This is a genomic window from Chitinophaga sp. OAE865 (genome assembly GCF_040546735.1).
GTDB lineage: Bacteria > Bacteroidota > Bacteroidia > Chitinophagales > Chitinophagaceae > Chitinophaga > Chitinophaga polysaccharea_A.
Genome location: NZ_JBEPOF010000001.1, coordinates 7,108,588 through 7,166,258 on the forward strand (window position 1 = coordinate 7,108,588; position 57,671 = coordinate 7,166,258).

General features: G+C 48.2%; 41 protein-coding genes (2 of these 41 only partly in view). 16 read left to right on the top strand and 25 right to left on the bottom strand.

Annotation, left to right across the window (positions count from 1 at the left end):
* Positions 1–440: the end of a cation:proton antiporter domain-containing protein gene (locus tag ABIE50_RS28290; protein WP_209861780.1), read on the top strand. The gene continues 1,801 nt to the left of window position 1, outside the view; the window shows 440 of its 2,241 coding nt (coding positions 1,802–2,241); its start codon lies beyond the left edge, outside the window; the stop codon is at positions 438–440.
* 209 nt (positions 441–649) lie between these two features.
* On the opposite strand, the gene acnA is transcribed toward ABIE50_RS28290, so the two are convergent.
* The 3 genes from acnA to ABIE50_RS28305 form a co-directional block, all read right to left on the bottom strand.
* Complete coding sequence (acnA, locus tag ABIE50_RS28295; RefSeq protein ID WP_354028211.1) at positions 650–3,376, bottom strand: aconitate hydratase AcnA; 2,727 nt, start codon at positions 3,374–3,376, stop codon at positions 650–652.
* Positions 3,377–3,748: 372 nt separating this feature from the next.
* A complete protein-coding gene (locus ABIE50_RS28300; protein WP_209861786.1) occupies positions 3,749–4,765 on the bottom strand; it encodes an MBL fold metallo-hydrolase in 1,017 nt (338 codons plus the stop codon).
* Between the two features lie 121 nt (positions 4,766–4,886).
* A complete protein-coding gene (locus ABIE50_RS28305; RefSeq protein ID WP_209861789.1) occupies positions 4,887–6,653 on the bottom strand; it encodes a chloride channel protein in 1,767 nt (588 codons plus the stop codon).
* A 147-nt stretch (positions 6,654–6,800) separates the two neighbouring features.
* On the opposite strand from ABIE50_RS28305, the gene ABIE50_RS28310 reads away from it, so the two are divergent.
* Positions 6,801–7,469, top strand: coding sequence for a Crp/Fnr family transcriptional regulator (locus ABIE50_RS28310; RefSeq protein ID WP_142686486.1), 669 nt, complete (start codon positions 6,801–6,803; stop codon positions 7,467–7,469).
* 2 nt (positions 7,470–7,471) lie between these two features.
* Here ABIE50_RS28310 and ABIE50_RS28315 read toward each other — a convergent pair whose 3' ends face one another.
* Positions 7,472–8,164: a Crp/Fnr family transcriptional regulator gene (locus ABIE50_RS28315; protein WP_209861792.1), complete on the bottom strand. Its 693-nt coding sequence runs from the start codon at positions 8,162–8,164 to the stop codon at positions 7,472–7,474.
* Complete coding sequence (gene cobA, locus ABIE50_RS28320) at positions 8,139–8,936, bottom strand: uroporphyrinogen-III C-methyltransferase (RefSeq protein WP_209861795.1); 798 nt, start codon at positions 8,934–8,936, stop codon at positions 8,139–8,141. Before cobA ends, ABIE50_RS28315 begins: the two co-directional genes overlap by 26 nt.
* A gap of 185 nt (positions 8,937–9,121) precedes the next feature.
* Here cobA and nirB point away from each other — a divergent pair, with 185 nt between their 5' ends.
* The 6 genes from nirB to ABIE50_RS28350 all read left to right on the top strand — a co-directional run bounded on the left by nirB (position 9,122) and on the right by ABIE50_RS28350 (position 19,728).
* Complete coding sequence (nirB, locus tag ABIE50_RS28325) at positions 9,122–11,620, top strand: nitrite reductase large subunit NirB (RefSeq protein ID WP_209861798.1); 2,499 nt, start codon at positions 9,122–9,124, stop codon at positions 11,618–11,620.
* A 24-nt stretch (positions 11,621–11,644) separates the two neighbouring features.
* A complete protein-coding gene (gene nirD / locus ABIE50_RS28330; RefSeq protein WP_142686482.1) occupies positions 11,645–12,022 on the top strand; it encodes a nitrite reductase small subunit NirD in 378 nt (125 codons plus the stop codon).
* An 83-nt stretch (positions 12,023–12,105) separates the two neighbouring features.
* Positions 12,106–13,428 (top strand): alginate export family protein, encoded by a 1,323-nt coding sequence (locus ABIE50_RS28335; protein ID WP_209861803.1) that lies wholly within the window; start codon positions 12,106–12,108, stop codon positions 13,426–13,428.
* Positions 13,429–13,445: 17 nt separating this feature from the next.
* On the top strand, positions 13,446–14,735 hold the full coding sequence (locus ABIE50_RS28340; protein WP_209861806.1) for an MFS transporter: 1,290 nt from the start codon (positions 13,446–13,448) through the stop codon (positions 14,733–14,735).
* 20 nt (positions 14,736–14,755) lie between these two features.
* On the top strand, positions 14,756–18,253 hold the full coding sequence (locus tag ABIE50_RS28345; protein WP_209861809.1) for a molybdopterin-dependent oxidoreductase: 3,498 nt from the start codon (positions 14,756–14,758) through the stop codon (positions 18,251–18,253).
* 2 nt (positions 18,254–18,255) lie between these two features.
* Entirely contained in the window at positions 18,256–19,728 is a 1,473-nt protein-coding gene (locus ABIE50_RS28350; RefSeq protein ID WP_209861811.1) for a rubredoxin, read from the top strand.
* Here the strand turns inward: ABIE50_RS28350 and ABIE50_RS28355 are convergent.
* Together ABIE50_RS28355 and ABIE50_RS28360 are read right to left on the bottom strand one after the other, a co-directional pair.
* Positions 19,703–21,727 (bottom strand): CehA/McbA family metallohydrolase domain-containing protein, encoded by a 2,025-nt coding sequence (locus tag ABIE50_RS28355; RefSeq protein ID WP_209861813.1) that lies wholly within the window; start codon positions 21,725–21,727, stop codon positions 19,703–19,705. The two genes, ABIE50_RS28350 and ABIE50_RS28355, sit on opposite strands and share 26 nt — an antisense overlap.
* A 179-nt stretch (positions 21,728–21,906) precedes the next feature.
* Entirely contained in the window at positions 21,907–23,103 is a 1,197-nt protein-coding gene (locus ABIE50_RS28360; RefSeq protein ID WP_354028212.1) for a glycoside hydrolase family 130 protein, read from the bottom strand.
* Positions 23,104–23,328: 225 nt separating this feature from the next.
* On the opposite strand from ABIE50_RS28360, the gene ABIE50_RS28365 reads away from it, so the two are divergent.
* The 3 genes from ABIE50_RS28365 (at position 23,329) to ABIE50_RS28375 (ending at position 25,616) form a co-directional block, all read left to right on the top strand.
* Positions 23,329–24,042, top strand: coding sequence for a porin family protein (locus tag ABIE50_RS28365; RefSeq protein WP_209861816.1), 714 nt, complete (start codon positions 23,329–23,331; stop codon positions 24,040–24,042).
* 20 nt (positions 24,043–24,062) lie between these two features.
* On the top strand, positions 24,063–24,209 hold the full coding sequence (locus tag ABIE50_RS28370) for a hypothetical protein (protein ID WP_209861819.1): 147 nt from the start codon (positions 24,063–24,065) through the stop codon (positions 24,207–24,209).
* Positions 24,210–24,461: 252 nt separating this feature from the next.
* Positions 24,462–25,616, top strand: a complete 1,155-nt coding sequence (locus ABIE50_RS28375) for an MFS transporter (protein ID WP_209861822.1) — start codon at positions 24,462–24,464, stop codon at positions 25,614–25,616.
* A gap of 33 nt (positions 25,617–25,649) precedes the next feature.
* Here the strand turns inward: ABIE50_RS28375 and ABIE50_RS28380 are convergent, their stop codons facing one another.
* Positions 25,650–26,459 carry a tyrosine-protein phosphatase gene (locus ABIE50_RS28380; protein ID WP_209861825.1) on the bottom strand — a complete coding sequence of 270 codons (810 nt, stop codon included), beginning with the start codon at positions 26,457–26,459 and terminating at the stop codon, positions 25,650–25,652.
* A gap of 30 nt (positions 26,460–26,489) precedes the next feature.
* Entirely contained in the window at positions 26,490–29,366 is a 2,877-nt protein-coding gene (locus ABIE50_RS28385) for a TonB-dependent receptor (RefSeq protein WP_209861828.1), read from the bottom strand.
* A gap of 22 nt (positions 29,367–29,388) precedes the next feature.
* On the opposite strand from ABIE50_RS28385, the gene ABIE50_RS28390 reads away from it, so the two are divergent.
* Positions 29,389–30,708 (top strand): helix-turn-helix domain-containing protein, encoded by a 1,320-nt coding sequence (locus tag ABIE50_RS28390; protein ID WP_209861831.1) that lies wholly within the window; start codon positions 29,389–29,391, stop codon positions 30,706–30,708.
* On the opposite strand, the gene ABIE50_RS28395 is transcribed toward ABIE50_RS28390, so the two are convergent.
* Complete coding sequence (locus ABIE50_RS28395) at positions 30,676–31,611, bottom strand: LysR family transcriptional regulator (RefSeq protein WP_209861834.1); 936 nt, start codon at positions 31,609–31,611, stop codon at positions 30,676–30,678. The two genes, ABIE50_RS28390 and ABIE50_RS28395, sit on opposite strands and share 33 nt — an antisense overlap.
* A gap of 94 nt (positions 31,612–31,705) precedes the next feature.
* Here ABIE50_RS28395 and ABIE50_RS28400 point away from each other — a divergent pair, with 94 nt between their 5' ends.
* Both ABIE50_RS28400 and ABIE50_RS28405 read left to right on the top strand, forming a co-directional pair.
* Positions 31,706–32,824, top strand: a complete 1,119-nt coding sequence (locus ABIE50_RS28400) for an alkene reductase (RefSeq protein ID WP_209861837.1) — start codon at positions 31,706–31,708, stop codon at positions 32,822–32,824.
* Positions 32,814–33,908 (top strand): alkene reductase, encoded by a 1,095-nt coding sequence (locus ABIE50_RS28405; RefSeq protein WP_209861839.1) that lies wholly within the window; start codon positions 32,814–32,816, stop codon positions 33,906–33,908. The genes ABIE50_RS28400 and ABIE50_RS28405 overlap by 11 nt, the downstream gene beginning before the upstream one ends.
* 116 nt (positions 33,909–34,024) lie before the next feature.
* Here ABIE50_RS28405 and ABIE50_RS28410 read toward each other — a convergent pair whose 3' ends face one another.
* The 15 genes from ABIE50_RS28410 to ABIE50_RS28480 form a co-directional block, all read right to left on the bottom strand.
* Entirely contained in the window at positions 34,025–34,168 is a 144-nt protein-coding gene (locus tag ABIE50_RS28410) for a hypothetical protein (RefSeq protein WP_209861842.1), read from the bottom strand.
* A gap of 73 nt (positions 34,169–34,241) precedes the next feature.
* The gene (locus ABIE50_RS28415; protein WP_354028213.1) at positions 34,242–35,762 is read right to left on the bottom strand and encodes a right-handed parallel beta-helix repeat-containing protein; all 1,521 of its coding nucleotides are present in this window, start codon (positions 35,760–35,762) and stop codon (positions 34,242–34,244) included.
* Between the two features lie 70 nt (positions 35,763–35,832).
* The gene (locus tag ABIE50_RS28420) at positions 35,833–37,134 is read right to left on the bottom strand and encodes an IPT/TIG domain-containing protein (RefSeq protein ID WP_209861847.1); all 1,302 of its coding nucleotides are present in this window, start codon (positions 37,132–37,134) and stop codon (positions 35,833–35,835) included.
* Between the two features lie 29 nt (positions 37,135–37,163).
* Positions 37,164–38,999, bottom strand: coding sequence for a RagB/SusD family nutrient uptake outer membrane protein (locus tag ABIE50_RS28425; protein ID WP_209861850.1), 1,836 nt, complete (start codon positions 38,997–38,999; stop codon positions 37,164–37,166).
* Positions 39,000–39,023: 24 nt separating this feature from the next.
* Complete coding sequence (locus ABIE50_RS28430) at positions 39,024–42,455, bottom strand: TonB-dependent receptor (protein ID WP_209861855.1); 3,432 nt, start codon at positions 42,453–42,455, stop codon at positions 39,024–39,026.
* Positions 42,456–42,588: 133 nt separating this feature from the next.
* The gene (locus ABIE50_RS28435; RefSeq protein WP_209861858.1) at positions 42,589–43,716 is read right to left on the bottom strand and encodes a FecR family protein; all 1,128 of its coding nucleotides are present in this window, start codon (positions 43,714–43,716) and stop codon (positions 42,589–42,591) included.
* Positions 43,717–43,733: 17 nt separating this feature from the next.
* Complete coding sequence (locus tag ABIE50_RS28440; protein ID WP_142686463.1) at positions 43,734–44,276, bottom strand: RNA polymerase sigma factor; 543 nt, start codon at positions 44,274–44,276, stop codon at positions 43,734–43,736.
* A gap of 292 nt (positions 44,277–44,568) precedes the next feature.
* Entirely contained in the window at positions 44,569–45,678 is a 1,110-nt protein-coding gene (locus tag ABIE50_RS28445; protein ID WP_209861861.1) for an acyltransferase family protein, read from the bottom strand.
* A 29-nt stretch (positions 45,679–45,707) separates the two neighbouring features.
* A complete protein-coding gene (locus ABIE50_RS28450) occupies positions 45,708–46,577 on the bottom strand; it encodes a PKD domain-containing protein (RefSeq protein ID WP_209861864.1) in 870 nt (289 codons plus the stop codon).
* Between the two features lie 12 nt (positions 46,578–46,589).
* Entirely contained in the window at positions 46,590–48,107 is a 1,518-nt protein-coding gene (locus ABIE50_RS28455; RefSeq protein ID WP_354028214.1) for a RagB/SusD family nutrient uptake outer membrane protein, read from the bottom strand.
* 10 nt (positions 48,108–48,117) lie between these two features.
* Entirely contained in the window at positions 48,118–51,351 is a 3,234-nt protein-coding gene (locus ABIE50_RS28460; protein WP_209861870.1) for a TonB-dependent receptor, read from the bottom strand.
* A 205-nt stretch (positions 51,352–51,556) separates the two neighbouring features.
* Positions 51,557–52,681 (bottom strand): FecR family protein, encoded by a 1,125-nt coding sequence (locus tag ABIE50_RS28465; RefSeq protein ID WP_209861874.1) that lies wholly within the window; start codon positions 52,679–52,681, stop codon positions 51,557–51,559.
* Positions 52,682–53,004: 323 nt separating this feature from the next.
* Positions 53,005–53,565, bottom strand: coding sequence for an RNA polymerase sigma factor (locus tag ABIE50_RS28470; RefSeq protein WP_209861877.1), 561 nt, complete (start codon positions 53,563–53,565; stop codon positions 53,005–53,007).
* 276 nt (positions 53,566–53,841) lie between these two features.
* Entirely contained in the window at positions 53,842–54,456 is a 615-nt protein-coding gene (gene prfH, locus ABIE50_RS28475; protein ID WP_142686456.1) for a peptide chain release factor H, read from the bottom strand.
* 5 nt (positions 54,457–54,461) lie between these two features.
* Entirely contained in the window at positions 54,462–55,862 is a 1,401-nt protein-coding gene (locus ABIE50_RS28480) for an RtcB family protein (RefSeq protein WP_209861880.1), read from the bottom strand.
* A 601-nt stretch (positions 55,863–56,463) separates the two neighbouring features.
* Between ABIE50_RS28480 and ABIE50_RS28485 the strand changes: the two genes are divergently transcribed.
* Positions 56,464–57,090, top strand: a complete 627-nt coding sequence (locus tag ABIE50_RS28485) for a TetR/AcrR family transcriptional regulator (RefSeq protein ID WP_209861883.1) — start codon at positions 56,464–56,466, stop codon at positions 57,088–57,090.
* Between the two features lie 5 nt (positions 57,091–57,095).
* A protein-coding gene (locus ABIE50_RS28490; protein ID WP_209861886.1) for an ABC1 kinase family protein crosses the window boundary here: on the top strand, positions 57,096–57,671 show its start. Its footprint extends 756 nt past the window's final position; 576 of the gene's 1,332 nt are visible here — the first part of the coding sequence; its start codon is at positions 57,096–57,098; its stop codon lies beyond the right edge, outside the window.

The window sequence follows — 57,671 nt, forward strand, 5'->3', positions numbered from 1 at the left end:
ACAAGCCGCTGATAGACCTGCAACTACGTGAAAAATACGGCATCAATGTAGGCGCCATCAAAAGAGGGAATGTAACCATCTATGCGCCCACCCGCGATGAAAAACTATTCCCGCATGATATCCTTACCGCTATTGGTACTGAAGCACAGCTGGAGGAATTCAACCGCGTTGTAAACACCCTGAATGTAGAGAGAAGTGATGATGTGGCCGATGAAAATATTGGTCTTACCAGCATCGTGGTGGATGAGCACAATGGCCTCAAAGGGCAAACCATCCGTGGTTCCGGCATCCGGGAAAAAACGCAGGCGCTGGTAGTAGGTATTGCCCGCGGCGGTGAGCGGATACTCAACCCTGCCTCCGAAACAGAGTTCGAATGGGAAGATGTAGTTTGGCTGGTGGGCAACCGCCGGAAGATACTGGAATTTTCACGCGGGAAATGAGCGGATTTTGTCTTGGGACACTGATTACGCTGATTTTGATGATTAGTTTGATGTTATTTTTTTGAATTTTTATAAGATAATTAAGGGAGATAAAAAGCGGGTATATTCGCTCTTATCTCCCTTAACTTTTATTCAAAAAATTAAAATGATATCAGAAAAATCATCAAAATCAGCGTAATCAGTGTTCCAAGACAAAGGCCGAAGGCCTTCTACGCTTTTTCTAGGAACGCTCTCAACACGTATTGCAGGATACCACCATGGCGGTAATATTCAATCTCGATCAGAGAATTCAATTTTGATTTTACTTTAAAGATAATGGGCTCCCCTTCTGCCGGGATAGCCGTTACCGTTAGTACCTCATTGGGAACAAGACCATTGGAGATACCGCTGATAGTATAGGATTCCGTTCCGGTGAGATTCAGGGTGGCTGCATTTTCACCTTCCATATATTGCAGCGGAAGAACACCCATACCCACCAGGTTGCTGCGGTGAATACGCTCATAACTTTCCGCGATCACCGCTTTTACGCCAAGGAGGTTGGTTCCCTTTGCGGCCCAGTCGCGGGAGGAACCGCTGCCATACTCTTTCCCGGCCAATATGATAAGGGGTACCTTTTTAGCAGCGTATTGCTGAGCCGCATCATAAATGGGCAGCACCATGCCGGATGGAATGATGGTGGTAAAACCGCCTTCTTTGGGCGACAACTCATTTTTAATGCGCACATTGGCAAAGGTGCCGCGGATCATCACCTCATGATTTCCTCTTCTGGAGCCATAAGAGTTGAATAACCTCGGATCGATGCCGTGGTCCAGGAGATATTTGCCGGCAGGGGTATCCTGTTTGAATGAGCCTGCAGGAGAAATATGATCGGTAGTCACCGAGTCGCCCAGTTTAAGTAAAACGCGGGCATTCTTTACATCTTCCACCGGAGGTGGAAATTCAGACAACCCTTTAAAAAAGGGCGCCTCGCGGATATAAGTAGAATCGTTGCTCCAGTGATAATTAGTTCCGGAAGGCGCCAGTAACCCCTGCCATTGTTCGTCGCCGTCGAATATCACCTTGTAAATATTTTCAAAGTCTTCCTGTTTTACAGCAGCAGCCACCGCATCATTGATTTCCTGCTGTGTGGGCCAGATATCGCGGAGATACACCGGTTCTCCGTTAGGATCGTAGCCCAGCGGGGCGGTGAGCATATCCACATCAATGCGGCCGGCAATAGCATAGGCCACCACCAACAATGGGGAAGCAAGGAAGTTCATTTTTACCTGCGGATGCACCCTTGCTTCGAAGTTACGGTTGCCGGATAACACGGATGCCACCACCAGGTTGCCTTTGTCTACCGCTTCGGCAATGGCCGGCGGCAGCGGACCACTGTTACCTATACACGAAGTACAGCCATATCCTACAATATGAAACCGCAGCGCTTCCAGTTCAGAAAGTAAGCCTGAGCGTTTAAGGTATTCCGTTACCACTCTTGAGCCTGGAGCAAGACTGGTTTTCACCCAGGGCTTCACGTATAACCCGCGGCTGATGGCTTTTTTCGCTACCAGTCCGGCGCCTATCATTACGCTGGGGTTAGAGGTGTTGGTACAGCTGGTGATAGCGGCAATGGTGATAGCGCCATCACTCAGTACATATTCTTCATTTTTTAGTTTAATGCGTACAGATTTAAGGTAATCCAATTCTACGGCTACCTCTTCCACCTGCTTTTGTATTTCGTAGGTAAAGGAAGTACCGGAGCCCCCTTCCGCCAGCCATGCAGTGTCGCGGCGTTTTCCTTCGGGCGTATACATACGTTTGAACTCCTTGCTGAGCAGGGTTTCAAATTCATTGTGCAGGTCACGCACCAGGATACGGTCCTGTGGCCGCTTGGGGCCTGCCACGGCAGATTGTATCTGCGACAGGTCCACTTCAAGAATATCTGTATAAGTGATTTCTTCGCTGCCATGCCGCCAGAGCATATTCTCCTTGCAATAGGCTTCCACCTGTGCAATATCTGCTTCGGAGCGGTTGGTGCGGTGCATGTATTGCAACGTTTGTGTGTCTATCGGGAAATAGGTAGCAGTGCATCCAAATTCCGGCGACATATTAGAAATTGTAGCCCGATCCGGTACGGAAAGAAAATCCAGCCCATCGCCAAACACTTCCACAAATTTATCCACCACGCCGTATTTGCGCAGCCGCTGGGTGATGGCAAGCACCATATCTGTAGCCGTAACGCCTTCTGTAAGCTGCCCGGTGAGGCGCAGCCCGATCACCTGCGGACAGGTAAAATAAATCGGCTGTCCTAAAATGGCTGCTTCCGCCTCGATACCACCCACGCCCCAGCCAAGTACGCCGATACCATTCACCATAGGCGTATGCGAATCTGTGCCCACCAGCGTATCAGGAAACAGCCAGCCATCACGGTTAATCACGCCTTTGGCGAGATATTCAAGGTTTACCTGGTGGCAGATACCCATACCAGGAGGCACTACCGTAAAATTATCGAAGGCCTGTTGCGCCCATTTCAACAGCTGGTAACGTTCTTTATTACGCTCATATTCATAGGCCACATTTTTCGTATAGGAGTAGTCTGTTCCAAAAAAATCTACCTGCACAGAGTGATCCACTACCAGATCCACCGGGATAGCCGGGTTTATCTTAGCGCCGTCTTTCCCCTTACGGATCACTTCCGCGCGGATGGAAGCAATGTCTACTACCGCAGCTACACCGGTAAAGTCCTGCATCAGCACGCGGGCCGGTTTAAAAGGTATTTCCTTATCTGTTCCCGCCGGATCCCAGTTCACCAGTGTTTCCAGGTGCTCATCAGTAATGGCGAAATTGTCGTGGTTCCGCAATACATTTTCCAGTAAGATCCTTATCGAGAAAGGCAACCGGGAGATTTTTCTTCCGTCCTGTTCCAGTTTGCTGAGAGATGCGATACGTGGCTGCATAATCTGAGTTGTTGACATTTTAGTGAAACAATGATGCTACCATTTTGTTTATTAAAGATACCTTATTATGAACCGTTTATGCGCGTTTCATATTAAAATAACCCCGCTATAGCTATGCATTGCGCAATATTAGCTTTAGTACAGCTACAGCTCAGGATGACTCCGAAAGTGACAATTCCTTCCACGTCCTGCCCGGAAAAGCAGCAGATCTATGAAGATGATAATGCCTGTAAGTTGTTGGTGAATTTTATTAAATGCGATGTGATGGATACCGCACTGCTATGAGGTAAACTGCCGGAAAGCAGCTCACCGGGAGCACCCGTTTATTTCATGCACCCGGTGAAGATATTGTGAAGATGTTGCGGTTCCGGATCAGGCGTTTGCCCACCAGTGTTCCTGCGGATAATGTGCGCCTACAGTTACCGGTTCTCCTATACGGGGAGTGGTTACCAGCAGGCCTCTTTGTGCACCGGCTGCGGTGGCTCTTTCCGGAGAATCGTTCCAGGCATGCATAGCCAGTACAAATTTGCCCCAGTGTACCGGCAGCAGGGCTTTTGCCTGCAGGTCTATAGCCGCCTGCACGGTTTCTTCCGGTTTCATATGGATGAAAGGCCAGTAATCGTTGTATTGTCCACATTCCAGGATCACCAGATCAAAGGGACCAAATTTATCGCCAATGGCTTTGAAATGTGTGTCGTACCCGGAGTCTCCCCCGATAAAAATCTTATACCCGAAAATTTCCAGTACAAAAGAAGACCAGAGACTACCGCCTCTTTTAAGCCCACGGCCGGAAAAATGCCGTGCAGGCGTAGCCGTTAGAACGATCTCTTTTGCTATTTCGCGGGTTTCCCACCAGTCCATCTCCGTGATGTTGTTGCCCGTTGCCAGGCAATGCTGCAGATCGCGGCCCACGCCTAACCCTGTATATATTTGTCTGGTGTGGGGTTTTAATGCTGCCAGTGTTTTTTTATCGAGATGATCATAGTGATTGTGGGTGATGATCATCAGGTCTATTTCCGGCATATCTGCAGGCGTATAGGCATCTGCACCGGGGAATGCCTTTACCATAAATGACATGGGCGATGCGCTGCCGCTGAACACGGGATCTACCAGTATATTAAATCCTTTTACATGGATAAGATAGGAGGAATGGCCAAACCAGATAACCACGGGCTTTTCCGAATACAATGCCCGGAGGTCGGTATGCACGGTAGGCATGGGTCCCGGCGGTCTTGTGTTTGCCGGGCGCCGCAACATTTTACGCAGCATGGTAAAATAGGTAACATTCTCCGGCTTCATAGGCGTAAGGGAGAGGTTCTGGAACGCGCCGTTCCGGAAGTTCTGCGATTGTTGTATTCTTTCTTCGATAGAAGATAATTTCCGCTGCATGTATTAAAGTTAAGAAGCTTTTATACGAAGACGGGCAGCGCAGCGGAATATTTTACCGGGAATAAAAAAAGGCCCGCCCAAAAAAAGGGCAGACCCGTATTTCAACCGTTATGTTAGCAGGTTAAGATCTTGCCAGCAGGCGTTTACCCCTTGCCATTAATCGCAGCAGGCGGGTATTACCATAAAAAGCAGAATGATATTTTTCAGCTGCCTTACGGCGTTCGCTGTACGTTTTCAGCACCGCATCTGCGGTCACAATACCATTTAATTTCTTTTCCGGGCCAAGCACAGCCAGGATATCCGGCGGATAGTTGTCGAAAAGCTCAGTTACCAGGCTGATATTATCAGCAGGGTACAGGTAAGGAGCAGATGGCTCCAGGTGTTCCCTGAGCGGTGTAGTACCGGCGGCCGATAACTGTTGCCTGTTAATATATCCTTTGAAGTGCCCCTCCGTATCCGTTACCGGCAGGAAGCGGTAGTTGTAGGCGGCGTTGCTTTGCAGCTGCTGGTAAGCCTGCGCCAGGGTAAAGTTTTCCTGCAGCATAACAACAGGCTTAACGGTTACGGCTGCCACATTGATCAGCTGCATCATATCCGGCATATACTCTTCGGGGGTGGCTACGCCTCTGCGGCGGATCTTTTCGGTCATGATACTGCCTTTCATCAGGAAGAACGACACGAAATAAGCGGCTGTGCAGGCGCCGATGAGCGGCAGGAGACCATGCGTTTGCCCGGTGGTTTCCAGTGAAAACACGATAGCAGTGAGCAATGCCCGGGAGGCGCCGGCAAACATGGCGGCCATACCTATGAGCGCCGCTGTAGCGATATTGATACCACTGCCGGGAAATATCTGCAAAACCGCTACGCCCAGCAATGCACCGAAAGCGCCGCCGATAGTGAACAGGGGCGCCAGTGTTCCGCCGGAAGTACCGCTGCCAAGGGAGATCACCCAGGAAGAATATTTAAGCACACATAACGATACCAGCAGTGCCATTGGCGCAGTACCGGTAAGCAACGTTTTAATATTATCATAGCCAACGCCCATGGTATGCGGGGCAAAGTAGCCGATCACACCTACGGCAACGGCGCCCAGCGCCGGCCACCACATCCAGTGGATGGGCAGTTTCTCGAACAGGTCTTCCACGAAATAAACGGACTTCGATACATAAGCGGCCACCACACCTACTATAGCACCCATCAGCACATAGGTGACCAGGGCGATATCAGTAACGGCAGGAATATCCGGCATGGCAAAAACCGGGTTGCTGTCGAACAGCAGGATATGCATACCGGCGCCGGTGATACAACCAATGGCCACAGGTATCACCGAACGGGGAGAGAATTCAAACAACAGCAGCTCGATGGCCAGCAGAATAGCTGCCAGCGGGCTACCGAATATAGCCGCCATACCGGCGCAGGCGCCGGCTGCCAGCAATACCTTCCTTTCTGAGGAAGAGATATGGATCACCTGCCCGGTGAAGGAGCCGATAGCTCCACCCGTTGCGATAATGGGGCCTTCCGCACCAAAGGGGCCACCCGTGCCGATGGAGATAGCGGCCGAGATAGGCTTTAGTAAGGTGATTACAGGCGGGATCTTGCTTTCGTTGTCAATAATGTTTTCCATGGCTTCGGGGATACCATGGCCACGGATCGCTTTGCTGCCGAAACGGGCCATCACGCCTACCAGCAGGCTACCGATGATAGGGACTGCAATAACCAGGATGCCCAGCTGGTTTCCCGCCGGCCCTGCTTCTTCAAATGAAAATTTACCGTAAAACGAGAGGTTGGTAATGAGACTGATAAGCAACACCAGTGCTTTTGCCACTACGCCGATGGCCAGCGCGTTGATACATGCCTGGAGACTGAGGTAAAATACTCTCCGTGACATGTTCCCGGCAAATTTTTGCTCTTTTTTATGATTCATACTATATAAAGTGACAATAATTTCTTCTTTTCAATTGCAAAAATATGATCTAAATCATATTAAAACCTATTTTTTCTTCCGAAAACCCAAAAAAACACTAGTATTGCAATCATGAAAAAAGCCGGAAACTGCGATTTAAAGACGTGTTTTTTATGCCAGCACAGTATTCCAGAATGGATTGCGGCAGTATCGGATCACAGGCAACATCTTTTTTTTAAGAAAAATGAAACCATTTTCCAGGAAGGCAGCCCGGTGAAAGGGATCTTTTTTTTGTATGATGGAAAAGTGAAGGTGCATAAACAATGGGGGCCGGACAAAGAGCTCATTGTCCGTTTTGCGCAACAGGGCGATATCCTGGGGCATCGTGGCCTGGGTAGTGGGGAGCGCCTGTACACTGTTTCGGCTACCGCTGTGGAAGACACCACGGTATGTTATACGGAGCTGGCATTCTTTGAAGCGTCGTTGAAAGTAAATCCAAACCTGTCGCTGAAGCTGATGCAATTTTATGCAGATGAATTGCAGGAAGCGGAAAGGAAAATGCGCAACCTGGTGCACATGGATGTAAAAAGCAGGCTGGCAGATGCTTTGCTGGAACTTAGCCGCTTGCACAAAGCCCTTCATTTCACTATCAGCAGACAGGACCTGGCCTCTTTTTCAGGCACTACCTATGAAACGATTTACCGCAACTTGCAGGAATTTATCGCGGAGAAACTGATCACCGTAGAAGGCCGTGCCATTACCATATTAAGCGAGAAGAAGCTGCGCAAATACATCGCCTGATGCTAACTGATTTCCGTGAGGCGCAATAATTTATTTTCATTCAGGATAGTGATATTTTTTCCTGAAACCGCCACCATGCGTTCTTCTATCAATTCATTCAATACCCGGAACGTGGTTTCATACGTGGCGCCGATATAGGAGGCAAGGTCTTGTTTGCTGAGCGCCAGGTCAATAAAACCATCCTTGTTAAAGCCAAACTTTTGCTGCAGCAACAGCAGTGCATTGGCCATACGGCCCTTCACAGACATATGCGCCAGGTTGCGCATCTGTTTTTCGGAGGTTTGCAGTTCCTGTGCATAGAACAGCATTAGCTCGTACAGCAGGTCGTGATTGATTTTGAGAGATGCCTGGAAAAAATCCATCTCTATAAAGCAAACTTTTACAGGTTCCAGCGCTGTAGCAGAGATGGGATAAAAATGTTCAGTGCCGCCTATACCGCGGTGGCCAACGATATCGCCTTTTTGTGCAAAGCGGACGATAAGCTCTTTATCAGGCCCCCAATGCTTATGTACTTTCATGCGGCCATCATAGATAAAGTAGATGCCTTCTACCTTATCTCCTTCTTTAAACAGGGTTTCTCCTTTGTTCAGCATAAAATTTTTGCGGTGTAGCATTGTTGCGGGCGCCCATTCTTTCAGGGATAACCGGCAAAGGAGACAGGTTTTACCATCACAGCCCTGTTTGTCTTTCTTCATGTATGATACTACTGTTTTGTAATTGTTGTAATGTTTCGTTTGCCAGCAGGGATTGCAGTTTTACTACCTCCCCTACCACTATAATAGCAGGATTGCCCATACCGGCTGCCTGGGCACGCCATACAATATCCTTTACAGTGCCGGTTACCATTTTCTGCTGCGGGGTGGTGCCGTCCTGGATAATGGCTACCGGGGTGTTTGCTTTACCATGCGCCTGGAAAATATCCATGATACCTTCCAGTTTACTCATAGCCATCAGGATCACTACAGTAGCAGTGGATTGGGCTGCCAGCGCTATATCTTTTGAGATATCGCCGGATTGGGTAGTGCCGGTGGTTACCCAGAAGCCTTCCGCGACTCCTCTGCAGGTAAGCGGTATCATTTGTGACTCCGGTACGGCCACCGCGCTGGAGATGCCTGGTATCACCGCTACCTTGATCCCATGGTTACGGGCAGCTTCGATTTCTTCTACCGCCCTGCCAAACACGAAAGGGTCTCCACCTTTAAGCCTTACAACATGGCCATGAGCCTGTGCCATTTCCACGATCAGGTGGTTAATTTCCTGCTGCGACAAAGCATGGCAGCCATATCTTTTGCCTACGAACTTAATTATCGCTCCCGGCGAAGCGTACGTCAGCAAAGATTCATTTACCAACGCATCATATAATATAACGTTTGCCTGCCGGATGGTGTTGATCGCTTTCAGCGTGATCATTTCAGGATCTCCGGGCCCTGCTCCTACTAAAGATAAAGATGGATATGATGCCTGCATACATATTGTATTTAAAATTATGTGATGATTTAAGATTGAAGCATACATAAAATTAAAACAAAAACGCTTAATTTTATAACCAACATCATACACCTCCGTTAAAAATCATCTCCAAAGCAAGAAATAATATTATATTAAATAAATTATAATATAATTCAAGTTTTCTGATCCTTAAATATAGTCGAATGAAAATAGTAGTTATAGGAAACGGTATGGTGGGCTACAAATTTTGTGAGAAGATCCTTTCCAAATCTGCCGATACCCCGATAGAACTGGTTGTATTTGGGGAAGAACCCCGTCCCGCTTACGATCGTGTACATCTTACTTCCTGGTTTGACGGCAAAACAGCCGATGATCTGCTGCTGGCTACGGCCGACTGGTACGTGGAGCAGGGAATACGGCTGCACCTGGGCGACCCGGTACTACAGATTGACCGCACCCAGAAAACGGTACAATCCTATAAGGGCATTGTGGAAAACTACGACTACCTGGTAATTGCCACCGGCTCCGCCGCTTTTGTACCACCGGTACCGGGCATGGATAAAAAAGGCGTATTTATTTACCGCACCATAGAAGACCTGGAAATGATGAAGGCCTATGCGCCCAATGCCCGCAGCGGCGCCGTGATAGGCGGTGGATTGCTGGGACTGGAAGCCGCCAAAGCCCTCCTTGACCTCGGTATTAATAACACGCATGTGGTGGAGTTCTCCTCCCGCCTCATGCCCCGCCAGATAGATGAACAGGGCTCTACTATCCTGCAAAACAAACTGGCAGGCCTGGGGCTGAAAGTACTAACCGGCAAAAACACCCGGGAAGTACTGGGTGACGATGCCATAACCGGCTTACAGTTCTCCGATGACACCATCCTGGAAACAGACATCCTGGTAGTGTCTGCCGGTATTAAACCGCGCGACGAACTGGCGCGTGCGGCTGGTCTTACCGTTGGCCCGCGCGGCGGCATCGTGGTAAACGAACAAATGCAGACAAGCGACTCCTTTATATATTCCATTGGCGAGTGCGCACTTTACAACAACATGATCTATGGCCTGGTAGCCCCGGGCTATGAAATGGCAGAAGTGGCCGCCTCCCATATCACCGGTGAAGCCAAAGCCTTCACCGGCTTTGATATGAGCACCAAATTAAAGCTCATCGGGGTAGATGTAGCCAGCTTCGGAGATCCTTTCTCTGATCCTGAAAACTGCCACAGCATTGTATTTGAAGATAAGTTCAAGGGCACTTATAAAAGGATCAATATTACTACAGACGGCCAGTTCCTCCTGGGCGGCATCCTGATAGGCGATGCAGCTGCTTACAACATGCTGCTGCAAACCACTAAGAACAAATTGCCGTTACCTGCAAACCCGGAAGACCTGCTCCTGGGCAACAGGAGTGGCAGCGCTGATACGGGCGCCGGCGTTACAGCCCTTCCCGATGAAGCAATGATCTGCAGCTGCGAAAGTGTAAGCAAAGGCACCATCTGCCAGGCAGTAACCGACGGATTTGAAACACTGGACGAAGTAAAGAAATGTACCAAAGCCGGTACCTGCTGCGGTGGATGCACTCCTATGGTGAAAGACCTGATCACCGCCACCATGAAAGCACAGGGCAAATATATCCGTAACGTGGTGTGCGAGCACTTCCCCTACTCCCGCCAGGAAATGCTGGATCTTATTAAGGTAAAGTCGCTCCGTTCCTTTGATGAGGTGCTGGACCATTATGGCGACGGGGAAGGCTGCGAGGTGTGCAAACCCGTGGTAGCCTCCATCCTGGCCAGTTTGTGGAACGATATGATCCTTGATAAAGGCAATGATACTGCACAGGACTCCAATGACCGCTACCTTGCCAATATCCAGAAAGGCGGTACCTATTCCGTGGTTCCAAGGATACCGGGAGGGGAAATCACACCGGAGAAACTGGTAGTGATCGGCCAGATAGGCACTAAATATAATCTCTATACGAAAATCACCGGCGGACAGCGCATCGACCTGTTTGGCGCACACCTCAGCGACCTGCCCAATATCTGGGAAGAACTGATTGCAGCGGGTTTTGAAAGCGGTCATGCTTACGGTAAAGCGCTCCGCACCGTAAAAAGCTGCGTGGGCTCCACCTGGTGTCGCTTCGGACTGCACGACAGTGTGAGCTTTGCCATCCGGATAGAAGAACGTTACCGCGGCCTGCGGGCGCCGCATAAAATTAAATCGGCCGTATCGGGTTGTATCCGCGAATGCGCAGAGGCACAATCCAAAGACTTTGGCATTATTGCCACCGAAAAAGGCTGGAACCTTTATGTATGCGGTAACGGTGGCTCCAAGCCCCAGCATGCACAATTGCTGGCTTCGGATATCGACAGCGAAACCTGCATCAAATATATAGACCGCTTCCTGATGTTCTATATTAAAACGGCCGATCCGCTGACACGTACAGCCACCTGGCTCAACAAACTGGACGGTGGCATGGATTATTTACGCAATGTAGTGGTGAATGATAGTCTTGGTATAGCCGCCCAGCTTGAAACAGAAATGCAGTTCCTCGTAGATAACTACAAATGCGAATGGAGAGAGGTGGTGGAAAACCCTGAGCTGCGCAAGCGTTTCTCCCACTTTGTAAATGCCCCGGCCGACAAAGATCCGACCGTAAAATTTGAATCAATGCGCGCCCAGAAGAGGGCTGCGGAATGGAAATAAATTCTTTACACAAAATACACTGCTATGTCTACTACTCACACAACTACCATCAGCTGGTTCCTTGCCTGCAAAACATCAGATGTACCTACCAATGGCGGCGTTTGCGTAAAGTATAAAGAGGAGCAGATAGCCCTGTTCTTTTTTGCCCGCAGAAATGAATGGTATGCCACCCAGAACCTTTGCCCGCACCGCCAGCAGATGGCGCTCAGCCGTGGCATGACCGGCACCGTAAAAGATGAGCCTAAAGTAGCCTGTCCTTTTCATAAAAAAACATTCTCACTGAAAGACGGTCGTTGCCTGTCAGACGAGCACGAATGTTCCCTCACTACCTACCCTGTAAAAATCGTGGATGACATGGTATATATAGGCGTAACAGCTGAGATGGAAATGGCCGGCGCATAATAATAAAAGAAACCCGGCAGCTGGCAGGCTAACCGGGTTTCTGACCTGAGATGATTGGCTCATTCAAAATCAACCAAAGTTACATGAAAAAATGGTTTCCAGGCAAGGTATCATTGATACTACCCGGACTGTTGTTATCACAGTACGGTTATGCCCAGCTCACACTCGGCGCACAACTCAGAACCCGCACCGAGCTACGTAACGGACAAGGGTCCCCCCAACCTGAGGGCGCAGCGCCCGCCTTTTTCACTTCCCAGCGTACCCGGTTAACGGCCGGATTCAGTGCCTACCGCATCAAGCTGGGATTAACGGTGCAGGACGTACGCGTTTGGGGACAGGACGGATCTACTATTAACCGCACCACCACCCCGGATAACAACGGGTTTATGCTGCATGAAGCGTGGGCGGAAATATTACTGACAGACACAGTGGTGAAAAATAAAAGTCTTTCGCTGAAAATTGGCCGGCAGGAGCTGGTGTACGACGACAGCCGCCTGTTGGGAAACCTCGACTGGCTACAGCAGGGCCGCCGGCATGATGCAGCGGTATTAAAGTACGAAAGCAATGCCTGGATCTTCCACATAGGCGCTGCTTTCAACCAGAATAAAGAAAATGCCAGCGGCAGTATTTACAATGCTACACCTCCGGGCAACTATACAGCCAATACCAATGGCGGAAATATGTATAAAAGCCTGGAGTATGCATATGTATCCAGGAAACTGAACAAAGGAAACTTATCTTTTCTTTTCCTGGCCGACCAGTTTTCAAAATACCATATCGACAGCGTGGAACATGTAGCGGTGAAAACCTATGAAGGAGCCGTGAATACCCGCATGACCACGGGATTATTTTATACACAGGCGTTCAACAGATTTACCTATACAGCTGCCGCGTATCACCAGTTTGGTACCAACGGGAACGGACAAACGGTGAGCGGCAGTTTACTCTCCGGCTCCTTCTTTTACAGTGTGAATAAAGTATTCAGCGCAGGCGCAGGAGCAGATTACACCAGCCCTGATTTTGACCCGCTGTACGGCACACCGCATAAGTTCTGGGGTAATATGGATTACTTCTATGTAGCCAGCGGTTTTGGCAATAAAGGACTACAGGATTATTATGTAAAAACAAAATTGAAACCGGGCGCCAGGTGGGCATTAACCGGCGATGTACATGAATTTTTCAGTGCCGCAGATGTAACCGGCATGAATAAACAGTTTGGAACGGAAGCAGATGTAACAGCAAATTACACGCTTACCAGGATGATAGGACTGGAAGCAGGCTACAGCCACTTCTGGAGCACTGCTACCCTGTCTTCCCCTACTGTTAAAAATGTAAAAAATGCTTCGCCGAACAGTAACTGGGCGTATATCTCGGTTAACATCCGTCCTGAACTCCTGATTAAATAACCTGTAAAACATTACACATGGCTGCTCCTTTAGAGAAATTAAAAATATTCAGTGTTGATACCATACAGATGCGCACGTTTCATATTACGTGGCTGATGTTCTTTGTTTGCTTCTTTGGCTGGTTCGGATTAGCACCGCTGATGCCTACCATCCGTGCAGATCTCGGGTTAACCAAATCGCAGGTAGGTAATATCATTATTGCTTCCGTATCCGGCACCATCATAGCAAGGCTGATCATTGGCCGGCTCTGTGATACCTGGGGACCCCGCAAAACCGCTATCCGACTGCTGTTGCTGGGCTCCCTGCCTGTATTCCTGGTAGGATTATCAAAAGACTACACCTCCTTTCTGCTGTTCCGTTTAGCCATCAGCGTTATCGGAGGTTCTTTCGTTATTACGCAGTTTCACACCTCCCTTATGTTTGCCCCTGCCATCAAGGGCACCGCCAATGCTATTACCGGTGGCTGGGGCAACCTGGGCGGAGGCGTTACCAACATGGTGATGCCGGTGATATTTGCTGCGATTGTTGGTTTTGGTTACACTAAGCATGAAGCATGGCGGTATGCCATGATACTGCCGGGTTTGATGATGCTGGGTGTAGCGTATCTGTATTACCGCTATACCAAAGATACGCCTAACGGTAACTTTGATGAGATAGGTTATAATAAGAAAGATAATAAAACGGATTGGTCTGTGTTGGGCGACTGGCGCATCTGGGCGCTTACGCTGGCATACGGCATGTGTTTCGGAATGGAGATCACTTTCGACAACGTAGCGTCCTTACATTTTGTAGATACTTTTCAACTTTCGCAGGGCAGCGCAGGGTTCTGGGCCGGCATCTTTGGTTTTATGAACCTGTTTGCACGGGCATTGGGCGGCATTATTTCAGACAAGGCAGGCGCCAGGTTTGGCATGAGAGGAAAAGGATGGTTATTGGCCCTGATGCTGCTGGCGGAAGGTATTGGTTTATTATTATTTGCACAGGCCGGCTCGCTGATAGTGGCCATCATTGCTATGCTGAGTTTTGCGCTTTTCCTGAAAATGGCCAATGGCGCTACTTACGGCATTGTGCCTTTTATCAATGAAAAAAATGCAGGACTGGTAAGCGGCATTGTTGGTGCAGGTGGTAACCTGGGCGGCATGTTGTTCGGCTTCCTGTTCAAATCAGACAGCATCAGTTACGTACAGGCGTTCACGTATATCGGTTATGTAGTGATAGCGATCTCCTGCATCGTAATGCTGACACGCTTTACCCGGCAGCCTGCTGCTGACGATGCACCGGTAACAACACCGGTAGCAGTTTCATAAATCATTGTAAAACCTAAAGCATGCAAGCATCATTCAAATCCACCTGTTGTTACTGTGGCGTAGGCTGTGGAATAGTGGTACATAAAGACCGCCAGGGCAAGCTGCATGTAGAAGGTGATAAAACACACCCGGTTAATAAAGGCAAGCTTTGTTCCAAAGGAATGAACCTGCATTATACGGTGATGGATACTTCAGACAGGCTGTTATATCCTGAAATGCGGTATCATCGTAACCTTCCACGGCAAAGGGTTACCTGGGACCAGGCGTTGGAGCGCACCGCCGCGGTGTTTGCAGCAATTATCAAAAAACATGGTCCGGATGCAGTAGCCTTCTACGCATCCGGGCAATGCCTTACAGAAGAATATTATGTAGTAAACAAACTGATCAAGGGATTTATTGGCAGCAATAATATAGATACCAATTCCAGGCTGTGTATGAGCAGTGCCGTGGTTGCCTATAAGATGGCTTTGGGAGAAGATGCCGTGCCTGGCACCTATGATGATATAGAACAGGCCGATTGCATTTTTGTAGCAGGCGCAAATCCTGCATGGTGCCATCCTATTTTATGGCGCAGGGTGGAAGCCGCCAGGGCAGCCAATCCCGCCATGAAGATCATTGTAAGCGATCCGCGGGTTACGCAGAGCTGTGCCCTGGCCGACCTGCACCTGCAGGTAAACCCGGGTACTGATATTGTACTGCATCATGCCATAGGCCGGGCGCTTATTACCGGTGGGTATACCGACAGCTCCTTTGTAAAAGAGCACACCAATGGTTTCGACCGGTATAAGGATACCGTGATGGAACGCACAATAGAAGAGGCCGCGGCCATTTGCGGTGTAGCAGCAGAAGATATTCACAGGGCGGCAGATTATATTGGCAACGCCTCCGGCTTTATGACCTTCTGGACAATGGGATTGAATCAAAGCTCAGTAGGCGTACATAAAAATCTCAGTCTTATAAACCTGCACCTTATTACCGGGCAAATCGGCAGGCCCGGCAGCGGTCCATTCTCCTTAACAGGCCAGCCTAACGCCATGGGCGGCCGCGAAGTAGGCGGTTTATCCAACCTCCTCCCCGCACACCGGGTGCTGAACAATCCCGCGCACCGCAAGGAAGTACAGGAATTCTGGGGAGGTACGGAACTTTCAGATAAACCTGGTCTTACCGCTACAGAAATGTTCACCGCGCTGAACGACGGACGGCTGAAAGCCATCTGGATCATGTGTACTAATCCGCTCGTTAGCTTACCGGATGCACGTTTTGCCGAGGCTGCACTGCAAAAGGCAAAGTACGTGGTAGTACAGGAAATATCCAATAAACCGGAAACCCTGCGCTATGCGGACGTGGTGCTGCCCGCTGCAGCATGGACGGAAAAAGAAGGAACCATGACCAATGCCGAACGGCGCATCAGCTATCTTGCCAAGATAAACGACGCGCCTGGAGAAGCACTGCCCGACGCAGAGATCATTTGCCGGTTTGCACAAAAAATGGGATATCACGGATTCGATTATACGAATGCATCTGAGATATATGATGAGCATTGCCGCCTTACTGCAGGTACCAATATTGATGTAAGTGAACTGAACTACGATATTATCAAAGCGCAACGCAGCGTGCAGTGGCCTTACCAATCCGGTAACGGCACACCACGGTTGTTCCGCGACCACCAGTTTTACACGCCCGATAAAAGGGCAGTGATCCATAGTTTTGACGATGAAAATAAGTCGGAGCCACTTAGCAGCGAACTGCCGTTAATCCTTACCACCGGCCGTATCCGTGATCAGTGGCACACTATGAGCAAAACCGGTAAGGTGAGTAAACTGAAGCAACACATCTCCGCCTCCTTCCTGGAAATACACCCTGAAGATGCGCGGCAGCGTGGCATTTCCGCTGATGATATTGTTACCGTTACCAATGGGCGCGGTACGGTGCGGGTAAAAGCACAACTGAGCAACACCATTAAAAAAGGGGTGGTGTTCCTGCCTATGCACTGGGGCAAAATACTTCAGAACGATCTGCACCGCGCCAACAATCTTACCAGCACTATACTGGATCCTTTTTCCAAACAGCCGGATTTCAAATATGCAGCCGTGCAGGTAGAACGCTACCGCAAGCCTGTACAGAAGATCGTGATAATCGGCGCAGGCGCCGGCGCCTGCGGCTTTGTAAAGTCGTACCGTGAACTGAACACCTCCGATGAAATTGTGGTTTTCAGTAAAGAAAATCTCCCGTTCTATAACCGCGTGATGCTGCCGGACTATATCAGTGGCACACAACAGTGGAAGCAGCTGGTAAAAATGACCCGTGCGGAAGAAATAGCTTATAATATCACATTACACAGGGGAGTGAGCATTACGCATATTGACCGTGCGAACAAATTACTTACAGACAGTAACGGGAACGTACATACGTACGATATACTGCTGATGGCTACCGGCAGCCGGGCAGCCACCCTACGCGATATTCCCGCCATACCAGGCATATTTACTATGCGCACCCGGATGGATGCAGACGCCTTCAAACAACATATAGATCCAGCCAGGGGGAAAGTAATGATAGTGGGTGGTGGATTATTGGGGATTGAGCTGGCGGCATCTCTCAAAGAAATGAATATAGACGTTGGCGTTATACAACGTACTTCCCGGCTGATGGACCGGCAACTGGACGCGCTTGGCGGACAGCTTCTTTATGAAGAGCTCACCGACAGGGGTATTGACATCTACTACAACGATGAGATCAACCGTTTTTCCGGGCATGAGCAACTGGAAGGCATACAGCTGAAAAGTGGTTTGTATATTCCCTGCCAGGCAGTAGTAATGTCTATAGGCACGGTTCCCAATATAGAGCTTGCACAGGCTGCGCAGCTGGAATGTAACCGTGGCGTGGTGGTAAATAAATACCTGCAAACCAGCGACCCGGAAATATATGCCATCGGGGAAATTGCGGCTTTCAACGGCACCCTGTATGGTATTACCGCGGCAGCGGAACAACAGGCGGAAGTGGTGGCCCGTTACCTTAACGGCGATATCAGCAACTATTACCAGGGCTCCCTGTTTATGAACATCCTGAAAATGCATGGTACTGATCTTTGCTCGCTGGGAATGGTAGAAACACCCAAAGACCCGGCATACGAAGAGGTAGTGTTCATTGATAAAGCAAAACGGTACTATAAAAAATGTATCATTCACCAGGACAAACTGGTGGGAGCTATCCTGATCGGTGATAAATCAGAGTTTATTGAATTCAGGGACCTTATCCAGCAAAAAATAGAACTGTCAGATAAGCGGCTGGAGCTGTTACGTTCCGGCAAAAAAGGCACACCGGTGATTGGCAGGCTGGTATGTTCCTGTGGCAATGTAGGCGAAGGCAATATCATGGAAAAAATAGCCGGTGGCTGCGATAACCTGCAACAGCTTTGCCAGGCTTCAGGTGCAGGACTGGGCTGCGGCAGCTGCAAATCGGAAGTGAAGGCATTGCTGGAAAAATCTATTCAAAAAACCGCAGCAGCACTAGTATAATTATGGCTAAACATACGCATACCTTATCCATTAACTTTACCGGTGGCATTATTTCACCGGGATACCTGCTGGATCTGCTGGATACAGCCACCGCTGCACATGCCACGCATGTACGTTTCGGGTTGCGCCAGCAACTGCTGGTAGATATACCGGATAAAGGCCTTACTACCTTTAAAAATAGCTGCGCGGAGAAACAGTTGCCTATTGCAACACAGCCGAACATTATGAGCTCCTATCCTGCCGCTGGTATTTTTATCCACGACAGCTGGCTGAGCGAGGGAATTTATAAAGACGTATTTAACGGGTTCGACTACACGCCGTCGTTGAAAATTAATGTATGCGACAGCCAGCAAACATTTGTGCCACTATTCACCGGGCATATCAACTGGATCAGTTCCGACAGCTTACATTACTGGTACCTCTATATCCGTATGCCGGGAAGCCAGCAACTATATGCATGGCCGGAGCTCATTTATACCAATAATATTGCCGCCATGAGCAGGCAGCTGGAACAGAGCATTAATGAAGGTGATTCGCCGGAAGAAGTGTACCACCAGGTAAAGCAGACAGCGAAATATATCAGTCGCCCGAAAGATAAGGAGCCAGACCTTCCTGCTTTTCATTTACCCTATTACGAAGGTTTCAACAAGCACGACAATAGTTACTGGTTAGGTATTTACCGGAGAGATGAAGATTTCCCGATTGCTTTCCTGAGGGAGGTATGCACCATTTGCCTGGAAACCCGTGTAGGGCAGTTGTATGCCACGCCGTGGAAATCGCTTATCATAAAAAATATTGAGCCAGCCCACCGCAAGCTATGGGACTATGTACTGGGAAAATATGGTATCAATGTACGTCATGCTGCCAATGAACTGAACTGGCAGGTAGAAGACAACTGTGAAGATGGCCTTGTACTGAAGCGGCATATCATCCGCTATTTTGATACTGCCGATGTGCGGACCTATGGCTTATGTTTCAGCGTAAGGATCAACCGGCCGGCCAGTCTTTTTGGTACGGTAGTGATCCGCAAGCAGGAAAACAGGCATGGCAGCAAGCTGAAATACATGCAACGTTATGACATCCTTTATACAGCGGGGTACAATGCCAACTCTGCGCAATTGCTTTTATACCGCGAAGGCGTTTCCAAGGAACACCTCGGGCCTTACATTGTAGCGCTGTGCAGAACATTCTATGAGCGGGAAAGCGAAGCCAATGTATTGCAGCATTACGTAACAGAACAGCAATCACTCGTAACTGTGGCGGCGGTGGAAAGAACCGTGCATCAGTGCGGGGAATGCTTAACGGTATATGATGATATTGCAGGGGACCCGGAGCAGCAGGTCCCACCGGGTACTTTATTCACTGAGCTTCCGGCAGATTACTGCTGCTCCGTATGTTCGTCGCCGTTAGACGCCTTTAAGCCTGTCAATGAAGCGGATTTGCATGCAGCTACTTTATCCACACACATTGTGTAAATGCTCCGTTGGCTGCTGCATCCCACAACTCAACGCGTACCCATTTGCGTTTTTCCAGGTTAATATTAAAAGTGAAGGATCGGGCGCCGAATGCCTTTGTATCATGCAGTAAAATTTTTTCCCTGTAGCTTCTCTCCCCGTCGCCGGAAATGATCACTGCATAGTTAAGCGGGAACGTCCAGCTGGCAGATACTTTCACAACTCCTTTACGGGCTGCCGGGATTGTGCTGCCGGAGGGCTTTCCATTCACGGTAAAAGCGGGCAACAGTATTTCACCGGTAGTAACAAAAAACTTTCCCTGCTGCATGGCATCAAGAACAGGTTGCCATCCATCTTTAAAGGAAGGCAGGCGATCCAGCTGAAGGTAGTTCACATTCAGGTGCCCATATAATTCATCTTCCGGTGTAATGCGGAAAAGATCAGCTTCTGCAATCATTGTTTTATGGAAGCCCCAGTTATTCATATCATCCAGCAGGTCTAATGCCCGTTTACCAAGATATGGCTGTGAAAGGTCGGCGGGTAAAGCCTTCCAGGCGGCGCCCATAAATTGCGGCGATGCAAAAAATGCTTCTTCTTTATACTTGTCTGGGAACCCTGTAGATCCTTTGGTGCGCGCATGGGCCGTCCAGGCCATGCCCTTTTCCTTTTGCAGCAGCTGCAGCATTTCCTCTTTATTGCTTACCCGGTATACCTTTCCATAAACAGGATCATCAGATACAAAAGGCTGTGAGGGTTTACGATCCATCACCCAATACACCGGTTCGGGGAAAATATTCATCCAGTGGCCACCGAAAAAGTTGTTTGGCTCTTCTCCTGGCAGCAGCAGGAAATGTGAATCGGATAGCCGTTCACATTCCCTGAACAATGTTTGCTGTTCAAGGAAACGCTGATCCTCCGGACCCCGTGGATGGCCGGGACCATGGAATTCTCCCAGGTGTACAATGTTCACACCCGTTTCCCGGAAGGCCTGTATAAATGCCGGGATCTCCGGCATAGCTACCTTGTTCAATACATCTGCAGTATGTTCCTGGTGAAAATGGCTGCTCATAGTCTTGTACCCGGGAAGTGGCGTGTAGGTATCGCTATGCGTATAGCGGCGTACCTCCTGCAACGTTTGACCGGCCCCGGTGTTGCTGAGCAAACAAAAGAAGTGAAGGCGTTGCGCGGTTCCCGGAGGAGCATTAAACCAGGGCACCCATCTTTTATCGCCTTCAGGTTCCTGGCGTATACCAATGCCGAATCCCTGCGTTGTTTTATTATAGTTATTACCATACCAGGTGAACGACTGGTTAAAGCAGTTATCCAGTGGATAAAAGTACTGGTGCGGTGCGGGGAACAAGGCAAGGCTGCCGGCTTTACTTTCCCCTATAATGGTGCGGTATTTTACGGCTACATTGGTGCTTTGTTCGCTTTGCAACGCTGGTACTGACTGCATAACGCCTTTAGGGTCTGCCCAGCGGATCTGCTGCCATGGGATATGCGCTGCCGTTAGTCCTGCATCGTACAGGATTGCAGTGGAATCTTTTTGGGTGGTCATTACGGCTGCTATATTCATTAACCCGCTGCCATTATACAGTGTTATTTCTATCGCACCGCTGAAAGGCCCTGCCGTTGCACCGGCCACCCGTATAATAGTACGTGAACCGTCTGTGATAACGGCGATACTGTCTTTCTGCAATTGCAACTGATAGGTAGTGCGGGGCAATTTTGCTGTTTTATCAAAGAAGATATTCCAGCCGTTTTGAGACACCAGGTCGCGTTTACCGGTGGTAAGAAAAAATACCGGCTGCAGACCTGAAGCCACTGTTTGCCATGTTTCCTTGCCATTATTCCAGCTGAGACTATGGATAAGCGGCTTCGCCGGTTCCAGGTCCAGTATCATCTGCGCCCGCTGGTTGGCGCCGGAGCTCCATACCGCTGTAAGTTGCTTATTGGCCACATTTACCTTAGTCTCAACAGAAGGCTTATAAGCGTTCAGGTTAATTGATACCTGCGCCACAACAGGTAAATAAAAAAAACAACAGCTAACAAAATACAGGAAGAAGCGCATAACACGTGGATATTTAACTGACAAAAGAGAGAGAGTAATTACCCGTCTGTAATCATCTCTCCCTACAAAATAGTAATTGTCAGGATAACATCCCGTTGTTTTTTATAACCGGTTACAGCCAGAAGCATTTAGGTAGTAAGCTTAATAAAGTCCAGGTTCTTACTCACCTGCCCGCATATACGTTGTACGGTGCTGTCGGATGTAAATCCATCCGCCGGTGTATTGATGGCATAGTCCAGCATCCGGTCGATCGTAGTGGTAGCCACATGCATGCGGGTATCAGACGATGCGTAATACACAAATATATTTCCCCCTTCATCTGTTACCCAGCCATTGGAGAATAATACATTAGATACATCGCCTGTGCGCTCCTCTCCTTCCGGCGCCATGAAATAACCGGCAGGCTTATATATCACCTCTGCCGGGTTCTCCAGTGAAGTGATAAATACATAGAGGGTATAGCGAAGCCCTGCCGCAGTATTACGCACGCCGTGAGCCAGGTGCAGCCAGCCTTTGCTGGTTTTTATAGGCGCGGGGCCCAGGCCATTCTTTGCTTCATATACCGTATGATACATTTTCCTATCCAGTAATTGCTCTTCATGTATAACGGCGCTGGTGATATCATCTGCCAGTCCGAAACCGATACCGCCTCCATTGCCGGCTTCAATAAAGCCATCCTGCGGGCGTGTATAAAAAGCATATTTTCCGTTTATCCATTCAGGATGTAGCACAACATTACGTTGTTGAGGGGAGCTTGTTTTCAGATCCGGTAACCGTTCCCAGGCGATCAGGTCCCTGGTGCGGACAATACCGCATTGGGCAACAGCCGACGACTGGTCTCCCGCTGTTGCTGCAGGGTCTCTGCGCTCTACACAGAACAAGCCGTAGATCCACCCGTCTTCATGCAGTGTTAAACGCATATCATATACATTCGTTTCCTTATCAGCTACCTGTGGCAACGCGATAGGATAATCCCGGAACCGGAAGTTATCGATACCATTCGGGCTTTCCGCCACTGCGAAAAAAGATTTCCGGTCGTTGCACTCCACCCTTGCCACGAGATAAAATTTACCATTAAGACGGATAGCGCCCGCATTGAATACCGCATTGATGCCAATACGTTCCTGCAGGTATGGGTTAGTGCGTGGATCCAGGTCATATTTCCAGAAAAAAGGTATATGTGCTGCCGTTAGTACCGGGTATTTATAGCGGCTAAAGATACCGTTGTAGTTCCCTGCAGGCTGATTACTGCGTTGTACCAGCTGTTCATACTGTTCCTGTAATTGTTCCACCTGTATAGTGGCATTCTTCATAGTATGTTCCATAAATATGATTTAGAGATATCAGCTGCTACCGGCTCTAAATAAAAATACGGCCGTATGCAATACTTTACTGACACTTTCTTTTCCAAATCTTATACTATTTCAATCAATTGAAGATGCCAACCGGAATGTACCTGATAAATTGAGGCATCTTTTTCTTGCGGCGAGTACTTTTAATATTTATATTTATCGCATATACATGCTGATGTATTAAAAGCCTATTTCCAAATGAAAATAAAACCTGTACTGAAGTATTTATCTGTTCCTGCCATGTTGTTGTTTGCACTTCCGGTGTTTGCACAAAATAAACCCTTTACTTTCGGGATAAGCGCAGGATTGAATATCTCCAATGCCCATGAAACTGCTAACTATATTCTCGCGGCAAAGAAAAGCAAGCCGGGATTCCAGGCGGGGTTTAATGTTGATTACGCCGTGTCCAATGCCATTTACCTTCGGTCCGGCCTTTCACTCACCACAAAAGGGACCATACATAAAGGAGCAGAGGTGTGGATTGGAGGCAGTAATCCACCGGTTACCTACCGGGAAATAACCACCCGCCAAACCTATCTGCAATTACCGCTCCTGGCCGGGTATCAATACCATATTACTCCCGTTTACAGGCTTTTTGTTCAGGCAGGGCCCTATCTCGCCTATGGAATCGGGGGCAAGGAAATAACAAAGAGCAAAACCATTCACCAATCAGAAGAAACAGACAGAAAAGAAACCTCGACAGATACCTTCGGAAAAACAAAACCCGGGTTATCTAGAACTGACTACGGATTAAGCGGCGGACTGGGAGTTGGATTTAAAAAGCTTGCACTGATGGTTAATTATGAACTGGGATTGACAAATATTGCACCTGCTATAGAAGAGGGCACTACTTCCTCTTCACGTAACTATAAGAACAGGAATTTATCTATTACCGTTGGATACAGGCTATAATTAATTTCTCGTGCTTACCTGTGGAAAATGTATTTAAGTACATCCTGCTTTGCCTGCCTGGAATTTCCCTGCTGATTATCCTTTACCTGTTTGTGTGGTCCTGGTATCAGCTGGGAGAAACCGATAAAGCACGGTTATTCAGGGAACCCGTTATTCAGGCACAATAACCACTATACCAGGACGTGGTGCTGCTGCGGAGCTTCCGGCACTCAAAGGGGTATAGATGCTACGCAATGGAATCATCAACCATAAATCATTTAATACTATATACTTAAATATAACAAAGCATAATTCTTAACATCGCTGCGCCTGACATAAGTGTCAGCATAACAATAATTCGCACATTTCCCGGGTCAAATCTCCCCGGATTTGCCTAATTTTGCACCGTCAATGCCACAAACAGGTGTGTAGCGCAGATCATGTTAGCAGATATTCAAAATGAAACCGATGCCAGGCAATACCGCATCGCTATTTCCGTCTTCTTTTTCATCTCCGGATTAGGTTATTCCTCCTGGGCTTCCAGGATCCCTTCCATTAAGCAACAGTTGCACTTAAATGAAGCGCAGTTCGGGCTGGTGCTGCTGGCATTGCCCATCGGGCTGATGCTTACCATGCCTATTACCGGCAAACTGCTGGGGTTGTTCAGCAGCAGGAAGATCATGGTGTTTGGCGCCATGGTATTTAACCTGATACTGAGCCTGCCCGGTTTTACTACCAGTATCTGGCAATTGGCGCTGGTGCTGTTTTGCTTTGGCTCTGCCCGCAACCTGCTGAACCTTTCCATGAACGCGCAGGCGGTGCAGGTACAGCACCTGTTTCCACAATCCATCATGACCACCTTTCACGGGATCTGGAGCGTAGCCGGCTTTGCAGGCGCGGCCATCGGCTACCTGATGGTGACCATGAACGTTGCCCCCTCCTATCACCTGCTGATGGTAAGTGTATTATTGCTGGTGTTCACCATGTATTATTATCCCAAAACCCTTCCGGATGAGCCGGTAAAGGAAACGGTAAAAAGAGCGGCCTTTGCGCTTCCCGATAAATCATTGCTGAAATATTCCCTGATCTGCTTCGCGTGTATGGCTACAGAAAACACGATGTACGACTGGAGCGGCTTATACTTTGAAAAAATTGTCGGCACCAGTAAACCTACTGCTGTGGCGGCATTTGGCATATATATGGTGGCCATGACCACGGGGCGTTTTATTGGCGACAGGCTCGTGAACAGGTTGGGTATTAAATCAATGCTGATGTACAGCGGCTGGTTTATACTTACCGGGTTACTGCTGGCCATTGTGCTGCCTTATCCGTTTACCGCCGGTATAGGATTTATTTTTGCAGGGCTTGGCGTGGCATGCGTGGTTCCCCTTGTGTTCAGCCTGGCAGGCAGATCGAAGAGCACCAACAGCGGGCAAACACTGGCCTCCATTTCCACTATTGGTTACCTTGGGTTTATGATAGTACCACCACTGGTAGGATTGGTGGCCCAGGCTACCAGTTTGCGCTGGTCTTTTGCCATTATGGCCCTGTGCGGCCTGGCTATTGTTGCGCTGGTGAAAGGATTAAAAGAATAGTTAAGCGGAGGGAGCTGCCCTCCGCTTAAACCCTTAAATAGTATACTTCTCTTTCAGAATAGCCCTCTCCTTTTCACCTATACCCAATTCTTTCTCAAAGAAATTCTCTACTGTACCGTATTTACCTTTAATAGCGTTGAAAAGGCTATGCAGTAACTCTGGTCTCAGTTCCAGCGCTTTACGGATAGTTTCCTCATCCATGCCGGTACTTTGTTGTAACCCCTGGAACATCCGCTTGTTCATAGGGAGCAGGTATATATTGCTGGCAGTAAAATCAGCTTCTATGGTTTGCTGTGGCACGCCCAGCGCATAGAGGAACAAAGCGGTGGCCATACCGGTCCTGTCGCGGCCACCGGTGCAATGATACATGATGGATTCATTCGCCGGCAGCACCAGCAGTTTCTGGAACAATGGTTTATAACGATCGCCCAGGTATTGGGTATTGCCGTAGAACTTCTCAAGGAAATTACCGTTCTTAATGATCTCCCCCATTTGCGCGGCGCCAGGGAGACTATCGCTTCCCGCCGGGCAGAGCAGGTAATCCGTTTTGGGCAGCAAGTGGTCTGGTGCGGCAGCGGCTTCTTTCACCCCACGAAAATCAATCACGGTATGGATATGTTTTTGCTCCAGCACAGTAAGATCCTGGTCTGTTAAGCGGCTTACATCAGCCGAGCGGAACACTTTTCCCCACACTACTTTTTTACCATCTTTTGTTTTGTATCCGCCTACATCGCGGAAGTTCACAGTTCCCTGCATATGCACCACCCGTTGTGCGCTGTCGGCTAATTGGGCAAAAGTTGCTCCCGGTAAGGCAATAGCCAGTACCAACATTAATTTTTTCATATGTTGTTTGTTATTTTTTTGAGAGATGAATTATTTGATGATATCCCAGCGGATACCCGCCTGGCCGCGGCTTCCATACCATTCTTCTGCGGCTACACGCCGTTTATCGCCCATATAGGTTTTCAGCGGTTCGTTAGTAATATTATTGAGCTCGGCAAACACCCGTATTTTGGAAGTGATGTTCACAGTAGCAGAAGCATCTACAGTAAAATTCTTATCTGTCCAGATATAGAAATCCTTACCCAGCTGCTGATTGATGGTTTCGACCGAAACGCCGCGATAGTTACCGGCAACGCGGATCATGACACCATTACGCTCATAAAAGAGGATACTGTTAAAGAGATGGCGCGATTGGTTAGGTAAACTGGTTTTATCTGTGATCTTATTTCCACTTATGGTTCTCGGTACTTCAACTGTTGAATTAATAAAAGTATAGTTCAACTCTGCGCCTAACCCACTGAGGATACCTGGCAGAAAATCGAACCGCTTGTTGATACCTGCTTCCAGTCCGGCCAGGGAAGCATTATTCAGGTTCTTTGCCTGTGCTACCACATAATTCACCCCGTTCTCCACATAGTAATTTTTATCTGCAAAAATCACATGGCTGATCTGTTTATAAAAAACACCGCCGGAAATGAGACCTATATTTTTAAAATAGTATTCCCCCATCAGGTCGAAGTTATTGGAGAAGGTAGGCTGCAGATCAGGGTTTCCTTTGGTGATGGTTACATTGGAACCTGTATTGTCCACAGATTCGCCCGGGGTGAGATCGGTGAAATTAGGACGGATAAAAGTACGGGTATAGGCTGCACGCAGGTTAGCCTGGTCGTTGATGCTGTATTTAAGATGCAGCATAGGCAGCAGGGCATTGTAATTGTTTTTCACCGTAGCCGGCGTAATAACTGTTTGTTTCGGCGAGCCTTCTGCCGTAGCCTTTGAGCCATGCAGGGTGAATGTGGTATATTCATTTCTCACACCGGCAATCATTTTCAGTTTATCTGTCAGATCCACTTCTGCCATCGCATAGGCTGCAGCTACATTTTCCGTGCCCGTATAAATGTTGGTGGCATTGGATTTCGAGGTATAATCTGCGAAGCCGTTCTTGCGTAGCGTGGCAGTATCATACAAATCAAACAACTGTTGTTTGGTGAGGGGATCTACCATAAACTGATCGTAGTTCCCTTTCAGGCCCTGGAAGAAACCGCCACGAACGGGGAAATCGGTGGTTTGCAATGTATTCAGTGGCAACAGGCCCGGCGAATTTGGAACACCCAATGCCGCGCCCGGCAGGTATACGATGTTGGAGCCATACATACCGGCGCGGTCTTTATGGCGGTATTTGGCGCCGAACTTCAGGTTTACCCTGGAAGATGCGCTCACCTTAAAATTCAGCTGTGCGGTTTTATCTTCTTCTTTTGTATCCAGCTGAGCAATCACCAGCTGTTGCAGTGTAAGCTTTGCAGGATCCATTACTTCCCCGCTGTTTTTTATGCCGGCATCAAAGTGCAACGGGTCGCCGCCAATACCTCCCGGGGAATCGAAGCCCCAGTACCGCTTCCCATCTGCAGAAAGATTATTAAACCCACCGGTTATTTTCTGGCGGAAAGTAGCAATGGGCAATCCTTTATTACTATTGGTGGGTGGTGTTTCAAGAAAATATTTCGTATAGTAGTCGCTGATAGCCCAGTCCATTTTTACTTTGGACGACAACTGGTGCTCTCCGCCAAGTTCCCCGCCGTTGAGCACTGTCTGATAATAGGAGTAGCGATAGTTATACTGATAGCGGCTGTTATTGTAATCTACGTAGGATTCGTATACCGGGCGTATATCGTTAAACTTATCCATCAGTCCGCGGAAGAATATTTTATTGGAGGAGTTAAACCTGTATTCCAGTCCAACGTTAGCGCCATAGGTCTGGCGTTTCCCCATATACCGCTTAAGCATAACGGTACTGATGGACTTCTGCTGGGCAGGATCGGGCAAAGCCGTATTGTAGGCCACTTCAAAGGCATCCGTTCCCCACTGGCGGTCCCAGATAGCGCCGGCAATCATCACGCCCAGTTTGTCTTTGAAAAAGCGGTCGCCGTACACGAGTGATGCATTATACGTGGCATCTTTTGAAAAAGTATTATACCCACCGGCCGCACTTACATTAAGCGTTCTTTTGGCAGGAGCGGTGCGGGTAATGAAGTTTATGGAACCGCCGATAGCATCGCCCTCCATATCCGGTGTGATGGCCTTGGCCACCTGTACGTACTGGATAATTTCTGAAGGTACTGCATCGAGTACGGAGTTACGGTTGCCCAGTACATTGGCGCTGGGCAGGCGGCTGCCATTGAAAAGGGTGGATGTCCACGCGAAGGGTGTACCTCTTACCGTAGCAGCATCCGCTTCTCCGTGGTAGCGGGCCACTGCTACGCCCTGTATACGTTGTACTGCTTCTGCCGCGTTGCGGTCCGGCAATTTCCCTATGGCATCTGCCGCGATAACATCCATGATAGCGAGGGAATTCTTTTTAATACTGAGCGCCTTAACGGTGGAAGGCGCCATGGTACCCTTTACCAGCACTTCCCCCAGTTTACCGCCGGTGGGCGCCAGGACGATATTGCCGGCATCGTTGATACCTGGTTTTACCGTAAGCTCCACTGTTTGTGTTTCATGCCCTATATAAGATACCAGCAAGGTTACTTTACCGGTGGCGTGTACGTTTAAAGTGAATGCTCCATTTAAATCGGTGGCTGTACCTTGTTTGTTACCTGCAGTTTGCACGGAGGCGCCGGGCAGATGACCTTCCCTTCCGTTGATGATTCCTTTAATGGTTTGTGCCTTTGCCGCGCCTGTTATTACCAGCAGAAGCAGTAATGTGCAGCAGCGGCTACGTTTTAATGGTATAAAGATGCGATCCATATGAAGGTATTTTTCAGCAAAAATGGGGGTTGCTGATGATGCGTTCGACCGCATCCAACTACTGCTACGTGTATACGTATTTTTCGGTTTAAACGTACTCACTTTTATTGAAAACCAATACCTTAACCTGTGTTACGAAATCATTACCAATGGAGCTGCAACTGGCGGAACCGGCAGGTTTAACATTGTGGTAATATTGGTTTTATACTTTCGGTGGCATATCCGCACTATGATATATGTTATTGCCATCGGAGCTTTTCAGGCGCTAACCGCAGTAGCTTTGCTGAGCAGCAGTAAACTGCGCAGCAAGGCCGACTTCCTGCTGATCTTATTGTTATGCAGTATTGCTGCGCATCTTGCTATTAAATTCTGTATCTATTCATTTGTGGACGATCATGAAGTGCGTACGCAGATGAATACCTTTATCGGTTTTTGTTACGGGCCATTGCTGTACCTGTACGCTTGCCAGCGCCGGGATGCAGCATTCATTCCCGCTTCCCGCTGGTATGTTTTCCTGCCATTTATATTTGGTGCGGTGGGTTATCTTACGGTAGTATGTGTGCTGATGTGGTCTGCCGATGCAGGCCATGCCGTGTTGTATTATTATAATGAAACCACTACGTGGATGATGATGATACCTGGCTTCCTTTTCCCGGCGTTGTCGCTCCGTATTGCCAAACAGTTAACTAATATGCCGCAGGAGAAGAAACTGATCAACAGTATCAGTTACCTGCTGGGTATTATAAGTATTATTTCGCTGGGATTTAAAACGGCGCAGTCACTTCATATGCTGCAGGGTTCGTACAATATTATCTGCAGGGATATCGTATACTCGTTGCTGTTAGTAGTGTGCCTGGTGATCATCCGGTACAAATATGTAGGGATTATGGGCTTACAGACGGTGAAAGCAGAGGCGCCTCCCGGAACGGCGGAGATACCTCCTGCCCGTAAGATGCAGCTCAGTGCTGAAGAACAGCGGCAGGTGCTACAGGTGCTGGAAGCACATCTTCATAAAACCAGGATATATACAGATGCAGCGTTAAACCTCGACAAACTCGCTCAGGGAGCAGGTATCAGCAAATATCATATCTCCGAAACGCTGAACAGTTATGCAGGCAAATCGTTCTACCAGTATATCAATGAATGGCGAATCCGGAGAGCCATGGAACAGATCCGTTTCATGAATGAAAAAGCACTACCGGTGAATGTGCTTACACTGGCATATGATTGCGGCTTTAAGGCCAAATCATCTTTCAACCAGTATTTCAAAAAGATTACCGGTCTTACACCTACCGAATATATTAAATCGTTAGTTACGCCGGGCGTTACTATTCACGAGTGAAGGCCTGCGGAATTCTTTGGTAAAGATCTGCTGTACCTGGTCAATTTCGCCGGCGTACATTGTTTTTTTCCGGGTGCCGAAATACAATGTATTTTCAATTGCCGGTTCACCTTCCCATACCAGTTTCATGGCACCTGTTTCAATTTCCTGCGCACATAAAAAATCGGGCACCACGGAGAAACCTGTTCCCCCGCTGAGGCAACGAACAATAGAGCAGATGTTAGGAACAATATAATTGGGTTTGAAATCCATGTGGTGGCGGAAGTTATGCTGCCAGAAACGTTTCAGGTGTTCCATATCTGCGGCGGTACTATACCACAACTGCTCCTTCAGCCAGTTCTCCGCGGCTTTGATATCCTTCTTCTTTAATAATGCGAGCAGTGGTTTCACATCTGTTTTCCCGTCGGCTACCAGGACGATCCTTTCTTTGGAAAACGGTTTAAACTCCAGGTTTTTCTGATCCCCTTTCTGTGGCGTAATGATGAGGTCCAGCAGGCCTTTATCCAGATCGTTGATCATCTGTGGATAGTCGCCGAACTTGATGATCACGTTAAATGGCAGCCTGGCAATATATTTCTCCAACGTATACTGAAATGTTTCAAAACACATACCTATGCTGATAGTGGCCCTGTCGGCTTTCGTGCTTTTGTGGAAAAGCTGTTCTGCATTTTCCAGTTTAAGTAAAGGTTCCTCTATAAAGTTGTAGATCACCTTGCCTCTTTCTGTAGGCACCAGTTTTTTGGCGGAGCGGTCGAACAGTTTATAGCCGGTATATGCTTCCAGGGAATTGAGGTGCAGGCTTACGCCCGGTTGCGAGATAAAAAGCTCCTGCGCCGCTCCTGTAAGCGAGCCCTGCTCATAAATGGATTTGAAGGTACGGAGCCATTCCAGGTTGAGTCCCATATCATTATCATTTTTATGATACAAAGGTATAAGTTAAATAATTATGATAATAATACATTTTGAGGGAATTTTGCTTTATCAAAATGCGAAAACAATGCTTTTTACAGATTATAAACTAGGCGGGCTTCACCTGAAAAACAGGATGGTAATGCCGCCGATGACCAGGTCCAGGGCAGCCCGTGGCGATATAGCCACTTCACAGATGGCCGAATATTACAGTCAGCGGACCGGGGCCGGGCTGCTGATATCAGAAGGTACACAGATCAGCCGGCAGGGCCAGGGATATGCCTGGACGCCGGGTATATATACCCAGGACCAGATAACTGGCTGGAAACAGGTAACGGATGCGGTGCATGCCAATAACGGGCTCATCTTCGCACAATTATGGCATGTAGGCCGGGTATCGCATATTTCCATCCAGGAAAACGGGGCTGCCCCGGTAGCGCCTTCCGCTATCCTTGCAGAAGGCGTGAAAGTATTTGCCGATCCGGCAGGCAAAGGGCCTGAAGCCGGCGCCGGGGAAATGGTGCAGCACTCTATGCCCCGCGAGCTAACAAAGCCTGAAATAACGGCTATCATCAATGATTTTGCGCAGGCGGCTAAAAATGCTATTGCCGCCGGTTTTGACGGTGTGGAGTTGCATGGCGCCAACGGTTACCTGATTGAGCAGTTTATCGACTCACAAACCAATCATCGTACAGATGAATACGGCGGTTCCCTGGAAAACCGTTTGCGGTTCCTGAAAGAAGTGGTAACTGCTGTAGCCAATGCCATCGGGAAAGACCGTGTGGGCGTGCGGCAGGCGCCTTTAACCACGCTAATGGGCGCCATGGACGATCATCCGGAAGAAACCTACATTGCCGCAGCAAAAGTGCTGAACGATATTGGCATTGCGTATATCCACATTGCAGAAGCCGATTGGGACAACGCCCCGGTGATGCCGGTGGCATTCAAGGAAGCATACAGGAAAACTTTTACAGGTACGCTCATCTACGCCGGTAAATATACTGTTGCCAGGGCCGAGGAAGCATTACAGAAAGGATGGGCAGATCTTATTGCCTTTGGCCGTCCATTCATTGCCAACCCGGACCTTCCCTACCGGCTGCAGCACCAGCTGCCATTAAATGAGCCCGACAGATCTACATTCTTTGGTGGCGGCGCAGCAGGTTACACAGATTATCCTACCGTTAAAAAAACAGCAGATGTTATTTGAACCATATACCGGCAAAAGCCTGGCATTAAAGAACAGGATCGTGATGGCGCCTATGACGCGCGCCAGGAACCCCAACGGGATTCCCAATGAAATGAATGCGCTGTACTATCGTCAACGTACCAACGCAGGGCTCATTGTCACGGAAGGCACTTCCATCTCCCCTACGGCATCGGGTGTATTACATATTCCCGGGTTATTCACGCCGGAGCAGGTGGAAGGCTGGAAACTGGTTACCAGCGCCGCTCATGCGGCAGGCAGCAAAATATTCACACAGTTATGGCATGTAGGCCGCGTATCACATACCAGCAATCAACCCGGTGGTATTGCACCGGTAGGCGCATCAAACATCCAGGCAGCCAACTCGCATGCATGGGGTTATGATAAAAACGGCCGGGAAGCATTTGTAACCTGCTCCGTTCCGGTAGCATTAACTACAGAAGGTGTAAAGGCAGTGATACAGGATTTCGCCAATGCCGCCGCCAATGCGGTGAAAGCAGGCTTCGACGGTGTAGAGCTGCATGGCGCCAACGGCTATCTCATTGAGCAGTTCCTGAATCCTTTTGTGAATAACCGTACAGATGAATATGGCGGCAACATTATTAACCGCAGCCGCTTCCTGCTCGAAGCCATCGATGCGTGTATTGCCAACATCGGCGCAGAGAAAACAGCGATCCGTCTTACTCCCTATGGCGGCCTGCATGAAATGCCGCATTACAACGAACTGGAAGCTACTTATCAATATCTTGCCACTGAACTCGGCAAGCGGAACATCGCTTACATCCATATCATGGATCAGCAATCGAGAGGGAGCTTTGCCTTACCGGAAGCCTTCATGGCCCGGTTCAGGAAACAATTCAATGGTGTGATCATCCTGGCGGGTGGTATGAACCGGGAAAAAGCGGAGCAGTATTTAAATGCCGGCACCATCGACCTGGCTGCATGGGGAGAGCCATTTATAGCCAATCCTGATCTTACTGAACGACTGAAAAACAACTGGCCATTGAATCCACCAGACCGGGCATTACACTATGGAGGGGCTGCGCACGGGTATACCGATTACCCGGCGTATGAGGCGGCACTTTAAATATGGGGAAGCATTAGGATACCGTGATGCTCTTCAAAGAAGTAAAACACTGAACCCGCCTGTGACAGCGGGTTCAATTCAACTAAAACAAACTTTAGCCATTGGGTATCCGGCTATTAGCATACCCAAAAAGTTTCTCCGCAGGAAATAAACTGCGTAGTTGGCAGCGAGCGGTCTTTGCCTTTTTCCTGTGGCGCTTTACTAAGACTGGCCACTGTAATCTTTGTGAGCTTCAGCTTTGAGGTGATTTTCTTTTTCATATTGATACAGATTTAGGTTACTTCAATCTACGATTAGAATCTGTTATCATCAATCACGTAAAAAGGGGATTTATCACTGCTGTGCTCCTTTACTGATCTTATTATTTACGATACGTGCATTACCGTCAATATCAACACTCCCGTTCACTGCCTCAGAAATAACTACCCCCGTATTACGGGCAGGTGAGCTGGCAGCAATATGCAGGTCAGGCACAGTGGTACTGATGAGTAACGGATCGGTACCATATACCGAGGCAGCATCTGTACCGGAGGTGGTTTTCCAGGTATTGAAATCAGTTATGATATTTGTGTTGGTGCCATTCCAGATCCATTGCGGTGTACCGGTGGTGAAATAAAGGTTATTGTCGATGATATTGCCTGATCCGGTATTGGTGTACTTATGTATAAATATATCTACCGGTCTCGCATATACGATATTATTACGGATCACATTATCAAAGCATTGCTCGGTAAGCCGGATCTCTCCTTCTATTTCGCCGAAAGCGCCCGGCTCCCGGTCATTGAACAGAAGCGTATTGTTCACCACGTAACAATTGCGTGTACCGCCCGAAGTATAGCCCAGGTAACCACCCAGATAAATACCCGTACGCCAGCAGTTATACACGAAATTATTCCGTACAATACAGTTACTGGTAGGATAAGCATCATTCTCACTTACAATACCAATGCCGCGGTCGGCCTCATGAATGCGGTTCCTTTCCACGGTAATGTTCCTTGCACCATCCACGTAAATAGCAATGGCGCCGTGACCATGTACGCCGCCCACAGGCCCACGGGTCATATCGATGTTGTACAGTTCATTTTCGCTGATCACACCATTCCTTGCATAGTTAAATGCAGGATTGGTATTAGCCGCGTAACCGCCTGCCGCATCAATACCAATGTTCTCGGTATTGTAAATGGTGTTCCTCCTGATTATAAATCCATCTACATAACCATTGATAGTAAGATTCTCACTGTAACCTGTTTTAGTATCATGAATGATATTATCTTCCACGAGGATGTTCTTCATCACATCAGCCGTGTTTCCGATAATTTCAATACCATGACCGCTGCGGCCCTGCGAGGGATCTACATTATGTTCTATGTTATAGATTTTATTTTTCCGGATGATGATATTGCCGGCTCCTGCATCTGCTGTAATCCCATTCACATTGGCACCTGCCGCGTTGCTTTTTAAGTTGCAGATATCAAATCCCTCCAGCACTACATAGCTGGTGTTACTGATCGTTACCAGTGCTTCCCTGCCGGTAACAATCATTCCTGAGCCGTCAATCACAGCCTTTTCACCGGGATAAGCTTTTAGCGTGATCAGCTTTTCAAGCCGGCCTGAACGTGGGAATATTACCTTTTCCGGGTAGGTACCTGCCCGTACCAACACTGTATCGCCGGGCAGGGCTTTGGCCAGGGCAATGTTAATGCTGCGTACTGGTTTACTGATAGTACCGGCTGCGGAGTTATCTCCGTTTTCTGCCACATAGTAAGTATGTGTTTGTACAACGTCAACGGGAGCAACGGTAGTAGATCCTTTACTACAGGCCCCGGCCAGCATAGTGAATAGTAATAAATACATGTTCCTGTTTAACATCTTTAAAAAAATAAACGGCAACAGCAGGTGCTGTCGCCGCAGGTTTACGTATCGGTTATTCAGAAATTATTTTCCTCACCCTGTTATTGTTTTTGTCCAGCACATATACTACACCATTCTTATCCACCGCCACGCCCATTGGCGCATTAAATGAAGCGGCAGCTCCAATGCCATCTGCAAAGCCTGCAGCATTGCTACCGGCATAGGTGATCACGTTCCAGGTATTGGCGGAAATAGCACGGATGCTTTCATCAGCATTAGCGCCATAGCTGCCGTTGCCGGCCACGTAAATATTACCGGACAGATCTACTGCCACTCCCCATGGATTGGCAAACCTTGCAGCAGTGCCGGTTCCGTTTACATATCCGGCTACTCCTGTTGATCCTGCTATCACAGTGGGTTCCCATGTGCCTGCCTTAAAACGGATAATGGTATGACCTGTATTACTGGATACATACAGGTTACCGGCCTTATCGAAATCCATTCCGCCGGGAGCGGTAATACCGTTAATAATAGCCGTACTGCTGCCATTGGCGCTCATCTCAAAAACGCTTCCTCCCCCATTACTGCAATAGTATACTTTGCCGGAAGTTTTATCCACGGCTACATTCCAGGGCTCCTGTACTGTGCCCCCGAGTGTGATAGTGGTACCATCCGGCGTAATTTTGCGGATGCTCCAGGTACCCGGATCTGCGGCATACACATTGCCTTGTGCATCTAACGCCACACCATATGGTATCTGGAAACGTGCAGCTGGTCCTTTGCCATCGTCGCTGCCACCGTTACCAGGGCTGCCGGCAAGAACAGTAGCGTTACCTGCGCTATCTATTTTACGGATACAGGCGTTGCCGGGATCTGCCACATATACATTCCCGTTATCATCTGCAGCAATGCCCATCATCCGGTACCAGCTCTGCCCGTTGAAGTTAAACAAAGCATCGGCGCCTTTTCCGTTGGCAAAACCTGCGGTTCCGTTACCAGCAAGTGTACTAACCGTTCTGGAAAATACGTAGGTAAACGGCGTGCTGCTCGTTACACTGTCCTTTCCTACTTTTACCACCAGGTTACCGGTACCACATTTCTTTGGCACTATCACCATAATCTGTTTCGTATTGGCGTTCACGATAGCACAACGTTTGCCGTTGATGGTAACAGTGATATCCGATGTGTCTGCAGAAAAATTATCACCTGTAATCAATACTTCTGTGGTGGCTCCGCCAGTGGCGGGAATAAAATCATTGAGCAGTACGGGCTGTCCGTCTGCGTGTTTCAGATCGTCGTCTTTTGAACATCCTGCGAGCAAGACAGATACCAGTAAACAACCTTTCAATATATATGAATTCAGTGGCCTGATCATAGCAGTTAGTTAAGAATTAAATAAAGAAATTACCAGCCGGGGTTTTGTACTAAAGCACGGTCCCTTTCCAGGTCCTGTTGCTGAATAGGGAACATGTACATCTTGTTGTCCCAGTATCTTTTCTGGAACAGGGTACGTGTATAAAAACCGGTGAAAGAAAATCCCTGGTCATTGTCTTTCGCATTCACATTCATACCATAGATCGCCTGGTTCTCCGGCTTGCTCATCAACAACCTACGGATAAGAGTATAGTACCTGTCGCCTTCGAAGCAGAACTCCACCTGTCTTTCACGGAGGATATACTTCCTCATTTCTTCCTGGTTCCCTACGGCGCCGGGATATACAGTTTCAATACCAGGCAGGCCTGCGCGTGCTCTTACCATGTTAAGGTATTTCACGATATCGGTATTGGCCGGATCATATTCGTTTAATGCTTCCACATAGTCCAGCAAGATCTCTGAGTAACGGATAAGAATATACGGAGAGCGGTATGCATCGGTAGACATACTCCGGAGGTTATCATTCGGGCTCAGTAATTTGGAAGGAAGATATCCTGTAATAATATTACTGCCCATTCCCAGCATGCCTGATTTACCGCTGTAGTAAAACTCCTGGCGGCCGGTACCGTCTTTATTTTTTTCTGAGGAGAAATAGTTCTTGTCATCTACAGATACCGCTGCTACCACAGGACGGCGATTGTAGGCAATGTATGCGTAGAACCGCGGCTCACGTTTGGCATACATGTTCCAGTCGCCTTCTTTATTTTCCCAGTAGTGATCACCGTCCTTCGTAGCAAAGCCAGTTTCCACATACCCGGAAGAAGGGTCGGTAATAGCTTTACCATTGTTCATATAAAACGCATCCACTACATTTTGTGTAGCGTTATACAAATTATATCCCGCGGGACCAGGAGAAGAACAGATGGTGTATCCCCAGCGTTGCCAGTTCATGGAAGCGAGGATAATTTCATCATTCCAGGAAGTAAGGAACAGGTCGCGGACCGAGAGAAACGGATCGAAGCTGGTACCGCCGTTGTCGAGATTAGTAAACAGTTTATACTTGTTGGAATCAATAATCGCTTTTGCTGCCTGTGCAGCGATGCGCCACTTATTCACATCATAACCGGAAGGCGCCAATGCCGTACCGTCCTGGTTTTTGAACGATGCAAAAGCGGGGTTGCCATTCCATAAGGGGCTGGCGGCCCATTGTGCCACTTTTGCTTTTACAGCAAGGCATGCGCCACGGGTAGCCCGACCGTTGTTACCAGAAGAGTTCCATACAAAAGGAAGACCAGCGGCGGCGCCATCCATCATATCATTGATAAATTTCACACAGGTATCGAAAGGCGCCCTTGGATATTTATTCATGTCTTCATCCTGGCTTACGGTGTTGGTAAGTTTTACAAACGGACCGTATTGCCTTAACAGCATCCAGTAAAAATAGCCACGCAGAAAAAGGTTCTCTGCCTTGTATTGTGCCTTCAGTTCGTTACTCAACTGATCCGCCGGCACCTTATCAATGTTCTGTTCAAAGATGAAGGATTTCCGGATGGCGGTATAATATCCGCCCCAGTTATAGTAGTACCAATCGGAGGCGCTCCAGTTACCGCCTACCATATACCTTACAGTGGTACCGGGAATGGAAACGGACAATTCATCTGCCGCACCGATACCGGCATAGTCGCCGCCCGCCTGGCGGGCGCTGTAAATATTACTCAGATAGGCTTCGGCGTTGGCCCTGGTTTGCCAGATCTGCTCTTCGGTGAGCAGGTTATCAGGTTTTTTATCCAGGTACTTACTGCAGGATACCAATGTAATAGCAGTGATACCGGTGAAAAGAAGTAACAGGTATTTATATCTGGTCATAACGATGATCTTTTTGGTCGTTGATTAAAACTGCGCCCTTACACCCAGGGTAACTGTTTTCGGGAAAGGATACCTTGAACCGGAAATGCCCAGTTCAGGATCCCATAGCTTAAACTTCGTGAACGTGAGCATATTGGTAGCCGTTGTGTATACCTGCAGATTGCTGATCCCTTTGCGTTTCATATCCGGCGTAATAAATGAGTAGCTGAAAGTAGCCTGTTTCAGGCGCATAAAGCTGCCGTCGCGTATCCACCAGCTACTGTTTAAATAATTATTGTCGTTGATGTTGGCTATGGTAAGCCGTGGATAATGTACATCCTGGCTGGGGTTTTCTGTTGTCCAGCGGTTCATCATATCTTCCAGTACGCTGGCGGTATACTGGCCCATCCCAGCGAAGGGTACCACGCCTACTCCATCTGCGCCGGCGCCATTGCCGGTCACGCCTATACCATTCGCCATGATACCCACATCTGCCACACCTGCAAAAACAGCAGAAAGCTCAAATCTCTTATAGCCGATATTAAAACCGTAACCGTATGACCAGGTAGGGAAACTTGATTTACCCAGGTAGGTTTGATCATTGCCATCTACTTTACCGTCATTATTCAGATCTGCGTATTTCACATCACCCGGATGTACCACCCTGAACTGCTGCGGGCTTTTCTCTACATCATCCTGGCTGGTGAAAAGGCCGAGGCTTTGATAGCCTTTGAATTCGCCGTATTTATGTCCCTCCTGCTGGGCATAGGCATATAAGGCAATGGGATTATCGGCATAGATGATCTTGTTTTTTGCATAGGTAACGTTACCGAATACACGAATAGAAACATCTTTACCAATATGGTCGGTATATTCTATACTACCATCTACTCCCTTATTCACCATTTCGCCGATATTACCATAAATCCTGCTGCCCCCATATCCCGCAACCGGTGAAATAGACTGCCTTTCTACAAGAATGGCGCTTCTCTTATCCTGGAATCCATCTACGACGATATTCAGTTTATTTAAAATTCCTATCTCCAGGCCAATGTCTGCTTTCGCTGATTTTTCCCAGGTAAGATTCTGAGTACCGATTACATCAGCATTAATACCACCATAATAAGAAGGTGTGCCGGAGCTGCCAAAAGATACGCCGCTCGCACCGTTATAATAGGTAAGATAACCGAAGCGGTTCTGGTCGATCTGATCATTTCCTGTCATGCCATAAGATCCGCGGATTTTCAGAAGACTTATCACTTTTGTATACGGCAGGAAGAAATTTTCCTTAGAGATCACCCAACCGACAGAACCTGCCGGGAAGTATCCCCATCTTTTCCCCCGGTCAAAGTTCTCTGAGCCGGTAGCGCCCATATTTGCTTCCGCGAGATATTTATCCATATAAGAATACGTAACCCTTGCCGCAGCGCTCTGGTTGCGGTAAGGAATGGCGCCTTTTACATCTCCTGCGGAGCCCACCAGGCGATTCCGGATACTACCTACCAGTAGTCCGCCAAAATTATGTTTACCGAAGCTGTGATCATAAGTGAGGTTGCCTTCCAGGTACATCATGCGTTCCCCGGTTGACGATGAGCCATAACCCAGGTAGGTATTCCCGATCCTGGTTTGGTTGTATACCAGGTTACCAGTTTCATCCCTTCCGGGTGCATAGAACAGGTCGTTCACTCCTCTTCTGCTGTTATCAAATTCGCTGTAGGTATCAAAAGAAAAACGGGCATTCGCGCTTAATCCTTCAGTAATTACATCCAGCTTCTGATTAAGGGATAATACAGATTGAATGGAAGGCCTGAACTCTGTGGAATAGCCGGAATTCTGTACAAGGTTAAACGGGTTGGAACCACCGTTGTTTACCGGGCCGGCCCATTTACCATCGGGGTAGGAAACAGGGAAGGATATAGGATTGGTAGCGTAGGTGGAATACCATATAGCTCCTGCCGAATTGCCCGGGTAACGGGTATTTACCAGCATGGAAGCCAGGTTAAGGGAAAGTAAGGTTGTTTTGGTGACGTTCAGGTCTACATTGCTCCTGAAATCATATCTTTTGAAATTGAGATTGGGATTATAACTGATGTCTCTTACATTATATTGTCCGTCCTGGTTATAAAAAGACATAGACACATAATAGCGCATGGCTTCTCCGCCACCACTTACATTCACATTGGCATTGGTCATGGATGCCCAGTCTTTATAAATGGTATTGATCCAGTTTACATTGGGATAAATATACGGATCAAGGCCGCTGGCTGTTTTACGGATCAGCTCATCAGAGTATACCGGTTCTTCGCCGGCGTTGGCACGGGCTTCATTGTACAATTTCATATAGTTCACGCCGTCCAGCATTTTGGGCATTTTCGTAAGACCGCTGAAACCTGTTTCTGCTTTGGCAGATACTTTGGGTTTACCGGCAATACCCCTGCGGGTGGTGATGATCAATACGCCATTGGCACCTTTGGCTCCGTATACCGCAGTAGCAGAGGCATCTTTCAGCAGCGAAATGCTCTGGATGTCTTCCGGGTCAATGTTATTAAAAGCACCGCCGTAAGTACTGTTCACATCTTCCCTCTGCACACCATCAACAATAATGAGCGGGGAAACGCTTCCTTTAAAAGTACCGATCCCACGGATGGTAAAGTTCGGATTATCATAACCAGGTTCGCCACCGCCGCTCTGCATGGAAATCACACCGGCCACTTTTCCTACCAGTGCATTGGTTAAAGAACGTACCGGCGTTTGCATATCGGCCATGTTTACAGTGGATACGGCGCCGGTTACGGTTACTTTTTTCTGGCTGCCAAAACCAACTACCACTACTTCGTTCAGCTTGTCCACTTTTGCAGTGAGACTCACCTTCAGCGTTTTCTGGTTAACGACCTTTACCTCTTCAGGGTTCATGCCCATCATGGCCACCTTGAGGATATCATCCTTGTTGGCGGCAATGGAAAACACGCCCATTACATCTGTAACAGTTCCTTTTTTACTGTCTTTCACCGTGATGGTAGCGCCGGGCAGGGGATTTCCATCCACATCCATTACCTGCCCGCGAACCAGCCATTCCTCCTGCTTTGCCGCCACCGGCGTTGCGGTGTTTTCCGGTGCATCGGCTTTTTTGTCGAGCACAATCCGGTTGCGTTGCAGTACATAGCTGATGTTTTTATCTTTAAAAATAAAAGCCAGTACCTCTTCCAGCTTTGCCTGGCGGAAGTTGAGCGACATTTTCTCACCATCGTTCAGCAGCTGGTTGCTGTAAACAAGAGTAAGACCTGTTTGTTTTTTAATGGCCCGGAAGATCTGCAGGAGCGTTACCTCATTGCCGGTAACCGTGACGATCGATTGCAGCGAAGGCTCCGGCGTTTGTGCTTTCACGCCGGAAAATGAAGTGCATAAAAGGGCACACAGCACCAACATGCGCACAACGTTTCGCATAGCCAGCTTACAGTGGCGTATACTTTTTCTCATTCGGGAATTGTTTACAAGTTAAAATGATGGTACAGCAAATGACAGTAACAAATGCTTTCATCACAACTACATCGTTTTCCTGGAAACGGGTGACAAGGAGTAGTAAAAATATTTTTTGAGGGGAAGGAAAATCTTATTTCAGGGTAATTTCATTACCTGATAAACGATAATCGATATGTGCAGTTGTTTTGAGATCGGAGAGGAAATCTTCCAGCCGGTTGCGGTCCATCAGCCCTGTAACCACCTGGTCAGCCGCTTTGTTTTTATCCAGTACAAACCGCATCCCGTAAAAGCGGGAGGCAGTGGCGATAAGCGCAGCAAGCGGCATACGATGATAATAGTAAATACCATTGCGCCAGGCCAATACTTCTTCTTCATCAAAATGACTGGTCACAAATCCTTTACCGGCATCATAATCGGCCTGGATACCGGGTTGCAGCGCCTGGCGCTCGTTCATTTTTCCTTTGGTGATCACCCGGCCTTCCACCAGGGCCGTTTTCACGGTACCGGCCTGGTACGTATTAATATTAAAAGCTGTTCCCAATACCTGTACACTGGTCAATGCAGTATGAACCACGAAGGGTTTTCCCGCGTTGGAGGCCACCTTAAAATAAGCTTCCCCATCTACATATACCTCCCTTTCCCCACGGCCAAAATGGAAAGGAAAACGGAGCCTGGTGGCGGCATTCAGCCATACCTCCGTACCATCGGACAGTGTTAGTTTATAACTTTCGCCGGCAGGTACATCAAGGGTATTCAATACCGTATCGGCAGAAGTATATTGAAGCGCGCCATTGCTGGTGCTCAGTGTGGCGTTGTTAAGGGCAATGGTTTTGGCGCCGCTGTCTTTAGTCAGCTCTACTTTTTCACCATTGCTCAGCAGCAGGCGCACCGGTTGCTTTTGTTGCTGCATGGCTACAGTTGGCGATATCACAGGAGCTGTGCGGGCAAAGAAATAATAGACGCCGCTACCCATCAATAATAACACAGCAGCTGCTGCCAGCCACTTTTTAAGGTGGATAACCGGGTGGTGTGCTGCCCTTTCTTCCCTGATCTGCCGGAGGGCAGAAGCTGAATCTATCTGTTGCAGGTACTCGTCTGTATGCAGTGTAATGCTTTCCTGTTCAAGCTGGTTCCACTGCGCCTTGAAGTGGGCATCGTGCAGCAACATATCCTGCACATAGGCTTCTTCATCTGCAGAGAGTGCTCCCGACAAACGTTGTAGATATAATTCAAATATTTTCTCCTGTACCTGCTCCATTGTTAACAAATCGGGGACTAATACCCTTTATTAGTAATTGCATGACGTAATACTTTCAATCCTCTTTTCAGGTGGGTTTTGAAAGAATTGATACTGATGCCCATTTCATCCGCTGCTTCCTGGTAACGCTTTCCCTGGATGTATACCATTTGTATAGCCGATCTTTTTTGTACGGCCATATCATTAATGGCAGTGAGTACCTGCTTATAATAATCCGGTGAAACTTCAGTGCTCGTAAAACAGGAATCGTCCTGCAACTGCGTGAAGGCCACTTTATTTTCCAGTTCTGTTCTTTGTTTTTTAAGATGCGTCAGGCAGCGGTTCTTGATGGCCTGATGCAGGTATCCCCTGATATCACCGGTAAAATGAAGGTATAACTTTTTGTCCCAGATGTCGAGGAAAAAAGTTTGTACAAGATCATTTGCCTCGGCTTCATTCCGCAGGAACCAATAAGCATTCAGGCAAAGCAGCTTGTGATACTTTAAAAATAAAGCATCATATGCTGAAGCATCGCCTTCCTTTAAACGTTGTACCAATACTATGTCTGATGAATGACTCATGTAACCGGAACCTTATTGGTAATTATTCATTACAGGTAGCTTAAACACATAACATATCTGTAACACTGCCAGGTGACAGGTTTATTACAGTGATTTTGACCAATGAGAGTGGAAGAGATTTATTTCTTCCATTGTTCACGCTTTGATACTAAAGATTTTGGCGAATTAATTATTAAACCGGAATCAAGGTAAATAATAAAATTGGAAAAATATACGTCTAGCGGTAAAAAAATTAAAAGCCCCGGTAAATGATACCGGAGCTTTTTTTTCCATGGGGGTTTCAGTAGATAGCTTATAATTTGAAGAAGATCTTCTTTTTATATAACCAGTAGCATAAGCCCCATTCCAGTGCCAGTACGGCAAAGGCAGATAAGATATCCCGGATGCTTTCAGGGATCCCCGCCAGGGCGGTAAATCCTTTTATAAAGATGCCGGTGGTTGGGTTCACCCATTGGCCACCTACTGTTTCAAAGAAGAGGTAAATAAAAATGGCGTTCATGCCTACCACGGTGGCTATCCAGGCGTAGCGCACATTTTGTTTTACATCTATGAGCCAGTACAGCAGCGCCATTACCAGCATTACCCATCCCCCGGAAGCCAGCGTAAAAGATGTGGTGGCAATCCGTTTAATAATGGGGGTAATACCTGCCAGGTCAAGCCCAAAGCCGGCAACAAGCCCAATTACGCCTGCTGTTACCAGGATCTTTATTTTCTGCGCCTTCGGCCGGTCGCTGATCAGTAACTTCCCCGCCAGTGCGCCCCAGATGGTATGCGCGGCAGTGGGTATAAAGTTAATGGTCACCCATCCGTCAGGGTTGATCTTTCCCATCAGCACAGTATCCATAAATGCTCCGAAGTTATGTCCCTGTGTAAAGGGTTCTTCGAAACCGGGCAATAAAACAAACCTGTACATTAAATCGGTTGCCAGCAACAACAACAGGCTCACGCCGAGCTGGAAACCAAAGGAACGGCGTATAATAAGATAGGCGATCAGGGTGGTTACAGACAACTGCGTAAGCACATTCCATAACTCCCATACTAACCTTCCTGCATATACGCAATGGAGGGCAGTACCAAATATAAACAACTTTAAACAACGCAGGGCTATATGCCGGAAATTTTGTGACCAGGTAATGCCCTTTTGTGTCTTATAATACCAGGAAATGAACATGGCTGCACCGGCCATTGTCATAAAGGCTGGCTGCACCAGGTCCCAGGCGCGTAGCCCGTTCCAGGGATGGTGAAAAAACTGCTGTATCAGGCTTCCTCCGATACCCGTAGGGTGCAGGTGTGCTATCGACTCATAGATACGGGCGCTTTCTCCTGCCAGGAGGATCATGATAAGGCCGCGCATCACATCCAGGGAAATCAATCGTTGGCTGACATTGGTGGTTTGGCTCATTGTCCTGTTTGTTGGCTTAAATTAATAATTTATTCCGGCATATTTAATAAAAAAGCAGCAGCGCCTTCATCAGGGATAGTGCCCAGCTGGGTGGACCAGTCACTGGATGTGGCCACCATACCAAGCCGTATAGCCGCTCCCGTAAAACCCTTGATTTTTGACCGGTCCAGCTTTCCTTCAAAGCGCACTATACCACCTGCTTCTGTGATGGTGCCCATAGTGAAAAAGTCGGTGCCCGATTGCTGATCAAAGGTAAAGCCGGTTTGCGGTCCGTTATGGTAATACATAGCCATTGGGATGGGTGCAGTGCTTTGCCTCAGCAGCAGCTGTCCTTCCAGCAGCACATCATAGGCCCCACCGGTAAACAGGGCCGTGAGCAAACCTGTAGCAGCGCTGTTATCACTGTCGATATACATATCGAAAATAGCGCCATCGGATAGTTTACCGGTCATCTCCCCATAGAAATAAACATTCTGCCCGTCGTAATCCAGCTTCAGCTTTTTGAAGACGCCACCGGCCGGACCGGCAGTGATCACATTCTGGCTGATAGTATCCCAGTCGGACAGGCTGTTGTCTGTCAGTTTTACCGGCGAGGTTTTGGAAATACGGATCACGGTAGATCCTTCCGCAGTAACCCCTGCGGCGGAAGTGGCATACAACGTAGGCACATATTTACCTTTGCCCTGGTAAACATGCACGGGGCTTTGCTCCGTAGAGCTGGTGCCATCACCAAAGTCCCACTTCCAGGAGGTGGCGCCGGTAGTAGTATTATTAAAGGTAACCTGGTTCCCATCTACCGCAATAGTGTATACTACCAGTGGAGCAGGGTTATTATCGTCTTTTTTACAGGCCGTAGCTGCACAGAGCAGCAACAATATATAGAGCAGTTTCTTTTGCATGATCAGGTGGTTTTAAGGGTTCTGTACACACAGTTTGTTGGTTTCTATTTCATCGATAGGGATGTAATAGATGATCTTCGGGTTATCGGGCTGTATCACCATGCCGGCGTAACCGGAAGGGTTTACGGCAGGATTGATATCCGATTGCTTCAGCCCCGGCAAATGATAGCCCCAGTAGGTCCTGTTCATCGCCCTTTTATTGCGGTACACATCAAAACTGCGGTGGCCTTCAAAGGCCAGCTCCAATCTTCTTTCCTTCAATACCACATCCAGCGCGGTTTTACCTGCCGGCAGCTGCTGGTGGTAAAGGGCCCCTGATAACCCGCGGTTGCTGCGTATAATATCCAGGTCGTCCAGTGCGGCTGCCGTTTTACCGGCTTTGGCCGATGCTTCCGCCCTGTTCAGGTACATTTCCGCCAGCCGGAAAAGAATAGGCGAGCTTAAGGTAGGGCTTCCACCCTGCCCGGAAAATTTGGAGATATAATAAATGTCGATGCCATTTTTCTGCTGCAATACACCATTACCGTCTTTAAGAGGTATAATATATTTCCAGCGCACATCTTCCGGGTTGGCCGACATGGTATCCCTCAGTGAAGCGGATGCAAATTCCTCGCCCCAGCCGGAGTTACCATTGGAATAGATCATGGAGGCAATAGAGCCAAACTTGCCATAATCGTCTACAGGCGTAAAGGCTACGCAAAAAATGGTTTCCGACCCTGCTGTAGCGTTGGCGAAAAGATCGGGGTAAGTAGCAGCAGTAGTGAGTGAAAAGCGACCGGATGAAATTACCTGCGAAGCAAAGTAAGCGGTGCTGTCGTTGTTACCTTCATAAAGATATGCCCTGGAAAGCAACGCCCATGCAGCTTCGCGGGAAGCGTACTGAGGCCCCCTGCTTTGCGACATCAGGTCTGCGCCTTTCCTCGCATCGGCAATGATCTGCGCATATACTTCACCTACGGTAGACCGGTCCTTTTGTGCGGGATCACTGGTAGAAGTACGGAGGATCACGCCGGGCGCACCGGGGTTTTGCGTATAGGGCATGGCAAATAATTTCACCAGGTTGAAGTGGCTGAAAGCACGCAGGAAATAGCATTCACCCAGCATCTGCTGCGTAGTGGCGTCGGGGTTACCCTGCTTCTCCACCGCTTCAATAACAGTATTGGCATCGTTGATGATTTTGTAAGAGATATACCAGAAGTAACGCACGTTTGTTTGCGTAGGCGAATGGCCCAGCGAAAAACTATAGAACAGCGGATCTTCTGTTGTTTGCCCGCATACAATATCATCGCTGGCAAAATCCGAGAGCTGGAAATACTGGCGCAGGTACATATTGTTATCATCCCTTGTACCATTAAACTCCACGTGATCCTTCAACAACGAATATGCACCATTCACGGCATTCTTCAGCCCTTCAGGAGAACCGGTAATGGTTTCCGTGGTAAGGGCATCACTTGGATTCACATCTTTCATACAACCTGTTTGCCATAACAACACAGGCAATAGTATTAATATAATAATCGCTGATCTCATGACAGGCATTTTAAAATCTGAAATTAATGTTGAACAGGTACTGGCGGTTGTTCGGATATTTAAAGTCCGATACGCCTGGCATCACCTGCGAACCCGGTGTGATGGTGGTTTGCGGGTCCTGCCCCAGGAAATTGGTGAACGTATGCACATTATCTGCAGTAAAACCAACTGTTACACCATCCAGGCGCCACCTGTTCACAAGGGCCTTTGGCAGTTCATAGCTCAGGCTGATATTACGCAATGCCCAGAAGCTGCCGTCTTTCAGGAAGCGTGTAGACGTTTGCGTGCTGTTAGCAGAGTTCTGCGGACTTGGCTCGGTGGCATTATCGCCGGGCTTAGCCCAGGTGCTGCTGCCTTTGGGAAGGTTTACCTGGTTGTAGTAAGGTTCATTGCCGTCATTTTCCACAAAGCGGAGGTTGTTGCTGTATACCTTGTTGCCCGACAGGAAATAAATATTCACACCCAGGGAAATGCCGCTGTAAGTGAAGGTATTGGTCATACCACCCTGGAATTTCGGCAGTGCGGAGCCCACTTCCTGGTAGGTAGCGCTGGCATAGTCTGAGGTAGACGACCTGTTGCCGTCTTTATCCACCACTTCCCACAAAGGCGCGCCGGTTTGCTTATCTACCCCCAGCCATTTGGGCATGTAAAATTCATAGAGATTACCACCGTTGCGGTAGATCTGTGAAATGCTCCAGGTAGATTGTGTGTTAATAATATTAGCCGGGAATTTCTGCAGTTTGTTAGTGTTAAAGTTGATATTAAAATCAGTACTCCACCGGAACCTGCGGCTGTGGATATTAACAGAGCTGATACCCAGTTCCACACCGTTATTCACCAGCTCGCCCACGTTCTCCCAGCGTTTCTCAAAGCCTACTGATAAAGGCTGGGACACCTGCAGCAGGAGATTTTTGGTGATGTTGTTGTATACATCCACACTGAGGTCAATGCGCTTAAACAACCCTATATCGATACCGCCGTTCCACTGGTATTTGCTTTCCCAGGTGAGGTCGGGGCTGGGCAACTGTGATGGCGTTGCCGCTGTTTGCCCGTTGTACTGGTTATCCAATGCAAACAAGGCCAGGTAACGCGATGAGCCGATATCCTGGGTACCGGTAACCCCGTAACTGGCGCGGAGTTTCAGGGTGGTGAACACACTGTTGTCTTTCAGAAAATCTTCATTGCTGGCCAGCCATGCCGCGGAAACAGCCGGAAAAGAGGCCCAGCGGTTAGCAGATGGGAAATTGGAAGAGCCATCTACGCGGAAAGATGCAGTGAGAAAATATTTATCCTGGTAACTGTAGTTTACCTGGGAGATAAGCGACTGTATAATCGCTTCATTGATACTGCCATTTACCAGCTGGCTGTTAGATACGATGTTCAGCACTTTTAACCCGGCGGGCAATCCTTTTCCTGAAGCTCCCATCAGTTCAGTATTGCTGCCTTCAAACGCCACGCCTGCAAGGCCGCTGATCCGGTGATCGCCCATCCGGAAATCTACTTTCAACAGGTTGTTGGAAATGTAACCATAGTTAAGCGTGCTTAATTCATTGAGAAAACCGGTTCCATGATACTGCCCCGCCACATCCGGTGAATACCAGGTTTTATTTTTATTGTATCCCAGGGAAAGCCGGTTGGTGCTGGTAAATGTGAGCCAGTCGGTGATGCCGATATTAAGCCCCATATCATAATTCACATCAAAGTTTTTATAGGGATGTTCTGAATTATTAATGGTGTGGATAGGGTTTACCTTATCGCGCGACCACCATTTGAAGGGGGAGTTGCCATCTACATACAATGCTTTACCGGAGCTGTCGTAAGGATTATCCCAGGGCATGTTCAGGAAGGCATAGTACATATCGTTGTAGTCGTACGTTTTACCAAAGGACCCGCTGAGATTGATGTTGTTGGTTAAACTGATACGTTTTGTAAAGTGATAGGTAGAATTAGCTCTCAGGTTTACGCGCTGGTAATTGGTATTCATAAAAGTTCCTTTCTCATTGTAATAAGAAAGGCCCAGGTAGTAATCTGATTTTTCTGATTTGCCACTGGCGGAGATATACACGTTTTGCATGGGCGCACGGCGGAACATATCTGTGAGCCAGTTATAATTCTGATCACGCAGGGAGAGCGGGCGTTCGTTGTAGAACTTCAGCAGGTCTATTTTATAGGAGTTGTTGGTAGCGCCGGGAATATAATCGCGGTAATATTCCTTTTGCCTTTCGTACAATTCGCTGCCGTTCATCATGTTCATGGTTCCGAAGTCGGGTGTACGGAAGCCGGTAGTTACTTTTGCCTGGAATTGTATTTTACCGGTGGTGGCTCTTTTGGTCGTGATGATGATCACACCCGCATTGGCCTGTGAGCCATACATGGCAGTAGCGCCGGCATCTTTGAGCACGGTTACACTTTCTATATCGTTAGGATCATAGTTGCCGCCAATAATACCATCTACTACCACAAGCGGGCTTTGCGAGGCGTTTACAGAAGAGATACCACGCATACGTATTTCCGCTGCTGCGCCTGGAACGCCGGAGCTGCTCACTACCTGCAAACCGGACACCTTGCCCTGTAACATGGTGCCTACATCGTTGGTGGTTACATCTTTTAGTTTTGCGGCGTCTACTACGGTAACAGCGCTGGTTAATTCACTTTTCTTTTTATCGGAGTAGCCTACCACCACTACCTGGTCAAGCTGGCTGTTGGCGGTGCGCAGGGTTACCTGCATACCGTTGCTGGCCGGCAGTTCCTGTTTATCGTACCCGGTGAAGGTAACGACCAGTATTTCACCGGGGTTGGCAGATACGGTGAACTGTCCCCCGGCGTTGGTGGCATTCCCCCTGCTGGTGCCCTTTACAATTACCGTAGCACCGGGAAGCAACGTACCATCGGGGCCACGCACTGTACCGGTAATACGGCCAATAGTATCTGCCGGGGGCGGCGGGGGGACCAACTTTGGGCGGATCACAAATACGCCGTTGTTGATAGCAAATGTTACCGGCTGGTGTTGCAGGCATTGCTCGAGTACAGATTGCACGGAGGCGTTGCTTACCTGCAGGGTAACCGGGCTGGTGTTTTTGAGGGTGGATTCGTTATATACGATGGTGGCCCCTGATTGCAGGATTATTTCTGCAAACACTTTCTGTAACGGCATATTTTTCACCGACAGGGTAACCTGCTGGGAAAAACCCCTGGCGCTTACATGCAGGCAGGCAGCGAGGATAAGCCATGTGGTCATTTTCATAACCCGCAAAATTTTGGTTAATAAAAGTCCCTTGGGGAGAAATGGTATCTCCTTAAATTTTAAATGCATACTTTTAATAAGGTTTAGAATTCTTAAATGATCGTCGCTGATCTTACAGGATGCTAAGCTGCTGCCGGGGGTGTGTCACCACCTCCGGCTTTTTTCATTGTTCCATGTGTTACTTCATATGTTTTTTTTACAGGTTTTACGGTAATACCACTACTTTATTTCCATCTGTTTTAAAGTGATTAGTTCCGTTTTCTTCCAAAACACGCAGTACGGCTGATAAATTAAGATTCCGGCTGATGCCGCCCCCATACAGTTCTTTACCGGGTGCAGACTGATATACTATTTCCACATCATACCAGCGGGCTATTTCCCGGAGTATGGTAGGAAGGTCCATATTATTAAACACGAAAAGGCCATTTTTCCAGGCGGTGATCTTATCAACATCGGCATCCCGTATTGTGAGCCGGTGGCCTGAAAGTGCCAGTACCGCCTGTTGACCAGGTTGCAGGATCTTATCCTGTACTTTTATTTTTCCATCCACCAGGGTAGCGTTGATGGTGGGCTCATCGGCATAGGCCATCATATCGAAGCGGGTGCCCAGCACGGCCACTTCCATTTCACCAGCCTGCACTTTAAATGGCTGTGTGGCATTGGCGGCAATTTCGAAGTAGGCCTGTCCCTGCAGGGTCACCTTTCTTTCTCCTCCGCGGAAAGCGGTGGGATAGCGGAGTGAAGTAGCTGAGTTAAGCCATACGTTGGTACCATCCGGCAGCACCAGCTGGTATCTGCCCCCCCGGGGCACAGTAAGGGTATTGTATACTACTGCGCTATTAGCATCGCCGGCCTGGTAAGCCAGTTGTCCTTTTTCTTTTTTTATAACGCTGGCGCCCCCCTGTTTGCCAAGCGCGCCGTTGGCGGCATCATCCAGTGCAATAGTGCTGCCATCGGCCAGTGTGAGCATAGCTTTTTTGTTGGCAGGCGGCTTATCTGTTACGGAGGTATTGTATGCCGTTATATTTTTTTGGGGAGATAAATGCCGGTGCTGCCACACCATTGTCCCGGTTATCGCTACCAGGGCCAGCAGGGCCGCAGCAGCCACATAACGCCAAAAGGGAAGCCTTTTGCTTTTGAGTGGCTGCATCACAGGTTTCAACCGGTTGAGCAGCCGTTGTTCCAGCATATTGCGGTCTTCCCCCGGTTCCAGGGGCAACGGCACTTCGCTGTCGTCGAAGCTGTTGTACCACTCATGGAGCGCTGCTGCTTCTTCGGGGGAAGCATTGCCTTTCAGGTAACGTTGGATCAGGTCTTTCAGGTGCTGCATAATAACAGAGTACAGAAATACTGCTGTTACCCTTAGTGTTTTTTATATTTTTTTTCAGTCTACCGCTAAATTGCCATCCTGGCGAAAAGTGGAAAAACCAATCTGCCGGTTTTGCCGCTTTTTACCGGATTTCGTTGCATTGGTGTATTTTTTTGGGGGCTAAGAGCATGCACAGTGCATCAGGAGTGTATTAGGAGAGCATTAGGAGTATATGAGGACTATATAGGGAGTACGACACATAGACGACTCCCAGGCATCCGAGAAGTATCCGAAAAGTATCTGTACTCCCATTCATGCCTTAACCGGACAATATCGATTTTTTTTCAGAGGAAGAAAGAAAGATAGGGATATACGTCTTTGAGGCGGACACGCAGGTGCTTGAGCGCTTTTGTAAGATGGGCTTCCACTGTTTTTTCCGACAGCTGGAGGGCGGCAGCAATTTCCTTGTTGCTGTACTGGTCGCGGCGGCTATAAAGGAATACGAGGCGGCATTTTTCCGGCAGTGTGGATATTTCCAGTCCAAGCCGCTCCTGCAGGCGGCAATAATCCAGGTGATCCATATCCGGTGCCTGTATCATTTGCTGCGCTACATCGGGCGTATCGAGGGGATGATCCGGTAGTAAACGGCTGATTTGCCGGAACACGGCATAACGGGTGGCAGTAGCAAGATAACCGGAGAGGTGACGGATATCCAGTTCAGTCTTCCGGGCCCATAAACTGGCCAGTACCTCCTGCACCACATCTTCAGCGGCAGTACGGCTACGTAAACGGTTATACGCAATAGCGTACAGTTTCTCCCAGTAACGATGAAATATTTCGGTATAGGCCGATTCATCGGATTGCTGTAGTTTTTGTAATAGCGCTATGTCACTTAGTTCCTCCACGTGTGGTAAATGGTTGATATATGGTGTGTGCTATAAAAATAAGTAAAAAGAAGCGGAATTTGTCTTGGAACACTGATTACACTGATTTTGATGATTTCATTGATTCTATTTTTTTGAATTTCTGTAAAAAGGAAAATATAAGCGAATTTACCTGCGCACATTTCCCCGGTTTTTACAAAAACTTAAAAATAGAATCAATGAAATCATCAAAATCAGTGTAATCAGTGTTCCAAGACAAATTCCGCGTGATCGCCGAAGGCGATTGCTGCCCTTTTTTTACAACCGTTCCCTGATCACCTTCACCGCATCTCCTCTTTCCAGTTCATTATGCTCCTGCCAGCGTTGCTGCTGTTGTTTTACCAGCTCGCCGGTTTGCCAGGCGAGGAACTTTGCTTCCAGCCGTTCCAGGCATAGTTGCTTGTTCTGTAATTGGGAACGGCTATCCATTGCCAGCACCTGCAACCCGCTGGGACGGTGGGTACCACGTACAGCCGTTTCCACTTTATTCACATGTTGTCCGCCCGGACCGGCTGCACGACAGGTTTCCAGCGTTACGTCCTTCGGATCCCACTGCACCTGTTTTCTGATATCAAAAACCGCTACGCCCACAAACCAGTTTTTGCGCTTGTGGAATTTACGGTAAGGGCTTTGCGCAATCCATTGTATGGTACCTTCCCATGGCTGACAAAACGCCGCCACATTTTTTCCTTTAAGCAGCAGGGTAGCAGAAAGCAGGGTACCATTAAGATCTCCTTTCACATTTTCCAGCACCTGTATGCTGATGCCGGCCGCGCGGCCTTCCCTGATCATTATTTCCTGCACCTTTGCCACTACCCTGCTGCATTCTGCAGGGCCGCGACCAGAGGTGATCTGTACTATCATTTGTTCCATAATTGTTAGTCTTTATTCATTCTTACAATAGCAGGCATAAACCTTCCTTGTACGTCTACTAATTCCTGCTGCGCGCTGATCACATTGTCAATGTTTTTATACGCCAGCGGGTTTTCTTCCACGCTGCCGCCGATGAGGGTTACCCCTGCGGCAGCCAGCATTTTTTTCATCCCGGACACGGTCATGTTCTCTTTTGCCCTTTTGCGGCTCATGGCCCGCCCAGCGCCATGTGAGGCGGAGTACAAGGCATTATCCACTCCTTTACCCATCACCAGGTAAGCGGCGGTGCACATGCTGCCGGGAATGATGCCCATTTCGCCTGCATGAGCCGGGGTGGCGCCTTTGCGGTGAATGATCACCCGCTGCCCGTTTGCCAGGGTATCTTCCCAGGCAAAGTTGTGATGATTCTCCACTTTCGCAAGCGGCTGCAATCCCAGCGCCTTTGCAAGATTGAGATGGATACGGTCATGACATGCCTTGGCATAATCGCCCGCCAGGTTCATAGAGAGCCAGTACTCCTGCCCCGCTTCACTGGTAAGATCCAGCCAGGCCAGCTGCTGCGCCGATTTTGGCAGCTTGCAGGTATCCATGGCAATGCGGGTATAATGCTGCGCAATGTTAGCCCCAAGGCCACGGCTACCGGAATGTGATAACAGGGCCAGGTATTTTTTTGGGGGCAGCTGCAGCGCATTGTCTTCTTTCAATTCAATTATGCCGAATTCAACAAAGTGGTTGCCACTACCTGAAGATCCCAGCTGCCGGGCAGCTTTTGCCTGCAGTTTCCGCAACAGTTCTGTTGCCTGGAATGCGGCGCTGTCCAGCACTTCATGTTCCTGTGGCAATTCCAGCCCGCCTTCCATCCCAAAATGAGTGTGCTCTTTCAATGCTACTTTTACCTGGTGGGAAAAACGTTTCAGAAAACTTTCTCCTTCATCAAAAATGGTAAGCGCCATACGGCAACCAATATCCACTCCCACTGCAAAAGGTAGTACTGCATTATTGGTGGCCAGTACTCCACCTATAGGCAAACCATAACCGGTATGTGCATCGGGCATAAGCGCACCTTGTACGGTAACCGGTAAAGACATAGCCGTTTCCATTTGTTGTTTGGCAGAGCGCTCTATTTCTTTAGCGCCATATATTTTCAGCTGCCCTGTTTCTTCCAGCAGGCCGTACGACTGATAATTGCATTCCACCGGTTCGTCCATAAAAGTATCGGCTATTTTCCCCAGTACTTCGTGTGAACGGTAAGCAGCAGGATCCGCTTTGATGGCGGTTAACATGTTCATGATATCTGCTTTGGCCGTGTGTTTGAAATGTTTTGAAATAATGTTGATGACAAGGCTTCTTGCCTGGTCATTTGTATAACCTATTTTACTAAGTTCTTTTGTTTTTATATTGCCCATAAAAGCTAATGTATTTGCAGCGTGCAACCCTTACGGGCACAGCGCTGCCGGGACCGACCAAAAAGTAAAATAAAAGCGCTGCTGATCGCGTAACCGCGGCCCGCTTCCAGCTTCTAAGCCAGCCTGGATATTGAATTATAATTACGTGTAAATTTTGTTCCGTACAGGAACATCACTTCCGCCGGAGGCGGCAGATAAAGCAAACAAAGTCACTAACGTATGCGTGTATACGAACTATAACTATACCGTGATATAAATTGTATATAAGTATTATCCCGGCTTATGTAAAGTTAAGCGGCATCGTTTGCCAGATCAGGCAAGCAGCGAAAGGAGCGATATGTGGGTATGTTCTGTCATGATTCCTTGCATTTTAAAAGATGATGGATAAGGAACTCGCGTGCAAAGGTATATCTATTTTACAAATACATCCCAATTTTTTTCACATAATAATATTATTTCTCCCGGCCGGAGATTTTAACATTTCGCGTACCGATAAAAAAGGGTTTGTAACCATGCTTGACGTAAATTTGTATGTACCCGCGTATTTAACCTCCGGAACCCGCTCCGGACGGGCTACATCAACATTATAAAACTTTTTCTTATGGACAAACAGCTCATCCGCAACGCCTATAAAGTGTACTGGCTGGAAAACGGCAAGGCACCCGTTTCTGTTTATGCGCTCTGCAAAATTGTGGACGTTTCTGAAACTGAATTCTATGAACAATACAGTTCACTGGAAGCAGTAGAAAAAGACATCTGGCTGGCTATCTTCCAACAAACATTGGATCAGCTGCATGCAGATGAAATTTATCAGCAATATAATGCGCAGGAAAAATTGCTGGCCTTTTATTTCCTCTGGGTGCAGAAGCTGAAGGAAGACCGCAGCTACCTGTTATTACAGCGTAAACACTTCCGGTTACCTGACCTGTACCGCAACAAGCTGGAAACTTTCCGGCAGGCGTTTAACAGGTATATAAGCGACCTTGTAAAAGAAGGTTATCAATCCAGCGAAATCAAGGAAAGAAAATATATCTCCGATCAGTATGTACATGGTTTCTGGTTACAGGCCCTGTTTGTACTGAAATACTGGCTGGACGATACCAGCAACCAGTTTGAGATGACCGATGCCGCCATTGAAAAAGCGGTGAACCTGAGCTTCCAGCTCATCAAATCCAATACCCTGGATAGTTTGCTGGATTTCGGGAAATTTATTTTTACGCGGAAATAAGCATCATGAAAGAACAATCCAATATTCCCACTTCCAAAGTGGAAAGGGCAGGCAGATTCGTTACGACAGGATTAAAGGTAGGTACCAATTATATCAAACACTACACGCGCAAACTGATGGATCCTTCTACCACAAAAGAAGAGCTCCACCAGGACAATGCCGCGGATATCTACGATACGCTGAGCAACCTGAAAGGCAGTGCGCTGAAAGTGGCGCAGATGCTGAGTATGGACAAAGGCATGCTTCCGAAGGCCTATACCGAAAAATTCGCCATGTCGCAATACAGCGCTCCCCCGCTGAGCGGCCCACTGGTAGTGAATACTTTTGTAAAGACATTGGGGAAATCGCCCTCACAACTGTACGACCGGTTCGATCTGCAGGCCTGCAACGCCGCCTCCATAGGGCAGGTGCATAAAGCCGTGAAAAACGGCAAAAACCTGGCAGTAAAGATCCAGTATCCCGGTGTGGCCAACAGCGTAAAATCCGATCTCCGCATTGTAAAACCCTTTGCTATCCGCATTGTGGGCATGAATGAGGTGGATATGGATAAATATTTTGATGAAATAGAAAGTAAACTGCTG

What these genes read in the sequence shown, in the direction of transcription:
- ABIE50_RS28340 (WP_209861806.1), top strand. Translation starts at nt 13,446, where the DNA reads ATGGCTGCTCCTTTAGAGAAATTAAAAATATTCAGTGTTGATACCATA.
- prfH (WP_142686456.1), bottom strand. Translation starts at nt 54,456, where the DNA reads ATGGAACAAATGATAGTACAGATCACCTCTGGTCGCGGCCCTGCAGAA.
- ABIE50_RS28315 (WP_209861792.1), bottom strand. Translation starts at nt 8,164, where the DNA reads ATGAAGAAAGACAAACAGGGCTGTGATGGTAAAACCTGTCTCCTTTGC.
- ABIE50_RS28375 (WP_209861822.1), top strand. Translation starts at nt 24,462, where the DNA reads ATGTTAGCAGATATTCAAAATGAAACCGATGCCAGGCAATACCGCATC.
- ABIE50_RS28335 (WP_209861803.1), top strand. Translation starts at nt 12,106, where the DNA reads ATGAAAAAATGGTTTCCAGGCAAGGTATCATTGATACTACCCGGACTG.
- ABIE50_RS28345 (WP_209861809.1), top strand. Translation starts at nt 14,756, where the DNA reads ATGCAAGCATCATTCAAATCCACCTGTTGTTACTGTGGCGTAGGCTGT.
- ABIE50_RS28465 (WP_209861874.1), bottom strand. Translation starts at nt 52,681, where the DNA reads ATGCAGCACCTGAAAGACCTGATCCAACGTTACCTGAAAGGCAATGCT.
- ABIE50_RS28450 (WP_209861864.1), bottom strand. Translation starts at nt 46,577, where the DNA reads ATGCAAAAGAAACTGCTCTATATATTGTTGCTGCTCTGTGCAGCTACG.
- ABIE50_RS28300 (WP_209861786.1), bottom strand. Translation starts at nt 4,765, where the DNA reads ATGCAGCGGAAATTATCTTCTATCGAAGAAAGAATACAACAATCGCAG.
- ABIE50_RS28485 (WP_209861883.1), top strand. Translation starts at nt 56,464, where the DNA reads ATGGACAAACAGCTCATCCGCAACGCCTATAAAGTGTACTGGCTGGAA.
- ABIE50_RS28480 (WP_209861880.1), bottom strand. Translation starts at nt 55,862, where the DNA reads ATGGGCAATATAAAAACAAAAGAACTTAGTAAAATAGGTTATACAAAT.
- ABIE50_RS28385 (WP_209861828.1), bottom strand. Translation starts at nt 29,366, where the DNA reads ATGGATCGCATCTTTATACCATTAAAACGTAGCCGCTGCTGCACATTA.
- ABIE50_RS28460 (WP_209861870.1), bottom strand. Translation starts at nt 51,351, where the DNA reads ATGAAAATGACCACATGGCTTATCCTCGCTGCCTGCCTGCATGTAAGC.
- ABIE50_RS28310 (WP_142686486.1), top strand. Translation starts at nt 6,801, where the DNA reads ATGAAAAAAGCCGGAAACTGCGATTTAAAGACGTGTTTTTTATGCCAG.
- ABIE50_RS28350 (WP_209861811.1), top strand. Translation starts at nt 18,256, where the DNA reads ATGGCTAAACATACGCATACCTTATCCATTAACTTTACCGGTGGCATT.
- ABIE50_RS28440 (WP_142686463.1), bottom strand. Translation starts at nt 44,276, where the DNA reads ATGAGTCATTCATCAGACATAGTATTGGTACAACGTTTAAAGGAAGGC.
- nirD (WP_142686482.1), top strand. Translation starts at nt 11,645, where the DNA reads ATGTCTACTACTCACACAACTACCATCAGCTGGTTCCTTGCCTGCAAA.
- acnA (WP_354028211.1), bottom strand. Translation starts at nt 3,376, where the DNA reads ATGCAGCCACGTATCGCATCTCTCAGCAAACTGGAACAGGACGGAAGA.
- ABIE50_RS28420 (WP_209861847.1), bottom strand. Translation starts at nt 37,134, where the DNA reads ATGATCAGGCCACTGAATTCATATATATTGAAAGGTTGTTTACTGGTA.
- cobA (WP_209861795.1), bottom strand. Translation starts at nt 8,936, where the DNA reads ATGCAGGCATCATATCCATCTTTATCTTTAGTAGGAGCAGGGCCCGGA.
- ABIE50_RS28405 (WP_209861839.1), top strand. Translation starts at nt 32,814, where the DNA reads ATGTTATTTGAACCATATACCGGCAAAAGCCTGGCATTAAAGAACAGG.
- ABIE50_RS28360 (WP_354028212.1), bottom strand. Translation starts at nt 23,103, where the DNA reads ATGGAACATACTATGAAGAATGCCACTATACAGGTGGAACAATTACAG.
- ABIE50_RS28415 (WP_354028213.1), bottom strand. Translation starts at nt 35,762, where the DNA reads ATGTATTTATTACTATTCACTATGCTGGCCGGGGCCTGTAGTAAAGGA.
- ABIE50_RS28430 (WP_209861855.1), bottom strand. Translation starts at nt 42,455, where the DNA reads ATGAGAAAAAGTATACGCCACTGTAAGCTGGCTATGCGAAACGTTGTG.
- ABIE50_RS28365 (WP_209861816.1), top strand. Translation starts at nt 23,329, where the DNA reads ATGAAAATAAAACCTGTACTGAAGTATTTATCTGTTCCTGCCATGTTG.
- ABIE50_RS28410 (WP_209861842.1), bottom strand. Translation starts at nt 34,168, where the DNA reads ATGAAAAAGAAAATCACCTCAAAGCTGAAGCTCACAAAGATTACAGTG.
- ABIE50_RS28305 (WP_209861789.1), bottom strand. Translation starts at nt 6,653, where the DNA reads ATGTCACGGAGAGTATTTTACCTCAGTCTCCAGGCATGTATCAACGCG.
- ABIE50_RS28400 (WP_209861837.1), top strand. Translation starts at nt 31,706, where the DNA reads ATGCTTTTTACAGATTATAAACTAGGCGGGCTTCACCTGAAAAACAGG.
- ABIE50_RS28435 (WP_209861858.1), bottom strand. Translation starts at nt 43,716, where the DNA reads ATGGAGCAGGTACAGGAGAAAATATTTGAATTATATCTACAACGTTTG.
- nirB (WP_209861798.1), top strand. Translation starts at nt 9,122, where the DNA reads ATGAAAATAGTAGTTATAGGAAACGGTATGGTGGGCTACAAATTTTGT.
- ABIE50_RS28455 (WP_354028214.1), bottom strand. Translation starts at nt 48,107, where the DNA reads ATGAGATCAGCGATTATTATATTAATACTATTGCCTGTGTTGTTATGG.
- ABIE50_RS28425 (WP_209861850.1), bottom strand. Translation starts at nt 38,999, where the DNA reads ATGACCAGATATAAATACCTGTTACTTCTTTTCACCGGTATCACTGCT.
- ABIE50_RS28395 (WP_209861834.1), bottom strand. Translation starts at nt 31,611, where the DNA reads ATGGGACTCAACCTGGAATGGCTCCGTACCTTCAAATCCATTTATGAG.
- ABIE50_RS28380 (WP_209861825.1), bottom strand. Translation starts at nt 26,459, where the DNA reads ATGAAAAAATTAATGTTGGTACTGGCTATTGCCTTACCGGGAGCAACT.
- ABIE50_RS28390 (WP_209861831.1), top strand. Translation starts at nt 29,389, where the DNA reads ATGGGGGTTGCTGATGATGCGTTCGACCGCATCCAACTACTGCTACGT.
- ABIE50_RS28445 (WP_209861861.1), bottom strand. Translation starts at nt 45,678, where the DNA reads ATGAGCCAAACCACCAATGTCAGCCAACGATTGATTTCCCTGGATGTG.